We start from the raw sequence: 57,671 nt of genomic DNA, 5'->3' as shown, positions 1-57,671 counted from the left end.
TTGTCAAGCGCCTTGTCCCAGGACTTCACACTCTCAGATTCCTTCTTGCCGCCGCTCTTTGCAGACTGCTGACGGAAGAACTCTTCTGTCTCGTCCATGATCGTATCCAGAAGGCTTTCATCATCCACGTCCGCAACAACTACCATGTCGTTTGCGGTCGCTTCCATCAGCTCTTCGGTATCCAGGCCGCTCTGTTTGAAGATATCTTTGTTGGCAGGAGTCGCCATCATGATGGAGACCTTCTTCACTCCGTCCAGTGCCGAGATCTTGTTCGTCAGAAGCATCAGCACAACAGAGTCATGATAACTGCCCTTTTTCACTACTGTTTTTAACATGTTTCGTATCTCTCCTATTCTGCAAATCTGTTTTTATGATCGTATCTGTTATAGTGAATATCGTCGCTCTTGAGATATTCATAGATTGAATCTACAATCTCTACTCCGCCGGTCTCGTACGCTTTTTTCTTTCTGATCTGCGCGCGCTCGCCCGGATAGTAGACCTTGTCATATCCTTCCGCTACCGGCATTGCGTTCAGCTCATCGCATGTCGCGGACATGTTCTTTTTGAACTCTTCCAGTCCGACAAACCGTGCCGGGTCCATGACGATGTGCATCTGTCCAAGTTCTCTTCCCTTGGAGCAGTCATGGTACATGGAGCTGACATGTTTTCCGAACGGAACACCTGTCATGATTCCGGAGAATACGTCCACCATCATCATCAGGCCGTAGCCTTTTGCTCCGGCAATCGGAAGCAGGGCGTTTACCTTGTTCGGATCCGTCACCGGATTTCCCTTCTCATCTACTGCCCAGTTATCCGGGATGGATTCTCCTCTGGATCTCTTGTCCAGAATCTTGCCCCACGCCTGTACGGTGGTTGCCATATCAAATACAACGATCCGGTCGTCTGCTGTCGGTGCCGCGAAGGAAATCGGGTTGGTTCCATAGTAAGGCTCCGTTCCTCCCGGAGGTACTGCCATCGGGTCTGACTGACAGAAAGAAATCGCCGCCAGATCCTGTTTTGCAGCCATCTCTGTGTAGTAACCGATGGAGCCGCTGTGGGAAATGTTGCTGATTCCGATCACTGCGATTCCGTTTTTCTTCGCCATCTCGATGGCCTTGTCCATCGCTTCCTTGGCAGCCGCATAACCGCATCCATTGTCCCCGTCAAACATTCCAGAACACGGTCCTGTCTCCTTGAATGTGAAATGCGGATTTGCTGTAATTCCGCCTTTTGCGATTCTCTCGCTGTAGTACTCCACACGTACCGCTCCGTGTGAATGATAACCCCTCTCATCTGACCATGTCAGAATTTCTGCTGCAATCTCTGCATGCGCTTCGTTCAGGCCCGCATTCATCAGTTTGTTTTTCATCAGGCCTTTCAGTTCTTCCCTAGATAGTTTCATAGATTCATCCTCTCCTTAATCTTTATTCCCTTCTGAGATATGTTAGTTTTATTATCCCAATTTGCGGCTCTCTTTTCAAGCAGATAACTAGATAAACTGAAATTTCATTTTTATCTATTTTTGTGCATTTTGTCTGTTTTTTGTCAATTTCAGCCGTCCTTCTGTGCAAAACAGCAGAAAGCCCGCTGTCAGGCATGTCAAAAGGCTTTTTCCCGGTCCGGAATAATGAAACCGGCATTATCCAAACTGGATAATGCCGGTCTCTGCGCAAACAAATCTATTTAAACTATTAGGGAATCGTCTGTTCCGGTACTGCCTAGAGCTGTACGTCTCTGTTGCAGTCTTTGGAGTAGATGTAGATCAGATCTTCATCCTTGCCTACTCCGTAGCATGCCTGCGGGCAGTAGCAGTCCATGAATACATAGTCGCCTTTCTTTAACGGAATCCAGTCATCTCCGATCCGGTACATTGCCTTGCCCTGAAGGAAGTACATACCATGCTGCTGGATATGTGTCTCGATGTATCCGTGGGATCCGCCCAGTTTGAATTTCAGAAGATGCATGTTCATATCAAAACCGAAATCTCCTGCTGCCGGAAGGAAATCCTTGCTGTGGCAGTTTTCCATTCCTTCGTATGGCATCCACGGTGTGTCATTGATATTTGCGACAACAGTGTGTGCGCTGTATCCTTCTACTGCTTCGTATCTACGTTTGTATGCGAAAAGTTTAGCGTCTTCTTTTCCTTCGTTTTTAATTGCGATCGTGTTGCTTGCAGGGGAGTAAATGTATCCGCCCTCTGTCAGAGTTGCTTCCTCATCTGCATTCTTTACTGTAATGCTTCCTTCGATCACATAGATGAAAGATTCCAGTCCTTCTCCGCCGAATGCCGGGTTGCCTCCATTTTCATGTACAGTGATCAGGTAATCTGCAAATGTCGCTCCCATTGCCGGGGATCCGAGGATCGTCACGTCACAGTTTTCATATCCCGGGATTGCGTTCTTTACGATTCCGTCCGGCTCGATCACAGCATAGCTTCCCATCTTTACAACGGATCTTGTATTCAGAAGATCTTCACGATATCCTGTCTGACCATTTAAATAGCTCATAACATTAACCTCTCTTTCATTTTTAATGACCGTTCAGTCTCTATGTCTCTATTATTGCAATTTCATTTCTCTTTTTCAAGCAAAATATAGGATAAAATCCCTCTATTTTTTTATCCATGTTTCCCCTGTTTTTCTCCTGTATGGGCCGGTGTTCTTCCAATTTGTACCGGAAAGTGTTGATTTTCACAGTTTCTACTGCTATACTAGGGGCACATTCTTTCCCGCCTTTTCCTACAAGGCCGGGACACTTCTTGTTATCTATTGATTCAATTCTATTTTCAATTCAAAGGGGGCTTCTGCCTATGAAGAAAAAACAAAGAAAAATCACATCTAAAACTAAAAAACGGAACCGGTCTCTGGGCAAACCTGTCAACCGGAAGTACAAAGATACTCTTTTTCGTATGATTTTCCGGGACAGACACAATCTCTTATCCCTCTATAACGCATTAAACCACTCTTCCTATACGAACGAAGAAGATCTTGAAATCACCACTCTGGAAGACGTCATCTATGTAGGAATGAAAAATGACGTATCTTTTCTCTTTTCCAGTACTCTGAATCTGTACGAACATCAAAGCACCTTAAATCCCAATATGCCAATCCGCGGCCTGTTTTATATGGCGCGAATTTACCAGAACTATATCAAGAAACACGGACTGAATCTTTACAGCACACGACGGATTCCTTTACCCGTACCGGTATATGTGGTATTCTATAATGGACAAAGCGAAGAATCGGAATACCGGGAATTAAACCTTTCAGATTCCTTTATGAAATCTGCGTTTGCGGGACAGGCGGCACTGGAATGCCGGGCACTGATGCTCAACATCAATCTTGGGCACAATCAGGAACTTCTCGAAAGCTGTAAAGTTCTATGGGAATACTCCTACTTTATAAATGAAGTAAGAGAGAACCAGAAACAGGGGCTTGCCATAGAAACAGCGGTCCAGGAAGCGCAGAAAAGCTGTATCGAAAAGGATATCCTGAAGGAATTCCTGGAACAAAACAGCGCGGAGGTGAGCGATGTGATCCTGGAAGAATTTGATCAGGAAAAATATGAGGAAGATCTTCGGCGGGAAAGCTGGGAGGATGGCAGAATCGCCGGTATGGAAGAGGGTAAAAGTATCGGAAGAGAAGAGGGTAAGACCATCGGAAGGGAAGAAGGCAAAGCATTGGAAAAGAAAGAACTGCTGGTCAATCTGTACCGTAAACATTTGCTGACTTTGGAACAGGCCGCAGAGGAATATGGTACAACAACAGAAGAATTCCGAAAATTTTTATTGTAAGAGAACAACAAGAAAGACGAGGATCGTAGATTATGATGCTGATGAAAGAATTTGAAACAAAAGACAGTGCTTTTCCGGTACGGGCCATTCTGTATGAAGACCCGACTGTCACTCCGAAGGCATGTATCCTGTATTTTCATGGAGGCGGCCTGCTTTACGGCAATGCCGAAGACCTGCCGTCCCTGCATCTTCGTACTCTTACCGGAGCCGGATACCCGGTTGTCTCTTTTGAGTATCCTCTGGCCCCGGCCGCGAAGCTGGATACCATCCTCTCAAGTGTCACAGATTCCATCAATCATTATCTGCGCCACTGGGAACAGTATGTGCCGAAAAAGCTTCCGTACATCCTCTTTGGACGTTCCGCCGGAGCTTACCTCTGTCTGATTGCGGCGGCCCACGGGAATCCGGATGAGAAACCTGCCGGAGTTCTTTCTTACTATGGATATGGATTTCTCTGTGACAACTGGTTTGACTCCCCGAGCCCTTACTATCAGAATCTCCCTGCCGTATCTGCATCATGCCTTGACGCTGTTCCGCAGGAAATTCACTGCTCCGGAGATCTTAGTACCCACTACAGTGTCTATGTTTACGCCCGCCAGACCGGAAACTGGAAATCCCTCGTCTATGAGGGCCGGGAGAAGTTCTTCTACCTTGACTACTCTCTTCGTACCAGTGACACACTCCCATGTCCGCTCTTTGCGGCACACAGCACAAACGATCCGGATGTACCGTACTCAGAATTTCTGGCACTGTGTGAAAAATATCAACCGGCACGTTTCATTTCCGCCGGAAACGTCCACGACTTTGACCGGGACGAGGAGGCGCCGGAAACATCCCGGCTTCTTGAAGAAACAGTGAAATTTCTGGATGAAATTATACAGAGTTAACAGTGAGGGGCTTTTATGACTGATTTTAAAAAAATACAGGAGTATTATAGCGTATTTAACGAAGATGAACGATTAACCACTGATTACAGCGGAAAACTGGAATATGACATGACCATGAGAAAACTGAAAAAATACCTCCCTGAATCCGCAGCAATATTGGACTTAGGCGGTGCCGCAGGAGCTTATACATTTCCCCTGGCATCTCTTGGATACCAAATGTATCTGGCCGATCTATCAGAAACACTAATTGACAAAGCAAAAGAAAAAGTAGATGCTTTGAACGAAAAAAATGTAATTTCCTGCAATGTCGTAAACGCAATAGATTTAAATATTTATGAAGACAATCAATTTGACGTAGTTTTATTGTTTGGCCCTCTATACCATCTGTTAGAAGAAAGCGAACGGCAAAAATGTATCAGCGAAGTGTCTCGGGTTCTGAAAAATGGCGGTTTGGTTTTTGCGAGCTTTATTCCTTATCTTTCCGGAAGTATCGCAATTGTAGACAGATATTGCCGACATCCAGAACAGGTAAACAAAACCAATTTGCGTGAGGTATTCCATTCAGGTAAATTTACCAACATGGATCAGAACGGATTTCAGGAAGGCTATTATCCTTCCTCTGATCAAATCGAACAATTATTTGCAAAGCATCATTTTACGAAAATTTCTATTTCATCTATACGCGGCTTTGGTTACGAAAAAGAGGAACAGTTATATCATATCCCTGACAGGGGAATGTTTGATGAAATCCTTCACCTCATAGAAGAAACTTCGGAAATTAAGGAAATTATTGAAACCTGCGGGCATGCCATGTATATTGGTTCTAAAAACTAAATTTTCACGATCGAAACAGTTAAAAAGACACCCCGGTGTTTTGCTTTGGGGTGTCTTTCCATAACAAATAGTTTCTCTTTTCCATTCTTAATCTTCCGGTACGCCAGGCACAATCCGCTCCGGCTCGGTGTAATTCCAATCCCCTGGATCTACGCGAATCCGTGTCGTATAGACTGGTTCCAGCGGCGGGTTATACTTTCCCGGTGTCTCGTCCGTCGGACGATATCCTAGTTCTTCCACCACTTCCTGTCCTTCCACTACTTTTCCGAAGGCTGCATATTTTCCATCCAGCCGTTCCGCCGGGCGGTGCATGATAAACCACTGTGTCGCCGCACTGTCAAAATGTGATCCTCGGGCCATGGAAATCACGCCTGTCTCATGTTTCAGTGGATTATGAAATCCATTTTCTTCAAACTCTCCCTTGATAGAGAACTCATCATTCGGCTGATGGCAGGTTCCTGTCAAAGAGCCTCCCTGCAGCACAAATTCTTTCACGATGCGGTGAATCTTCCGCCCGTCATACCGTCCGCTGTTTGCAAGCTGAATAAAATTATTTACTGTATTTGGCGCTATGTCAGGATACAGTTCCAGAACAATCTTGCGCCCGTCATCCAGTTCCATTGTCGCCATTGGATTTTTCATTTCTATTCCCTTTCAAAAATCGTTCCCTTGCAGAACGGTGCCGCACTCTTCATCTTCTTCATCAGGAAGTAATATACAACTCCCGTCGGGATGAGGCTGACATACCATGAAAGCTCCACAATCAGCAGGGAGCAGAGGGAACCGACGATAATGGCGATGATCGCCGCCCAGTTCACACCCTTAAATGATCCCTGTTTATCGTACATCATATTGATGTCAAGCTTCTGTCTTCTCAGAATGAAGTAATCTACTGCCATTACCGCGAAGATCGGTCCTAGGAACGCGGAGTAGAACTGTGTGAACAGATTCAGTCCTGCTGCGGATTCATCGGTTACCAGCTTCCATGGCATACAACAGATGGAAAGGACACCGACAATGACGGTGGAAAGTTTCCATTTTACGTGGAACGCTTCCATCAGCACGTAAGCCGGAGGCACGATGTTGTTCAGCACGTTTGTCGTCACCTGTGCAAATGCGATGAAAAGCAGGGTAACGACAGTGAGGAATTTGCTTCCCATTGTTGTAGAGAATACTACAACCGGGTCACTGTTTCCGGTTGCCGCTGTAACAAGCAGTCCGATCAGCCCCATGAAAAGAGTAACCGGAAGAATTGCGATCGTATAGATCGATCCTGTTTTGACCGGCCCTACATTTTCCTTTACGTTACGGGAATAGTCGGATGCATTGATAATCATCGTGGAATAAATACCAAGGAATGATGTGGTGGCTGCCCAGAACGGCATTCCCCATGTCCCCTTGATTCCGGAAAATACATCATCAATCTCCGTAGAAAACTGTGTCCGTACCACGTACAGCATATAAATCAGGATGGCAATGATGAAGATACAGGAAATATTCTCCATCCATTTGATTCCCTCAAATCCTTTGATTGCCAGTGCCACCTGAAGAATCGTAAACAGGACGTAGACAACCGGAAGATTGTCAAACCCAAAGAGGATGTCCAGACAGCTGTTGATGGCTCCTGCTCCGACCCAGCTCTGAAATCCGAACCAGATGATCGCCGGGATTCCTCGTAAAAGTCCCGGCACCTTGATTCCTGTCGTACCAAAACTGCTCCGAAGCTGTACCGTAAACGGAATTCCGTATTTATGCCCACACTGTCCGATCACGACAAGGGCAACCGCGATAACCAGACATCCGATCACCATGGCAAGTATGGCCTGTGTCACGGTCAGGGCTCCGATCAGTCCTGCACCCATGGAAAAGGTACCGATCGATACACAGCCGCCCATGAAGCTTGCCGCATAGGATACCGGATCCATAATTCTCTTTTTCGTCGGCTGCAAATCCGGATCTACGTTTTTCGCCAGTTCCGGGTTCAGATTTTTGTTGTCAACAATATTACTCATAATTTTTCCTTTCCTTCCTGCGGGCTGATCAGGATAATCTTCTGACCAGCATGCCTGCTCCTTTTTCTCCTGTTACTTTTCCATCTTCCGCAGCCACTTTTCCGCGAAGGATTGTACACACCGGAAGTCCCTTTCCTTTCATTCCGACAAAAGCAGAAATCTTATTTACATAGAGAAGGGAATCCGCCGTAATCTCCCACTCTTTTTCCGGATCGACAATCAGAAGATCCGCATCAAACCCGATCCGGATATCTCCCTTTTTCCCGTAGATACCGAACGCTTTGGCCGGGCGCACTGACATGGCATCTGCCAGAACACTTGGAGAAAGATTTCTCTTTACGCATCCCTCATAAAACGCCGTCTGGAAACCGCTCTGGATTCCGCTGATACCGCCCCAGACATCAAACACATTTTCAATCTTCTTTCCGAGAATCTCATTGTATTTCTCATCGTAGGAGCACGGAGAATGATCACTTGCAATTCCGCTGAATGTGCCGTCTTCCACATAGGACCAGAGACGGTCTACTTCCTCCTGGGAGCGAAGCGGCGGAGCACATTTAAAGAGCGGTCCGTTTTCAAGGACATCCTTATCCGTCATGCTCAGATAATGGGAACAGGTCTCAGCAGTGATATCATAGCCTTCCTGCTGTGCCTCCTTGATCTTCTGGGCTACATCCGGGCTGCTGACATGACAGATATGCGCTTTACATCCGGTTGCTTTTGCAATCTCAATAATATCCACCATCGCAAGCATCTCTGCGATCACCGGACGGGAGTCCAGAAATCCCTGCCAGTCAAGCCGGCCTTCCCGGATCATCCGCTGCTCCTGCCACTTGATGGTGGAGAAATCTTCACAGTGAAAACCTGCCCTGCCTCCGAACTTTTGAATTCTCTGCATGGCCTCATACGCCTGTCCATAATTCAGAGAACTGTAATCCGGAGATACCGGACCGATGAAGGATTTGAAAGCGACGCACCCTTTCTCATGAAGTCCTTCCAGATCATCAAAGTTGTCCGGAATCAGGCCGCCCCAGAAGCAGTAGTCCACATAAGCGTTCAGATCCACCGCCTCCACTTTCCTGTCAAAAAGCTCCGCCGTCGTCATGGCCGGTTCATTCTGAAGGGGCATATCAATAATTGTCGTGTAACCTCCGACTGCCGCTGCCGCCGTACCGTGCGCGTAATCTTCTCTCCATTCATATCCAGGATCGTTTAAATGCGCATGGGTATCGATCGCACCCGGGAACACATATTTCCCGCCTGCATCGATCACCTTTTCGGCTTCAGGCTCCTCTCCCGGACTTAAAATCGCGGCAATCTTCCCGTCTTTTACGGCAATGTTTCCGTCTTCCACAGAATCTGCCGTCACGATTTTTCCGTTTTTCACCAATAATTCGTACATCTCTCTCCTCCTTCTCTTCCTTTCACTTCTTTTCACGTTGTTACTATAGATTTTACCAGTTCGGCTCTCCGAATTCAACAAAAGAAAAGGTGCGCAGACCCGGCTGTTTTCCGAATCCGCACACCTCTTTGTGCTTTTTACTATGTATTAATATTTTACAGTCTTTTTGCCGTTGTAAACGTCGTAATCAAATTCACCGATCTTGCATGCAACAAGCATTGCAACCATAACGTCTACGTCTACGTTCATCAGTGTACGGAACATTCCTGCGAACCAGTCGATACCGATCAGTACTGCGATACTGTCCATCGGCAGTCCCAGTGAGGATGCCAGGAATGTATATACAATTACAGATCCGCCCGGAACGGAGATTGTTCCCAGACACATCAGGCAGGAAAGAAGAATCGCCATACCCATCTGATATGCACTTAACTCAACTCCTGTAGCCTGTGCCATAAAGAAGATCGCAACCACGTAACACTGAGCCGCACCACAGCTGTTCATAGACATGGTGATCGGTCCTGTGAAGTCTGCAACCTTACGGCTGACACCGAATTTTTCCACTGCATCTTCCATCTTCGTCGGAAGACAGATTGCACCGGATGTCGTTGTGATCGCCATCATAGACATCTTGGCAAATTTTTTCGGCATCTTAAACAGGTTGACCTTGCACAGAGCCGCGGTAAGCGGTCCAAATACGAGGAACTGAATCGCGTCGCCGACAAGGAGAATTCCGAGGAATTTAAGCATCGGCTTAATTACGTCCAATCCTGTCTTTCCTGCAACGTCTGCCAGCAGACAGAAGATACCGATCGGAGCAACTTTCATGACAATCTTGATGATATTGGTGATAACCGTATTCACGCCAATTACCAGATCTGCAATATTTCTGTTTCCGGTCTGCTTTGTGTACTGTCCCATCGCAACACCAAAGAACAGGGCGAATACGATACACGGTACCATGGAACCTTCTGCCATCGCCTGAATAATATTCGTCGGTACAAAATTTGTAAGCGTGTCCTGTAAAGATGTGGACTCAACCGCTGCTGCCGCAACTTCCTCCGCAGAAGATAAATCCGCTCCAAGTCCCGGCTTAACCAGCATCGCCAGCGCGGCGCCCAGTCCAGCTGAGAAAATCGTAAACACGATAATCCATTTGAATGTATGGAAGCCCATCTTTCCTACATCCCGTCCGTCTCCTCCACCGACAGCGCCGGCCACAGCGGACATAACCAGAAGCACTACTGACATCTGAATCAGACGTAAAAAGATATCGCCGATAAATTTCAGATTAGATGCCCACGGTCCTACAATCGTTCCAAAGGCAAGACCGCCGACTGTAGCAATCAGGATCTGCGTTGTCAATGAAATTGAGAATTTTTTCTTTTTCTCCATCCATCTTTCCTTCCTTTCTCAAAACTTGGTTACTGCCTAACCAGATGATATATTGTAATTCTATCGGATAAAGTGTCAAGTTACAATGTAGAAAAGAAGTAAAAAAAAACTTCTTTTTTATCCACCTTGTATAATTTACCCGTTATATTTGCCATTTTCTCGTCTTTTTGCTAAAATTTTACCTGATATAGAAACAATATTCCGCGTAAGAGAGGGTTTATATATGAAATACCACATTACGGAGACGGCATCTTTTGCTGCCGGTATACTCAGTCAATATTCCACCGGAACGGTTCATTCTGTATACCGGAAAACAATCAATCTGCACCTTGGTCCGGCGCTCGTTGCCCTGCAGGCAGCCTCCTCTCCCTTATCCCCGGTCAGCCTGATCACAGATCTGCAGGCTCCGGAAATGGAAGCACTGTCTATCCAGCCGGAAGATCCGGTATCCACAGACGGCCAAAGCATTACGATCCATTCCCACGGCACCCGGATCATTTTCAATCTGTCCGACGCCCTGGTTTTTGACTCGTTTCTCCCGGATCAGGCTGTTCCGGTTGATACTTCCGCCGTAAAAGAGGCTATCTGTCTGTCCGGCTCCGGCGGCTTTTCCGAGCTTTTTTCTCCGGAACCGCAAAAGGATTCTTCTGATTTTGGGAAAGAGGCTTTTCTTGCCGTTGCCGGAAAACGCCTCGAAGATGCCAGGCATCTGGCCGCTTCTTCCTGTTATGAGGAATCTTCCACCTCGCTTGCCGGTCTGATCGGCCTTGGCATCGGCCTGACTCCGTCGGGAGACGATTTTCTCTGCGGTTTCCTTGCGGGCCTGCGCTTTGCCGGACAGTGGGAGCACCCTTTTGCCCGGCTTCTCCGGAAAGAAATTTCACAGCATCTTGGCGATACGAACGATATCAGCCGGACGTTTCTTTCCTGCGCTCTCCAGGGGCATTTCAGCCGTCCGGTAAAAGAGCTTCCCTGCCCGGATTCCCGCAAGATCCTTTCCTCATTTTCTCAGATCGGCCACTCCTCCGGGATCGACACACTCTGCGGAATTTTCTATGCTTCCTGTTTCTTTGCGGCGTTCTCGTAAACGTCCATCGCTGCGTTCACAGCTTCGCCTGTAGATACTTTGACGCCGTTTCTCTTCATGACTGCTTCCAGTGCGCCAAGAAGAATCAGGATGTTTCTCTTCTGGCTTGAGTAGCCCATGTTTCCGATTCGCAGGATCTTTCCGTCCAGCGGTCCGAAAGAAGTTGCAATCTCGATTCCGAATTCATTTAACATCATGCCGCGGATCGCTTTTCCGTCAACTCCTTCCGGAATATTGATCGCTGTCACAACCGGCATTTTGTGTTCCAGATCTCCGAAGATGGTAAGGCCCATCGCCTGTAATCCGGCTGTCAGTGCCCGGTCATTTAATTGATGTCTTGCAAACCGTGCTTCGAGCGTTTCCTCCACGATACAGCGGAGTGCTTCATGCACCGCATACTGCATGCTGGTTGCCTCTGTATGGTGGTTAAGCCGGCGCGGGCTCCAGTAATCTTCCAGCTGTCCAAGGTCCAGATAGTTGCTTGGGATTCCGGCAAGCTGCCCCGCCACATCATCCGCCGTACGGATTCCTTTCTCCACACGTTTTCTCGCTTTGACAATCTGCTCGATCTGCTCATTGTAAGTGATCAGGGCAGAGCCTGACGGAGCGGAAATACATTTCTGTGTCCCGGAGATGCAGGCAGATAATTTCCATTCATCGACTTTTACTTCTGCTCCTCCCAGAGTTGCCACTGCATCTACAATCAGAAGGGCTCCGTACCTCTCGCAGATTTCTCCGATTTCTTTCAGCGGCTGCATCATGGATGTAGAAGTCTCCCCGTGGATGCAGGCTACTGCCTTATAGCTGTCTTTTTTCAGCGCATCCTCCACTTCCTGCGGATCAAACACAGTTCCCCATTCTTTCTCCAAAAGCGTGATCTGCGCTCCGCAGCGCTCCAGGATCTCCGCCAGCAGATATCCGAAACGTCCGAATGCCGGGATCAGTACTTTATCCCCCGGACAGATGGCTCCGGTAAGAACCGTCTCAAGTCCTCCTCTGGAGGTAGTATCCACAAGATATGTCTGACGGTTTTTCGTCTGGAACACATAGCGTTCCATCTCCATTGTCTCATTCATCAGTTCGGTAAACTCCGGGTCAAACTGTCCCAGAATATGTGCACTCATCGCGCGCAGCACACGTGGGTCCGCTTCAACCGGTCCCGGTGTCATCAGTGTGCGTGGTGATGGATTGATTTCTTTGAATTTTCTCATGTTTCTTTAACTCCTTTTCCTACTTTACAAACCCTTTTTTCGAATTCCTGTTTTGATTATGCAGTCCGGAAATTCTCAGACTGATAGGAAAGCACCGCCGCATGGACTGCCTTTTTCATAATATCAATTGCCTGGTCGACATGCTCTTTCTTTAAGATCAGCGGCGGGATCATCCGGTTGGTGCTATCGCCGATCGCCGTGATCAAAAGGCGTCTCTTCATACATTCCGCCTTGACTTCGTGTGCAATCGGAATATCGAATTCACATCCTGTCAGGAGTCCTCTTCCGCGGACTTCTTTAATATGAGGAAGTTCTTTCATCCGTTTCATGAAATACTCTCCCATGATTTTGGCATTTTCGCTCAAATTCTGATCAAGGATTTCTGAAATTGATGCCAGCGCCGCCGCACATGCTACCGGATGTCCTCCATAAGTAGAACCATGGGATCCGGATGTCATGACCCTTGCGAGCTCCTTTGACATACAACATGCACCGATCGGCATTCCGCCTCCCATCGCTTTTGCCATCGTGACCGCATCCGGCTTCACGCCATATCCCATAAATGCCATGATATCTCCTGTTCTTCCCCATCCGGTCTGTACTTCGTCAAGGAGAAGAAGCATTCCTCTCTCATCGCAGAGCTTCCTTAAGCCTTCGATAAATTCCTGGCTGGCCGGATGAACTCCGCCTTCACCCTGTACCGGCTCAATCATGATCGCAATCGTATTTTCAGTACATTTGCTCTTAAAATCTTCCAGATTGTTAAATTCCGCATAGGAAAATCCCGGAAGTACCGGTTTATATCCCAGCTGGCATCCGTTGTCCGGCTGTCCTGTCGCGGAAAGCGCACCGTAAGTACGTCCATGGAATCCATTTTTGGCCGTTACAATATGGTAATGCTCCGGTCCGAATTTCTCCGTCCCGTATTTTCTGGCCATTTTGATCATGCATTCATTTGCTTCCGTTCCGGAATTCTGATAAAAAATTTTGTCCATGCCGATGGTATCACAGATCTTCTTTGCAAGCAAGGCCTGCGGAACCGTGTAGGGATAATTGAATGTGTGAATGATATCATCTGTCTGTTCGTGAATTGCCTCCACAACCTTCGGATTGCGGTTTCCTACGCTGTTTACTGCCACGCCGCCGTAAAAGTCCAGGTAGGCGTTTCCTTTTTCATCATACAGATACATGCCTTCCGCCAGTTCTGCAATAAACGGATATCGTTCATATGTTTCTACCATATATTTGTTCACAATTTTTTTCAGTTTCTCCGCTGTCAGCCCTGCATCTTTTAATCTCATACCAATCTTCTTCCTTTCTGCATCCTTTTCGTTTTGCCGCGCTGCCGAAAAGCTTTTTATTCTGCGGGAAATCCTTCGGATTCTCCTGCAAAAATAAAAAAAGGTGCCAGATCGTCCTTCGATCTGACACCTTTGTCACGCGATATGGTTATATTACCCCGTTTTTTCCCGTCTGTCAAATGCTTTTTCAAAAAATGCATGATTTTCTTTCAGATTTATCCGAGCAGACGGATATAAAATGTAAATGTCCTTTCTTCGTTTCCTTTTACCAGATACGGCTCATGTGCCCATGCACCCCAGCTGTTGTCTCCTCCGACTCCTGTCTGTTTTTCCATAATCCGCAGGACAGAAGCATATACCGGAGGAAGTTCATAGGCATGCTCCGCGGATTCAATCTCATGACATGTATAAGGAAGTACGGAAAAATCAAAGTTTCTGTCCGCCTCAATCCGAATACCGCATCCTTCCTGATCCGTCAGCTCTATCCATCTGGTATCTGTATGATTACCGCATTCCTGAGGTCTGACATAAGGTGTCATCCCTTTCTCCGCCGTCGTCTGGAATACGCCGATACGTCCTCCGCATGCCCGGTCGCAATAAGTCTCTTCCGGTCCTTTTCCATACCATGTTACCCGTGAAAACTCTTTTGGAAGCTTCCAGGACATTCCAAAACACGGCAGATCCGGCACATTCGGGAATCCATTGTATTTCTCCGTGACTTTCATCGTTCCTTCCCCGTTTACCAAAACAGAAACCGTACATGTCACACCTTCAAACAACTGATATGTTGTCTCAACTTCCAGTCCTTCTTTTTCTTTCCGGATATCTACCTGATTCACTTTTGGATACAAAGATGCCGTCTTCCACGGTGCGCACTTCTCAGCCATACGGTACCCTGCATCATTGTCTGTCGGCGCTCTCCAGAACTCCGGCTTTAATGTATGGCCGATATGATAGACAAGCTCTTTCCCGCCAATTTTACATGCAGTCATTTTTCCATTGTCTTTTTCAAAGGTAATACGGAATCCCCTGCCCACGACAGAAACAGAAAAATCTCCATCTACAATTTCCGGTTCTGCAGCGGACTCTTCTCTTTTGACTTTCCGGCTTCCCACCATTTCCACCGACTGTCCAAAACAGAATTCCTCTCCTTCTTCTGCGTACGGTGTACTCTCCTTATAGACAAGCGCGGCTGTCCGGACATATTCTCCCGGCTCGTCGCCTGCCAAAAAGCTGCATGGTATTTTCACCTCTTCTCCAGGTCCCATTTCCACATCTGTGCTGCCCCGGCGCAATACCTGTCCATCTTTTTCCAGCGTCCATCTGAGCCGGTACGCCGCGGTTGTCTCAAACAGCTGTCTGCTCTTTATACGTATTCCATCTTCCTCCGGGATGAGCTCATATGGTTGATACAGGTAACGAACCTCCTGCATTTTCGGGGAAAGTGTCCTGTCCGCAAAAATCACACCATCCGCACAGAATGCGTAATTGGACGGTCTGTCTCCAAAATCCCCTCCATAAGCCAGATATTCCTTTCCATCCGGTCCTTTTTTGTAAAGCGCCTGATCAATATAATCCCATATAAAACCACCGCAGTACTGAGGATACTGATCTAAAAGTCTCGTATATTCATCCAGATTGCCTGTAGAATTTCCCATGGAGTGAGCATATTCACACAACACATATGGTTTCTCCGGATGATCTTTCAGGTATTCTTCTGCCTTCTGCGGCGAGGCATACATCCGGCTTTCCAGATCTGTCGTTCCTGCCCATTCCGGTGTATGACAGACATTTTCATAGTGTACCGGACGGCTGTTGTCTCTTTTTCTGAAATACATGCTCATGTCATACAGATTTTTCCCGCCCCATGACTCATTTCCTACGCTCCAGCAGAAAATACAGGCATGGTTTTTGTCCCTTTCAAGCATCGCTTCCGCCCGGCTTATAACCGCTTCTCTCCACTGTGGAAAATCTCCCGGCAGTGTGTGTTCAAATTTCATCGTGTGCCATGTTCCGTGTGTCTCCAGATTCACCTCATCCATGACATAGATTCCGAATCTGTCGCACAGATCATACCAGGCCGTCTGATTTGGATAATGACTTGTTCTCACGGCATTAAAATTGTTCTTTTTCAAAAACCGGATATCCCATTCCATCTCTTCCATTCCGACCGCCCTGCCTTTTGATGGTGAGAATTCATGCCGGTTCACTCCGTTTATCCGCAGACGCTTTCCATTAAACAGAAGTACTGCATCTTTTATCTCCACTTTTCTAAATCCGATCAGATACGGAACTGCTTCCTGTATGGTTCCTGCAGAATCACATACCGTCAAAAGGAGTCTGTAAAGGTAGGGAAGTTCGGCGCTCCAAAGTTTTGCCTGCGGAACCTCAAACGAAATCTCCGCCCTGCCGTCATGAATTTGGACCCTTCCTGCCATAATTTCCTTTTCTTCCTTTTCAAAAGGACTGTCCATGCGGATAAGACCGTCTGCCAGTGTCCAGCATATTTCTCCGTCATCTGCTCCGTCCAGTAAAATGCAGACCTCTGCTCCGGCATTCGTATATGTAATGTCCAGATCCGTCTTTACCTCGATGTCACGAATGTGCAGATCCGGTATCGCCGTCAGAGCGACCTCCCGTATAATTCCTCCCATTCTCCAGAAATCCTGATCTTCAAGCCATGCCCCGGAAGAAAAACGGGATACTTCCACCGCGAGTCTGTTTTCTCCTTCTTTGAGAAAATCCGTAATCTCAAATACAGCCGGCGTATAGCTGTCCTCGCTGTATCCGGCATAAATCCCGTTCACCCAGAAATGAAACGCGGTCTCCACACCTTCAAAATGGATCTGGATTCTTTTTCCCTTCATCCGGTCCGGAACCGAAAATGTCGTCACATAGCATCCTGTCGGGTTGTCTTTTTCCGGCACTTCATGCGGCTTCACATCTTCAATCCCATTCCATGGATAGTCTGTATCACGGTATACCGGTGATCCGTAGCCGCTTAGTTCCATCTGTGCCGGTACTGGAATCGTATTCCAACCTTCACAGGAGAACGATTCCTTCTCAAATCCATCCGGCACACTGTCCGGATTCGGCACATAAAGGAAGCGCCATCTTCCATTCAGGCTGTATCTTAAACGCATCTCCTTCCCTGATACTGCTTCCTTTTCTGTCTCATACCATCGATGATCCGATACCGGTTTCATTCTGTTTTCCTGAAAAAATTCCGGATCAGACAGATGTCTTTTGATTTCTTCTCGTTTCATAGATCCTCCGTAATCATATTTCTTTTTTCCATTATTTTTTTCGGATTCTGTCTGCTACATGAACCCGGAAAAACTGTATCAGCGGGCCATTGAAAAATGCATTGCACAAAGTCCCTATACCAATAACCGTCCACAGAGAGCTGTCTGACATCAGACAGAATATCACTCCGACAACTACAACTGTGATATCACTTCCAACGCGTGCATACCGAAACCCGATCTTTCCTCTGCTCATCTTTCCGATAATCAAAGCAACACTGTCATACGGCGAAATTCCCATTTCAGCCGCCATATAGAGCGCAACCCCAAGACCGGCAAACAGACACCCTGTAATCAGTGCCGCGATACGCAGCGGTAATGTCATCTCCATCTGTAGAGAATCCTGTACAAGCCAACATAGAAAATCCGCACCATATCCGACTCCCACCATATTCACAATCGTTCCTGCTCCAATACAGTTCCGCACCGTAAAAAATACCACTGCCAGAATCACTGCATTCATAATCAACTGCCATGTACCAAATGTCATTCCCAGATATCCGCTGATCCCGAGATTCATACATGTAAAAGCATCTACGCCAAAACCGCTCAGACGGTAGCATCCGACACAAATACTGATAAAAAGATTGCCTGTCAGCATCATGACCATTCTCTTTACCAGCTCATTCCCTTTTCTGCTCATTTTTTGATCCCCGTTTCTGTAAAATGTAATGTCTGAATTCTAATTCCATCCGGTTCGGATTCTTTCGTTTTCAGTATAAAATCGCCCGGTTCTTTTTGCAATACGGCATATGGAAAAACTGAAATTTAGCAGAAGACAAAATACCGGTTTCTCTCAAATCACCAACCGCAAAAAGAGCATGTCACATGAGAAAATAAATTTCTCATGCGGCATGCCCCATTAATGGAATATTTACAATTCATTGATATTGGATGCGCTTACAATCTGCTCCCACCGGTTGAACGAATAGATTCTGTCCTCATCCGGCCAGAAACATACCCGCTTTTCTTCCAGCTCTTCAAGCGGCTGCTCCGGATCGCAAATCCAGGCAGAAATCCGTTTTGCCGCGGATTCCAGACGGCTTCTTATTCCCCCCAGACGAACATCAATCACTTCATATCCCTGCGGCTTACACTCATCCATCCAGATTTCTTCCCTCATGCCGTGCAGTTCCTTCAGAAGAGTAAGACATGCAGGAATCCTTTTCCCGGCCCAGACGCAAAGGCAGTCCTTATCCTGATTGTCATAACCGGACTTTAATTCCAGACCCATCTCCGCTTTCTCAGCCAGAAACGCTGCCAGCTTCTGATAATAAGCAAGCAGTTTCCTGATTCTTTGCGGCTGTTCTTTTTCAAGACACTGCTCCAGTTTCTCCGCAAGATCCTGATAATATTCCCTGATCCCTTTTCCTTTAAACTGCCCGTCAAAGATTCCAAGCATCGGATCCTGATAAAGAGCCAGCTTGGACGGGTTTGCCGACTTGAGATTATACGGATCCTCCGGCTGAAAATTATCGAACCGGTCAAGAAGCATGAGGTCTTCACTGTCGATGCCGAACAATTCCTTTACTCTGTCATGCAGCCGTTCTTTCGTCACTTCTTTTTCGTAAGCACACTCGGCAAAATATGTTAAGGAAAGCAGACAGGTTTCCATCGGTGTTTCCGCTCCATCGTCCTGCCAGAGAGTGCAAAACCATTTGTCTGCTCCCGCTTCTTTCATGACCTTCGTCCCAACCCGTGTCGTTTCCAGTGCTCTTGCGTAATTCGGCGCGATTCCGTTCCAGGTCCAGCCTCCTCCCGCAAAATACATGTGACCGGACAGTTTTCCATGAAGATGTACCATCTTTCTGTACATATCCTCGGACGCATTGTAATAATCCCAGTATACGAGCGTAAGCTCCTTGTCCGGTTTGTCCTTCTCCTGCCATTCATAGTCTTCGGAAACACTGTAATAACGTCCGTCTTCGGATGCCAGCATGAAATACATATCACTCCAGATCATCGGATCAAACTCGTATTTCCGGCAGATCGCGCATACCCGGTCCAGATGCTCTTTCATAATTCCGGTACGGTCCTGATATCCGTTCTTTCTCAGATAATTACCGAGCCCCAGCTGAAATGCCTCATCCATTCCGATATGAATGCGCTTGCCTGAAAACGAAGTTCTTACAGAACGGATCATGTCCTCTAAGAATTCATATACCGCAGGTTCACCCACAAGAAGGATATCTGAATTGTCCCGCATCTTTTCCGTAACCGGCCATCTCAGATAGGTCCGCAGATGTGCAAGTGTCTGTATACACGGAACCAGTTCGATCCCGAATTTTGCAGCATACCGTTCCATCTCCCGGATCTCTTCTTTCGTGTAGCGTCCTCTGAGCGCTCCAAAATGCGGATATTTTGGAATCTCATATGTATCTTCCGTGTAAAGAAGAAGATCATTCATTCCAAGAAGCGCCAGATATTCAATGTACCGTTTGACTGTTCCGACTTTAAGCACTCCATTTCTGGAACAGTCGAACATCGTCCCAAGCCGGCTCGTGTACGCGGTCTCCGAGCAGGAAATATCTTCCTCCGGATCTCCAAGCACCATCCCAAGCGCCCGGTAATACTGAACATCCTGGTGGTACTGAATTTTGACGTTGTTTCCGCATTTCAGCACCCTCAATCCGGATTTTTCCGTATACTCCGGATAAATTACCAGCTCTTCTTCCGGTGCTTCCGGAAAATGTTTCAGCAGAATCTCCGAAGTCTCCTGAAATTTTAAGTCCTTTACAATCAGTTTCATATCGTCCTCCTGTTATCCTTTTACACCTCCAAGGGCAATTCCCTGAACGAACTGCTTCTGAAGGAAAATATACAATATAAACGGGAAAATAAATGTAATCAGTGAGCCCGCCATAATCAGACCGTAATTGACTGAATACTGCGTTTTCAGTACGGAAAGAGCAACTGTCAATGTATATTTCTCCGTCTCTGTAGCCGCAATCAGAGGCCACAGGAAATCATTCCATGCCGAAATGAATGTAAATACAATCAAAGTCACCACAACCGGTTTTAAAAGCGGCATCACAATCTGGATAAAAATTCTGTATTCCGGACATCCGTCCACCTGAGCAGATTCAATCAGTTCATCCGGAACCCCATTCATAAACTGCTTGACAAGGAATACCGAGAACGCCCCGATCATGGTAATCACAAGGGCTGTCCTCGTATTGAGCAGTCCTAAATTTCTCATAATAACGAACAGCGGAATCATTGTCACCTGTCCCGGAATCATCAGAGAAACCATGTAAATCTGGAAAATAAAATTCCTCCCCGGAAACAGCTTCTTCTCAAATCCATATGCTGCCATACAGGATATTATCACATTGAGCACACAGGAGGCAACGACTACAACTACACTGTTAACAAATGCCTGCAAAATCCGCTGTTCTGGAAAATATAGATGAAGTTTTCAAAATTGGTAAAATCCACTTCAGCGAGATTCAGCCGCAGTGTTCTTGATTCTGTAAAGGACATCAAAAACATATAGATAAAGGGGAATACCGCAACCACCGTCACGAAAACGGCACAGATCAGTCCAAAAATTCCGAGCGGCGTCCAGCGTTCGATTCGTTTTCCTTTGTTTTTCTTCATGCTTTCATCACCTCGCTGTCTCTTTTTTTTCTTTGAAGAATGTATTTTCCACAATATTGATAATCAAAATGATAATCAAAAGCAGAATCGCCATCGCACAGGCATATCCCATGCGGTATTCTTTAAACGCCGCATTATAAATTCCCATGACAAGTGTCACAGTCGAACGCCCCGGTCCTCCATTGGTCATAGTGTAGGACAAATCGAACACCTGGAAGGACCAGATGATTCCAAGTGTAATAACCAGATAATTGATTGGTTTGAGCAAAGGCATGGTAATCTTAAAAAACGACTGTATGGATGTCGCACCATCCACTTTCGCTGCTTCATAAAGTTCCGGCGAAAGCCCCATAATGCCTGCGTAGTAAATGACAAGGAAATACCCTACATTTTTCCATATCGCTACAACACAGACACAGATCAGTGCTGTTTTGGAACTTCCGAGCCAGTTCAGCCCGTCAACGCCGATAAACTCCAGAATTGTATTGATAATTCCTCCGTCTGTTCCAAAAATTGTTCTCCAGATCGCCCCTGCCGTAACCGAAGATGCAATCACCGGAATAAACATGGCACTTCACAGAAAATTTCCGACGATATTCTGCATTCTATCTGCCAGAAATGCTGCAAGTACCAGTGCCAAAAATGTCTGAATCGGTACAGTGATAATCACATAGACAAACGTATTTTTCAGCGCATCAAGTACATACTGGTCTGAAAATACTTTTTTACAATTGCCAAGTCCCACAAAGTCCGCTTTTGTCATAATGTCATAATCAGTAAAGCTGAAATATGTCGACATAATGATCGGGAGCAGACAAAAGCATACCATAAAAAAAGACTTGGGAGAATATAGATGTATCCCTGTATCATTTCCCTTCTTCTTCTTTTCAAATGTCTCACCTCAATAATTCTGTACGAACCGGTGGAGCATCTCCGCCGGTCCGTACCAGATCTCATATTTGATTGTACCGCTCTATTCTGAAGCCAGATTTTCGTTATAGTAATCCTGTGCATTCTTCAGAACATCTTCCGGTTCCATTTCGCCCATCATCATGGACTGCACGTTTTCATTTACCTTTGTCAACAGAGAAACTGCGCTGTTAAATGGAGTGATTGTCTTGAAGTTATCATTCTCCACTGTATAAAGTTCTTTGAAGCGCTCATCTCCGGTATATTCCTCGTCCTTCGTAATCGGCGGCTGTTCTGTAATCTGCTGATGGAATTTTGACATTACGTCCGCGCTGGAAAGAAGCTTGATTGCTTTCATCGCCAGCTCTTTATCCTCACATTTATCAAACAGGACAAGAGAGTCTGCTGCAAAGAACGTTTTTGCCTGACCGTCCGGTCCTGCCAATGCGGTGGTCCAGTCCCAGTCCACGCCTTCCAGATTCAGGCAGTTACTTGTTGCAAGTACAATAAATCCTGTTTTTCCTGCCTCAAAATCCACACGCGCATCATCATTTGATGTTGCAGATTCATCAACAAAATTATACTTAAATCTCAAGTCATGTAAGAACTGTACTGCTTCCCTTCCCTCTTCTGAATCGATGGAAAGATTTCCTTCTTCATCTACCAGCTCTCCGCCTGCACTCCAGAAGAACGGGAGGAAGTTTTCATCCACATTTCCCCATGCTCCGCCAGGTATATATTTGTCAAGCTGTTACAAAAATTTCTTTTCAACTCCTCTCTTTTTGTCGATTTTGTCCATTCTGTATGATATACTTTCTGTACACAATCGGAAAGGGGGCCAATTATGAATATCATCTGGTCAAAATATGTACAGGGAGTAAAAACCTTATATTTTTCCCGCAGATTACGGTTTCATGATATGTTTGCAGAACAGTATCAGGCACTGTTTGACTTGAGTAAAGACAAGCAGCTCAAAATTCTGGAAATCGGCTGCGGTCCGGGTGCTCTGGCAGGAGCTCTTCACCGTTGGTACCCGAACGCTGAGATTACCGGCCTGGATCGTGACAGTGCATTTATCCAGTTTGCCAGAGAGCATGAACCGGGAATCTCATTTGTTGAAGGGGATGCCGCAAAACTCCCTTATCCGGACAATACCTTCGATGTTACGATCTCCTTTACAGTCAGCGAACATATCGATCCTTCCGCATTCTTTCAGGAGCAGCTTCGGGTACTGAAACCCGGCGGAGTCTGTCTCGTACTTTCCTCCCGTAAAGGAATTACGGTTCCTGCACCCGTCATTTCCGATAGCGACCGCGAACAGAAATTCTGGGATAAAGCCGGGAAATACGATCATACAAAGGATCAGTATGAAATCTGCCGTTATCCGATGAGCGAAGCCGAATTACCACTTGCAATGGAATCCTATGGTTTTCAACAGATTCACACAGGATTTGTAACTGTCAGTCTGACACCGGACAATCCAGATATTTCATCCTCACTGGCTTATGATATGATTAACGCATCCCGCCAGACAGAACTGGATTCTATTGAGTCGGTATGTCATTCTATACCTGAACAGGTCTCACCCGAAGAACGGGATGAAATGATACGGCTTATCAATGAAAAATATGATCGCCGGCTCCACCAGTACGATCAGGGCGAAAAACAGTGGGATACAAACGTGTCTCTCATCATGGTTGTGCGAGGAGTAAAGTGAGCCGGAAGACACAAAATAATTATTTTTTATCAATAGGGAGGTAACTATTATGAGGGAACTGAAGAATAATGATGCGGTTCAGTTGTTCGAGGACAAAAAGGTCCGTACCGCATGGGACGAAGAAAAAGAAGAATGGTATTTTTCCGTTGTGGATGTAATCGCCGTTTTAACTGACAGTCCAAATCCAAATAATTATTGGAAAGTCTTAAAAAAACGACTTAAAGATGAGGGAAATCAGTCGGTTACAAATTGTAACCAACTGAAATTGAAATCCCCCAAAGATGGCAAGCGCTACAAAACTGATGTTGCCAACACTGAACAGCTTTTGCGGATCATCCAGTCTGTTCCATCCCCGAAAGCCGAGCCGTTCAAGGCCTGGCTTGCCATGGTCGGCACAGAACGTATCGAAGAAACCATTGATCCAGAGCAGGCAATTGACCGTGCACTGGAAACCTATCTGAGCATCGGGATGTAGCCAAACGCGGAGGAAACGTAGCCGGCATTGCACGCCAGGCTTTGGAAGCCGAAACCGGAAAGCCGGTAATCACTTCGCAGAATGCCAATCATTTCCGACAGCTTATCACAGATATTGTAGAGGATGCCGCCACGCTGCCAGTTCACACAGAAAAGGTTTTTGACAACGAAGGAAACACTAAATAATCATTCCAACGCTCTCTTCGATTATAGGCATACAGTAATCTGTTATCGTACAAAAAAGGGAGCCCTGCTTACGCACCCTTCGTGCAAAGCAAGACTCCCTTTCTCTGCTTTATTTTATTATCCGTTCTGTTATCCAGTTCTCAATCTCTTCAAAGATCTGCATCCGATCTTCTTCATGCAGGATTTCATGCCGATCGTCCGCATACAGCCGGATCGTCGTATCTGAGATTCCTGCCTTCCGGAACTGTTCGTATACTTTCCACACTCCGGCTCCGAAATCACCTACCGGATCTTTTGCCCCGGATACAAAAAACACCGGCAGATCTTTCGGTATCTCTTGCACGCCTTTTTTCGTCAGTGTCCGCATACCGCGGAACATCTGACGGTAACCGCTTACCGTAAACAGGAAACCGCAGAGTGGATCTGCTTCGTACCGTGTCACATTTCCCTCATCTGCGGAAAGCCATTCCCGTCCGGTCTTTCCCGGTTCAAATTCTTTGTTATAACTTCCAAACGCCATGCTGTCCACCAGCCGGCTCCGATAATGGTCTCCACGAAATCTGCTGATCAGGCTGCACAGAATCTCTCCTGCCAGAAGCAGCGGGTACGGCTGATACCCGGTCCCCATGATAACGGCTCCATCAAGTTCACTTCCATATTTCTGGATATACTGCCGCAGTAGAAAAGATCCCATACTATGCCCGATCATAAAATACGGGCAGTCCGGATATCTCTTCTTTGTCGCCAGATACAATTTTCGGATATCTCCAATGACACATTCATTTCCCTGCTTCTCCGGGAAATAGCCGTAGTCTTCCTCCGAAAAAATGGATTTCCCATGCCCCAGATGGTCGTGTCCGGTGACATAATATCCCTTCCCGCAAAGCCAGAGCGCAAATTCTTCGTACCGGTCAATATATTCTGCCATGCCGTGGCAGATCTGGATCACCGCTTTCACCTTCCGGCTCTCCGGCTTCCACGCCACGGCATGAATCTTTGTCCTTTTGTCACAGGATAAGTAAAAAGTTTCCCTTTTCATTCACATCCTACCTGTCTTCCAGTTTCACATATTCCTTATGTCCCGCCAGTGCTTTGTAAGCCGGACGGATAATCTTATCTACATTTTTCAATTCTTCAAGACGATGTGCGCTCCATCCGACAATACGTGCCGCTGCAAAGATTGGTGTATAGAGTGCAGGCGGAAGATCCAGCATACTGTATACAAGGCCGCTGTAGAAGTCCACATTGGCATTAACACCTTTGTAGATCTTTCTCTTCTCCCCGATGATCTGCGGGCCAAGGCGCTCCACGAGTTCATAAAGTGCATACTCTTTTTCGTATCCTTTTTCTTTGGCAAGTTTCTCCACAAATACTTTGAAGATCTCTGCTCTTGGGTCGGAAATCGAGTAGACTGCATGTCCCATTCCGTAAATCAGTCCCTTTTTATCAAAGGCCTGCTTATCCAGAAGCCGTGACAGATAGTCTCTTACTTCGTCCTCGTCCGTCCAGTCTTTCAGATGGCTTTTCATGTCCTCAAACATCTGCACAACCTTGATATTGGCCCCGCCGTGTTTTGGTCCTTTCAGGGACGCCATCGCCGCTGCCATCGTAGAATAGGTGTCTGTTCCTGATGAGGTAACGACATGTGTTGTAAAGGTAGAATTGTTACCACCGCCATGATCCATATGAAGCACAAGTGCCATATCCAGAATTCTTGCCTCCAGATCCGTATATTTCCGGTCTTCCCGAAGCATCATCAGGATGTTCTCCGCTGTGGAAAGCTCCGGCTTCGGCGCATAGATAAAAAGATCTTCTCCCATCTTATAATTATACGCATGATAGCCGTACACCATCAACATAGGGAACTGGCTGATCAGATTGAGACACTGTCTCAGTACATTCGGAATACTTGTATCATCCGCCTTGTCATCGTAAGAATACAGCTGAAGAATGCTCCTGGAAATACTGTTCATCATATCAGGGCTTGACGCTTTCATGATCACGTCCCGCACGAAATTCGGCGGCAGCGTTCTTCTCTCTACCAGAAGTTCATGAAAATCTTCCAGCTGCTTTTCTGTCGGCAGTTCTCCGAACAGAAGCAGATATGCAATCTCCTCGAAGCCATAATGATTCGAAGCCAGAAATCCTCCCACCAGATCTTTAATATTATATCCCCGGTAGTAGAGGCTTCCCGGGCAAGGTACTTCTTTTCCGTCCACAATCTCTTTTGCATGAACATCCGAGACATTTGTAAGTCCGGCAAGAACACCTTTTCCGTTTAAATCACGCAGTCCTCTTTTTACCTCGTATTTGGTAAAAAGTTCTTTGTCGATTGCGTTGTTCTTTTCACTCAAATCGGCAAGTTCCTGAATTTTCGGTGTAATCTCAAATAACGCTTCGTCTACTGTTTTGGCCATAAGCTGCTCCTCCTTTACGTCTTGATTTTATGTCAGAGTCCTAGTTTGACGATGGGAAATACGGTCTTAATACACCTGCCACGTTACTCAGCGGCATCGTCTGAAGCCAGACATGTCCCGGTCCCGTAACCACCGTGTTAAACAGGCCTTCTCCTCCAAATACCATATTTTTAATGCCAGGGACGGTCTGAATCTCGATTCCGCAGGAAGCCGACATTGCAGCCAGGTATCCGGTATCAATGACAATCTGCTGATCCGCCCTGAGTTCGTACTCTACCACATGTCCGTCAAACTCGGCAAAAACGATCCCCTGTCCTGACACTCTCTGCATGATAAAACCTTCACCTCCGAAAAGTCCTGAAGCCACCTTTTTCTGGAAATGGATACTCAGTTCCACTCCAGCCTCAGAGGCAAGAAATGCGCTTTTCTGCAGAATATACTCCTGGCCCGGGCCGACTTCAAATGCCTTGATCGAGCCAGGAAAACTGGATGCAAACGCAATCATGCCGTTTCCATGCTCTGCAGTATAAACATTCTGGAAAATCGAATCTCCGGAAAACATTCTTCCAAATGCCTTTCCAATACCTCCGCGGGCTCCGGATTCCATCCGCATATTCGGTGACATCCAGCTCATCGCGCCCCGCTCTGTCACCATCTTTTCACCATCTTCCAGGTGGCAGATTACTACCGGCAGTGTCTCTCCCTTAATCTCATAACGCATCTCATTACCTCCTTTTCTGTGCTTTTATGCAAGCATCTCATTAATTTTATTGGCAAGTCCGGCAAACTCCTCCAATGTCAGAGCCTCTCCTCTGACACCGGCACCCTTTCCAAGACTTTCCACCGCCTCTGTGATCTGCTCTTTTGTAATAGTGATCTCAGGCGAATTGTTCAGACCGTTTACCAACGTCTTTCTCCTCTGGTTAAAAGACGCCCGGATAATCTGGAACATCAGTTTTTCATTGTCCACCTGTACCGGCGGCACTTCGTGCCTCGTCAGGCGGATCACCGCCGACCCCACATTCGGCCTTGGCATGAAACAGTTCGGCGGCACATTAGCCGCAATATACGGTTCGGCATAATACTGAACTGCCAGCGAAAGCGCTCCATAATCCTTGCTTCCCGGACCGGCCTGCATCCGCTCCGCAACTTCCTTCTGCACCATGACGGTCACCGAAGCCAGCGGCACCTGACTCTCAAACAGACTCATAATAATCGGAGTCGTAATATAATAAGGCAGGTTTGCAACTACCTTGATCGGCCTGCCGCCGTTTCTTTGTTCTGCGAGGCCCGCAATATCTACTTTAAGGATGTCATCATGTATCACTTCTGCATTTGGGAATCCGGAAAGAGTATCCTGTAGAATGGGAATCAAAGCCTTATCGATCTCTACAGCGACCACTTCTCTCGCTGCCTGCGCCAGATACTGAGTCATCGTTCCGATGCCCGGTCCGATTTCAAGAACAAAGTCATCTTTCGTAATCTCAGCTGCGCGTATAATCTTGTCCAGAACGTGGGTATCGATCAAAAAGTTCTGTCCGAACTTTTTCTGAAAATTGAAATGATATTTCTGCAGTACCGCGATGGTATTCTGCGGATTTCCTAAAAAAGGATCTGTCATAAACTTTCCTCACTTTACTACTTTATTTAGTATAACATACTTCACTTCTGCAAATTGTTAAAATATTATGAAAAGTATATTAATTTTGCATTATTTTCAGTCTGTTTTATTACCGTTTCTTTGTCAATTCCTTTGATTTCTGCAATCTGCTGTGCCACAAAGTGAATATTCCGGGAGTCATTTCTCCTGCCCCGGTTCGGTTCCGGCGCCAGATATGGACAGTCTGTTTCCAGTACGAGCTTCTCCAGCGGAATCTCCTTTACAATCTCTTTAAGTTTTCTTCCGTTTTTAAACGTAACCACTCCGCCTACTCCGATGGAAAATCCCATCTTAACATATTCTTTTGCCATTTCCCTGGAATAGGAAAAACAGTGAATGATGCCGCCCAGCCCCTTTGCGTGCTCCTTCATGATCTCCATCGTATCTTCCGCCGCATCCCGGCTGTGAATATTGACCGGAAGCCCCGTCTCTCTGGCCAGATTAAGCTGCCGGATAAACCAGTGCTTCTGCACCTCTCTCGGCTCCGTATCCCAGTGGTAATCGAGCCCGATCTCGCCGACCGCCACGACCTTTTCCTTCCGGCACATCTGCCGCAGCTCTTCCATGGCCTCCTCGTTCAACTCCCCGACATGGTCCGGGTGCACGCCCGCAGCCGCATAGACAAACGGGTACTTCTCTGCCAGCCGTACTGCATCCCGGCTGGACTGCATGGACGCTCCGATCTCTACGATCGTTCCCACACCGGCGTCCGCCATTCCGGCCAGAAGCTCATCCCGGTCCTCGTCAAACTGCTCATCGCCATAATGCGCATGTGTATCAAAAATCATTGTTTCCACTCCTTAAAATCCAACAAGATGGTTGTATTATAATTTAAAACATACTATAATTCAAATAGAATATCAATAGGAGGGACTTTACAATGCAGGTATATGACAAGGTAAACAAAACCGAGCTTACCGCCGACACCGAAGAGCTGATCAAGCTGATGGCTCCGGGCGGACGTCAGGTTGACTTATATCTGAAAGAAAAAAAATCCGACGAGGACGGATATATGACATGGGATGTAGAGCACTGGTCCAGCGTAGACGGAAGACGTTTCATCCGCTGCTACTCTCTGGAGGGCCGCGTATTAAGCGAATCCACAGGCCACAACATCTACGACCTGAAGAATGAATTCAAGCCGGAAGAAGCAGAGAAAGTAGAACTCAGCTAAAAGTTACTCAGCAAAAGCATCGGCGCACCGGGAGCATGTCTCCCCGGTGCGCCGATTCCCTTTCTTTCTTATCCGATCCCTTTTTACGAAACTTCATCAATCGCCGCAAAAAGTTCATCATCCGCAAAATAGAAGTAATCGATCTTTCCCTCTTCAAAAGCCGCATCGATTTCCTGATGGACCGTGCTGCCGTTTACACGGACTTCCACCTCATATTTCTCTGTATTTTCCTGCTCTCCCGCGTCATCTGATTTCCGGACTGTTTCAAAAGAAATCTCACATTCTTTTTCCTGCGCTGCATAGTACACATTCAGCGGAAAACCGCTCCGGTAAAAATTCTGAAGTCCGGATTCCGTAAAATAGTCTCCGTAAACGTCTTCGATCGTCTGGCTCAAGCCGCCCGACTGCTCTTCCGTGTCTGTATCCGTTCCCGAAGAATCATCCTGTGCCGCAGCCATCACCTGATCGGCGCTGCCGCCCGGAAAAGAAAACAGTTCCTCACACAGTGCACGCAGCTGCTTTGTCTCCGGATCCTGTCCAGAACATCCCGCCATTAATACAGCAGACAGTATCAGACTTCCAAGGAAAAGACATCCTTTCTTTTTTTTCCATTTCATATTGTATTGGCTCCTTATCTCACACATAAACTCTTATTTTGTCTTTACCAGACAGCGTTTCTTAAAAAAAGATATTCCATAGCAGAAGATGTGATCATAATCGTCCTCGTATTCTCTGGCATACATCTGCTTGTCAATCTGCATCAGCGCTTCCTCACAGCTTGTCTCCATGTCCTTCAATGCCTTGGAATACTTGGCCTCAAAAACCGCTGCCCGGCTTTCCACCGGATCGTACACTACCACATCGCTTCTTCCTTCTCCGTGCTCCTTGTTGGATTCCACAATGTACCCTGCACCTGCAAAAATTCCCGCCAGAAATGCATGGTAATAGTCTTCTTTATAATCGTGATAACTGATCGTCCGGCGGAGCAGTTTATTCATTTCTTCCGTCATGACTTCTGTATTTCCGCTCCAGACCGCATCAAACAGTGATTTGCGGTTCCAGACTCTGGCACTGTCATCAAACCATTTTTTTATCGTAGTTTGAAAAATCTCCCGGATCTCTGCATTTGGAATCTGAAGGGCAGTTCCATCTTCCGGCAAAGATGCGGAAAGTTCCTCCTCGCGTACTTGTGTTAGATAACCTGTTTTCCATAGTACGCCTGCATTGCACGTGTCAGTGACAGTAAGCTGTTTTTTATGTCTGATTCTGAGGCATCAAAATTTAAAATATTCTTGATGACACTTCTGTCATACGGAGAAATTTTCTCACTGTCCAGAAGATAACGGTGGCTATCACATAACTCGGTAATAACAGAACACAGCATGTCATATGCTCCGGAAAAATCCAGTCCATCCACCCTTCTGAGCGAAAAAAAGATAGTCGGCCACTGATTCATCCACCGGTTGCAAAGTTCCGTGTTCTCATCAATCTCCAATCCTTCAAATAACGCTCGACTGTCTTTCCTGATGTCAAAAAATTCAGCGAGCATATTCATTCCGAGTGTTTTCCCAAATCGGCGCGGACGTGTAATTAATGTCACTTTTGTCGCCGTAGTCCTCAACAACTCCTCAATCAAACCGGATTTATCCACATAATAATATCCATTCTTGCGGATCTCTGCAAAATCGGAAACTCCGACAGGAATATTCAAGCAAGCCATACTGCCCTCTCCTTCCCTTATACTTTTTATACTGCCATTTTACCAAGTCAGTGACCTGACTGCCAGTAGAAAACATATATTTTTCTATTTTAGATGACATCACCTTATTTTCCGCAGCACTTCTTATATTTCTTACCGCTTCCGCATGGACACGGATCATTTCGTCCTACTTTTACCCCTTTCCGTCTGTATGGTTCCCAGCCATCTACCAAAACTTCTGCCCTGCCTTCTGCATTCATCTGACTATATTCGTCTTCAAGAAACACTTTCCATTCATGAAGGGTTTGATGCCCGGATAATTTCTGTAATTCTTCCAGTACTTCTTTTGCTGTTTGTTCCGGATCATGCTTTACCCTTTCCAGAAATTTCCGGCTGCACTCATAGTTATATGGATAGTTTTCCTGAATGTACTTTATTTCTTCCAGATGTCCCGGCACATATCGGCACAGATTCCACTCCGAAATAAGTGCATCTCTTTGTATATCTTCTCTGTCTTCCATCCACGGTATATCTTTAAGCGTATAGCGGATATTATAAATAGCATTCAGACCTGTATCCATAATTTTGCTGACTTTTCTGTCGTCATGGAAACGATACGATTCCCATATGATAAAGGCTGATTTCAATGTTTCTTTTGTTCCCTCTGTTCTCAGATAATTTTTCCTGCTGATATAATCAATCAGTTCACGGAAAAGCGGCCGATACCATTTATTACGCATCTGTGTGGATAAATAAACAACCGTGGAAGCCAGGTTTTCCTGCATCTTTTCCGTCATCTCAATCCGGCTCAAGAAATGCAGATACAGTTCCAGATCTTCTTTATATTTCCCATTTGTCAGGGAAATGTCCAGATAGAGCACATTCTGGAATACAGCATCCAGCAATTCAGCCAGTGGAATTTCTCCTGTTTCTACATATCTATCCAGCTCCATTCCGAACATTTCCCGGCTTTCTTTTTCTTTCCCGATTTTCTGAAGGCAGTCACCGTAACTTGTATAATAGAAGGGGTTATATTGTTCCGGCGGTCCGGCTGCTTTAAACTGCTTTACCGCTTCCTCAAATTCACCCATTCCATGATAAGCCATTCCAAGGGAGCGGTGATATCCCGCATTCTCCGGATTTATTTCCACTAATTCATGGAATACCATTGCAGCTCCTGCCATATTTCCCTGTGCAAAGTAACACTGACCGAGCAGCTCCATAATATCCGGTTTTGAATCATCCTCATCCAGTATTCTGCAGCACAGTCCTGCCGCTTCCTCGTATTTTTCTTCATCTGCCAGGCGAAATGCTTCTATTACCTGTTTTTGCAGCGGAAGCGCAAACTGTCTGGCGAACTTTTCTATTTCTTTTTTCGATGTTTCTTTATCATCTGATTTTTTTATTCTTAGGATCTTATTCATCTTTCTTCTTCTCCTTAATTCTATCCTGATATTCCCGGATTAACGATTCTCTTGGTTTTATCTTTTTAGCAAGCCCGTATTTATAAATTTCAATCCATTGCTCATTCGTACCTGTCAGATCTGCTACTTCCAACGCTTTGTAAAGAATGATTTCTTTCCTCGATTCCATACAATTTTTAAAATAGTATTTTACGCCTTGTTCTGTTTCTGCCTGCAAAAGAGAAATTGCTAAAATCAAATCGCAGAAATTATCGATGTCTTCCCTGAGATAAAAAGCTAAATGACTATCCTCTTTTATACTTGTCAGTTTTTCTTTTCTCTTTCTAATCGCTTCTTTGCATTCTTCCACTGCGATTTCTTTTACATCACTTGTATGAAGCAGGGAGATGAATTCCATTTCCTGATCGTAATGCAAAGAGATTCTGCTAAGCCCCCCTGTACATGCCAACTCGGCCATCTTTGCAATCTTTTCTCTTGTATATCCTCCTTCAAAAGTCTTCGCCGCGACCAGATGATAGAAATCTCCCTGAAGCCATCCGATAGATCGAAACGGATCATCGGTGGAAAACAGATAGTATTGACATGCCTGGCAAATCAACTCATAAAGTTTAGTCAGAAGGTTCAACGCCCTCTCACAATATTCACTGTCCGACTTGATTTTTTCCAGCTCTTTCAAATAACCTTTCACAAGAAATCTCCATTTCGGACGCTGACTCTTTGGAATTACACGGTTAGGCGCAAAGTAATTTCCTGCTTTTGCATTTCCGATAAATGTTAAGATCTGCTTCTCCAGATCTTCAAAATTTACTGTTTCTTTCTTTTTCTTTGTTTTCTCCATATCTCCGGATAATACTGCCTGGATCAGAACGTCTGCTTCTTCTTTTTGACTCTTTGTAAGCTGTTTATAGGTTTCTACAAATGCTTTTTCCAAAAGGACTCGATCAGCGCTGCTGATAATCTGCCGTAATTCCTGTACTTTCATCTTCTACTCCTTGCTAAAAAAGATATGTATCTCCGTATTCCCGGAAATACATATCTTTTTCATTTTCTTTTCTAATTCATAACCGCTTCAATGTCTTCCACTGTTCTAGGGATATCCTTTGACAGGTTTCTGCATCCGTCCTCTGTGATGAGGCAGTTGTCTTCGAGACGGAATCCGATGCCCCATTCTTCGTGGTAGATTCCGATATCCACACAGAATACCATGCCAGGCTGGATGATGGCGTCTCTTGCGGATACGACATCGTGGGTGTCAAATCCGACATGATGCGCTCCGCCATGCCACATATAGGTTCCGATATCATCAAAGCTCTTGCATACGCCTGCTTCTTTCAGCTGCTCGAAGCAGTAGCGGCGGATCTCCGCATCCACTTCTTTCATCGGGATGCCCGGTTTCAGCATGGAGAACATGTGCTCGGAAGTCTTGTACTGACACTCGAAGAGGAGTTTCTGTCTGGAGGAATACTTTCCGTTGCAAGGCCATCCTCTGGATACGTCTGTCAGCTCATTGTCCCAGCGTACACCTACATCATTGAGCACGATATCGCCGTCCATAGCCTGTCCGCGGTATCCATAATAATGGATGCAGAAGTTATTCTTTCCAGCGCTGATAATGGACGGGAATCCCGCCTCCAGAACGCCGTGCTGTGCCAGTGCATAATCATACTCTGCCTTATACTGGTATTCATACATACCCGGTTTGGAATGTGTCATCATGGCAAGAATTCCGGCTTTTGTGATCTCCTGCGCTTTTTCCATCGCACGGATCTCACACGGTTTCTTGATGAGACGGAGCATCTTCATGATCGGCAGGGAATTTTCGATCGGCATGGATGGATATTCCTGCTTCAGGAATGCTTCCATGCTGTCTGCCGCGCTGACAACAACCTGTCCTTCCATCCGGTCAATGTCCAGATACACCTTCTGGATCCGTCCGGAAGTCAGCACCTTTTTCAGCTCTTCTTCAAATGTCTCTTTGTAGGCAAAGCTGGAAATCATGGAGACTGCTTCTATCTCTTCCGGTTTCATTCTGCTTCCGGTCCATCTCTCCTCAATCAGGTTTGGCGGAAGAATAAACAGGGTTTCCCTGTATCCTGATGCATCTTTCTCCATCATAAGGACGGTATCTTTCTGCTCCATTCCGGTCAGATAAACAAAGTTCCGGTTCGCGAAGTAGCCATAGTCCTCATCAGCCGTCTTACGGACCGGGCTTCCGCTGAAGAACAGGGCAAGGCTGCCCGGCTCCAGCTTCTCCATAAACGCATCTCTGTTTCCCTTGTAAAATTGTGGTTCCATTGATCGTTTCCCTCCATTTCGTTTGTACTTTAGTCTAGTACCATTTTAGCACAAACACTCGATAGAATCACTGTTTTTTCCTATGATTTTCCTATAATATTTCTAGCAGATTTCCGCTCCTGCCGGAACGTCTTTTTCAGGCTGCATCAGTACGATGTTTCCATTTTCATCTTCCGCACAGAGAATCATTCCTTCGGAAAGCACGCCTGCCAGCTTCGCCGGTTTCAGGTTGACAAGAACCATGACTTTCTTTCCGACCATCTCTTCCGGTGAGTACCATTTCTTGATTCCGGACACGATCTGTTTTACCTGGCTTCCGATCTTCACCTGAGAGCAGAGAAGTTTTTTGGACTTCGGAACTTCCTCACATTTGATGATTTCGCCTACCTGGAACTGCATTTTCATGAAATCATCGTAGGAGATTTCCGGTTTTGCCTCGATATCGATCACCGGACCTTCCTCTTCCTGCGGTGCTTCTTCCGGCTGTGCAGGATGAAGTTTCTCTACTTCTTCCATCACTTCTTTGATATCTCTTCTTGCAAAAAGAATCTCCGGCTTGTCTGTCACATGGCCGTCTCCAAGCTGTGCGAGGATCTTTTCGGCTGTCTCCGGCATATATGGTGCAAGTAGTTTTGCTCCTTCGGAGATGCTTGTAATCAGGTTGTAAAGCACTGTCTCAAGACGGTCTTTCTTATCCTCTTCTTTTGCAAGTGCCCATGGCATTGTTTCATCGATATATTTGTTGCAGCGTTTGAAAAGATTGAAAATCTCTGTGATGGCGTCTGCTACTCTCAGGTCTTCCATCTTGGCGTCCACTTTGCCGGATGTCTCTTCTGTCACACGCTTCAGGTCTGCATCTACTTCTTCTGCCACGCCTTTATCTGTCACTGTTCCGCCAAAATACTTATTTGTCATGGAAACTGTTCTGTTTACAAGGTTTCCTAATGTATTGGCAAGGTCAGAGTTCATTCTCTCTACCATCAGTTCCCATGTAATGACACCATCGTTGTCAAACGGCATTTCGTGAAGCACAAAATAACGTACTGCATCCACACCGAACAGGTTGACAAGCTCATCCGCGTAGATCACATTTCCTTTGGATTTACTCATCTTGCCGTCTCCCTGCAGAAGCCACGGATGACCAAATACCTGCTTCGGAAGCGGAAGATCCAGCGCCATCAGGAAAATCGGCCAGTAAATCGTATGGAAACGGATAATATCCTTTCCGATCAGGTGCAGGTCTGCCGGCCAGTTCTTGTTGAAAAGCTCAGAGCTGTTTCCGTCCGCATCGTATCCGATTCCGGTGATGTAGTTGGTCAGCGCATCCAGCCATACATAAACGACATGTTTCGGATCAAAGTCTACCGGGATTCCCCACTTAAATGACGTCCTGGATACACAAAGATCCTGAAGTCCCGGAAGAAGGAAATTGTTCATCATCTCGTTTTTCCGCGCAACCGGCTGAATAAATTCCGGATGCTCGTTGATATGCTGGATCAGGCGGTCCGCATATTTGCTCATTTTGAAGAAGTATGCTTCTTCTTTTGCCGGTGTACACGGACGTCCACAGTCCGGACATTTACCGTCCACAAGCTGGGACTCGGTAAAGAAGGATTCGCACGGAGTACAGTACATTCCTTCATAGTATCCTTTATAAATGTCTCCCTGATCATACAGCTTTTTGAAGATCTTCTGCACCTGTTTCTCATGGTAGTCATCCGTTGTACGGATAAAATGATCGTATGATGTGTTCATCATGTCAGCGATCTCTTTCACCTGGGCAGCTACTTTGTCCACGTACTCCTTCGGAGTCACGCCTGCTTCCTCCGCCTTCAGCTCGATCTTCTGTCCATGTTCATCTGTTCCGGTCTGGAAATAGACATCGTAGCCCTTGCTTCTTTTGTATCTTGCGATTGCGTCCGCAAGCACAAACTCATACGTATTTCCGATATGCGGTTTGCCGGATGTGTAGGCAATCGCAGTCGTGATATAATACTTTTCTTTTTCATTACAATTACTGCACATAGATTTTTCTCTCCTTTTTTAATAAACGCTAAAATCAGCTTCACCTGTTGATACGGTCCACCAGTCAACGCTACAAAATAAAAAAGTGTCTTCGACACTTCAGCCCCCTAGCCCCCATTCATGGGGGAATTAGGGGGTTCCTTTTTGTTCTGTTTTCCTGCATAATAGGCTTATGAATATTTTACAGACTATTTTTAAAGACCATTATGAAGAAATTTTATATACCCTCCATCCCAGAAAAACTGAGATGGAAAATATCGATAAGATGCTCAACTGCGGCGACCCTTCCTTCGGCGGAGCCATGTATGGCTGCCCTCACTGCGGCAAACTGAAATTCGTTCCCTTCCGCTGTCATAGCCGCTTCTGTCCTACTTGCGGTAATAAATATGCCATGGAACGCACGACCTCTATGTCCTTGAAACTTATTGATGTCCCCCACCGCCATTGTGTCTTTACCATTGATGAACAGCTCCGGGACTTTTTCCTCAAGGACCGCTCACTCCTTGACTGTCTTTTCCATGCCGTAAACAGCGTTGTTTCCCGTATGTTCTTTAAGCAGAATAAATCCATGAACTTCACTCCCGGTTTCATCATGGTCCTTCATACTTTCGGCAGGGATCTCAAATGGAACCCTCATATCCATTGTCTTATTTCTGAGGGCGGTTACAGCGACAATGGTTTCTGGCGCAAGACCCATCATTTCAACTATACTTATCTGCGCAACGCTTTCCGCACCGTGCTCCTTAACGAATTGGAAGCTAAAATCGGCCCTTCTTTTAAAAAGGTAAAGGCACGCTGCTACCGGGAACACAAAGACGGCTTCTATGTCTATGCCAAGCCCAATACCTGTGACCCGAAAACTGCTATCAAGTATATCGGCCGTTATCTCGGCCGTCCGGTGATCGCAACTTCCCGCATTGACAACTATGATGGTGACTTTGTTACTTTCCATTACAATCGCCATGAAGATGATCAATATGTGGAAGAGACCATCCCGGTCATGGAGTTTATACAGCGTCTGATCCGCCATATCCCGGAAAAACATTTTAAGATGATCCGCTATGGCGGCATTTATGCAAGACACAGGGAGATTGACAAAAAACTCCGCAGAGTCATTTCCCGGGAAAAGCACCGCATTTACAGGAGTTTCAACCAGTGGCGTACCGCCATCCTTTCTTCCTTTGGTTATGACCCGTTAAAATGCGAATGCGGTACCACCATGCTATTTTTAGAACTTTATTTCAATCACAAACGCGTTTCTCTGGAAGAAATGTACGAGAAAGTCATGTCCCGTTCTCGTGGAAAGAGGTCCTCTGCATAACTTCCACAAATCTGATTCCTGTGGTATACTCCTCCTTAAAGGAGGGCTACATATATGGATCTAAGTACAGAGAAACTGCGAAAAAAATATATGGATAATCCGCCGGAAGGGATGACATCCGAGGACATTCGCCGTATGAGCGAGGATGATCTTCTGGATATGGATTATTTCTTAAATGAAGATGATCCATTTGACGATGGTTTTGGCGAAGAAGGTTTCTATATCTTCTGACCTTGCCAACGCCTTATCATCATACCCAAACGCATGTTTATCTAACATACGTTCGATGAACATGCGTTCTTTTTGGGCTGCTCCAGAAACGCAATTTCCTATAAAGTAAACATAGAGTTCCGCTTGCGGAACTCTCGCGCCGAGTGCGGTCGCGTCAGCGACAAATTTCTGCCTCGCACGAGTGCGCATCCCGCGGAGCGTTTTTATTTAACAGGGAACAAAGTTTCCTGTTAAATAAAAAGCCTTCCGGGGATATTTCCCCGGAAGGCGAATCCGCGTTACCACTTCCGTTTATCTGCCCCTCGCAGGACAGACCTCTGCGAGTGCCGGACGGCACCCTCCGCTGTAACGGGCGGAACCCATCATGAATTATCACGGTCATCCGTGTTCATCCATGCCGCTCTGAAGCCATCTTCCATCTTCCTTTCTCCATCCCTCTCAGCATCCGGGAATTCTCTGTAAGATTCCAGAACATGTACTCTCTTCTTCTACGCGTTTGCTTATGTAGTAAAAATGGTAGCATAGAAATTTTTGAAAGTCAAGATTTAACAATCCACTTCCCTTTTCGATTGGTTCCTACTCTTTCAATTACTCCCTTTTCTTTCATTTTTTTGATATAGTACTTCAACGTATTTTTATTTAAATTCAGTTTTTCAGCCATTTGTTTTTGAGAAAGAAACGGATTCTGTTCTATCAGTTCCATAATATTTTTTTCAGGATCATTTTCTTTAGACTGGGTGGTTTGGGTGACTGACTGGGTGGTTTGGGTGACTGACTGGGTGGTCTGTTCTTCTCTATTTCCCTCATCCAATGGTACAATAATTTTAAATATATCTCCTTCAATAAACTCGGGATCATTTCCAGAATAAAATTTACTATATTTAAATAAATTTCTTACACCAGAACCAAGCTGATCCGCATAACCAATATTTCTAAAAAAGGATGCGATAATTGGATTTTTGGGTATTGGTTCCATATTATCCGGTGTAATCACAATATTTTGAGAAGCACGATTGGCATTCTCCACATACATCCGTTCCTTTTCTATTACAAATTTTGCCTGATAAGAGCTTGTATATTCACGATGGATCAATGTTTACTCTGCGTAAAAGCGCATCTGTCACATAGGCCGGTACAATGTCTAAAATTACATCGTCTTTTCCAAGAAGCATAACCGCTGCCAGATTGAATCCCTGCTCACCAGTTACACGATCAATAGAATATAATCTCGCACTTTTCAACAATTCATCATCTGTCATACGGCTCCACGGATGTCCGCTTCCGTTACTCTGATTTTCTGCCATAATACGAAGTTTAGGAAGCATATCAATCCGCAAATCCTCTTTCTTTACATATGGGTATAGTTTTCGTTCCGTAAAAATCTCTTGTTTACGGATATACATTTGTGCAATTTGGGAAGTTGCAGTTACTTTCACATCCGCATCATCAATCCGGTCATAAATTATTTTCTTGTAACTATGAACCTCGGCACTTGGTAAAACATGAATATGAATAATTGTCTTGCCCTCATATTTCAGGACTTTGGGTGACAAATAAACTGTAGGTGTAAACAACGCCGGATTGCTGACACAGCTTATAAAGTTTCTGACCATATCAGCTGCCGCATTTTCCGGCACCCCTAAAACAGTTCCATCATCCAGTACGCCTAAAAAAATGTCTCCTCCAAAACGGTTCAGAAAAGAGCATACTGTTTCATATACATCGCTTTCAATACCATTCCCACAACGCTTGAATTCCACTGCGATGGTTTCTCCTATGTCCAGTATTTCCTTAATCGCTTTTGAATCCACAGCCTCGCCTCCTTATTCCGTCACTTTCCCTCCGTAGTACACCAGTCCTACAACGCCCGGTCCTGCGTGTGTGCCTATGCTTGGGCTGACATCGTTGATAACGACATCCTCAAATCCAAGATCGTTTACCATTTTCTTCACTGCGAGGGCATCCTCCATGCAGTCTCCGTGAAGGATTGCCACTTTGCGGTCTTTTCCGTAATGTTCCGGATCCAGCGACTTTTCCATGTTGGTGACAAGTGTTTTCAGCGCCTTCTTCCGCCCGCGGACAGTGCCGTCGGATTTCAGTTCTCCTGATGCCGTTATACGAAGAAGCGGCTTGATGTTGATCATGCTGCCGACAATCGCAGTCGTTTTGGAGACACGTCCTCCTCTTTGAAGATGGTGCAGATCATCCACGGTAAACCAGACATTGATATGGCTTCGTTCTTCATTCAGTACTGTCAGGACTTCCTGCATTGCTTTCCCCTGCTCCCTTAATTCTGCCGCCCGGTACACTGACAGACCTTCGCCGAGGGATGCATTCAGGGAGTCAAAGATCTCGATTTTCCTGTCCGGATACTCATCGAGCAGCTCCCTTGCCACCATGCGCACGTTGTTATAGCTGCCGCTCAATGCGCTGGAAAATGCGATGTGGAGAATATCTTTTTCTTCTTTTAAAACCGTCTCAAATTTTTCCCGGATGACTGCCGGATTGTTTGCCATGGATTTCGGAAGTTCTCCCTTTCTCATTGTCTCATAAAATTCATGCGGGGACATGTTTTTTTCGTCTCCGTAAACCTCATCTCCGAATGCGTAGTACTGCGGAATCACCGGGATTCCATATTTCTTCAAAACCTCTGCCGGCACATCCGAATTTGAATCTGTTGTAATCGTGTAGTCCATCGTTGTTCTGCCTCCTCATTTCATCTCTTTTCTCTAACTTTGTTTTCTCCGCTTGATCACTTTCAGCCTTGTAAATTCTTCTCTGTCTTTTTCTTCCAGTGCGTTGCTGATGCTTGATACAAGCTGTGTATACATCGGGATAGTGATGTTCTGCAGCGCATTGGCTCTCTTCTGCGTCTTTTTAATATTGGAAGCAAGCCGGTAAGCCGCATTCTCCACCATGGAAAGCTTCACCGTCAAATCTTTCACCTTCCGAAAAGCTTCCGCCGCCCGGTCCGCGGACTCTTTTGTCGCGCTGAACGCATAAGTCGGAACCGGTGTCTTCGGTGTATATTTCACATGCGGGATCTCCGTTCCCATGATACTTCTTGTCTGGATCACGATCGAATCTTCGATCGGAACCGTATATGCGATCTGGGAGATCGTATTGATCCCGTTTTCAATATTTGCCTTCTGAAGACATTGATACGCATAGGTAAATGTGCTGTCAATCTCCTCCTGAATGGTGCGGGCCTGATCGATCAGATCCATCAGTTCCCGGATCAGAATGTTTCTCTTTTTATCCATCAGTTCATATCCCTGCTTCGCAAGCGCAAGAGAATTCTTCGCAAGCATCAGGTTGCCTTTTGTCGGAAATGTCCGTGGATCCAACAGCCTCACCCCTTTACATTTCTTTATTTGCTACAGAGCCCGGACTCGCACTCGTGGTGACACCTTCATCCCGTTTTGTCGGATGATAGTATTTGTCCAGAATCTTCGTATTAACACGGTCCAGCTCCTCTCTCGGAAGCCGTCCAAGAAGCTCCCATCCAAGATCCAGTGTCTCCTCGATGGTACGGTTTTCCTCCGGACCCTGACCGATGTATTTCTCTTCAAATTCCTTTCCAAACGCAAGGTATTCTTTATCGATCGGGGAAAGTTCGTCCTCTCCGATAACCGATGCCAGATTTCTTGCGTCCCCCACTTTTGCGTAGGCGGAAAACAGCTGGTTTGCCAGATCCTGATGATCCTCCCTTGTGTAACCCTCTCCGATTCCGTCTTTCATCAGACGGGACAGGGACGGCAGGACGCTGATCGGCGGATAAATGGACTGACCGTTTAAGTTCCGGTCCAGTACTATCTGGCCTTCTGTAATATATCCGGTCAGGTCCGGGATCGGGTGGGTAATATCATCGTTCGGCATCGTCAGAATCGGAATCTGCGTTACCGAACCGCCTGCGCCCTCCACGATGCCTGCTCTCTCATAGATTGCAGCAAGTTCACTGTACAGATAACCCGGAAAGCCCTTCCGGCTTGGGATCTCTCCTTTGGAGGAGGACACCTCACGCATGGCCTCGGCAAAGGATGTCATATCCGTCAGGATGACAAGGATATGCATGTTCTGCTCAAAGGCCAGATACTCTGCAACCGTCAGCGCTACTTTCGGCGTAATCAGACGTTCCACCACCGGGTCGTTTGCCAGATTCAGGAACATGGCCACATGGTCTGCCACGCCGCTCTCCTCAAAAGTTCTGCGGAAAAAGTCCGCCACGTCGTGTTTGACTCCCATGGCCGCAAAGACAATGGCAAACTCTTCACCGGAATCCTCTCCCAGAGACGCCTGCTTGACGATCTGCGCTGCAAGCTGGTCATGCGGCAGTCCGTTTCCGGAGAAGATCGGCAGCTTCTGTCCTCGAATCAGCGTAGTCAGGCCATCGATTGCCGAAATCCCGGTACGAATATAGTTCCTCGGATATTCCCGTTTTACCGGGTTGAGCGGCAGTCCATTGACATCCCGCCTCACTCGCACGGCAATCGTTCCCAGATCATCGATCGGCTGTCCGATTCCGTTAAAGGTTCTTCCAAGCATCTCGCGGGACAGTCCGATCTCCATCGGATGCCCGGTGAGTCTGGTGTGGGTGTTGACAAGGGACATTCCCTCGGATCCTTCAAAGACCTGGATGACCGCCTTGTCCCCATAAAGCTCAATGATTCTTCCAATCCGCTTCTCGTTTCCTCCCACAATAAATTCTACAATTTCATCATAAAACGCATCCTGTACCCCTTCCAGTACAATGAGGGGACCGTTAATGCTGCTAAGCCCAAGATATTCGATTGGCATAACTGTTTCGTTCCCTCCTTTTATGCATTTTTCTCCAGCACACGCTGGTAGAAGGTATCAATGTCCCGCCGGTACTGCGCAAACAGTTCCAGCCGATCATTCGGCACATCGTACTTGATGGCAATGACACGTTCAAAAATATTTTCCGACTTCAAAACCGACATCGGATGCCCCATTGTCACAAGGGCCCGTGCCTGTTTGTACAGATATAAAATCGTATCCATCATCAGGAACTGCTTTTCCAGAGAGACGCACGTATCATCTTTGTGGAAAGCGTTCTGCTGCAGGAAGCCCAGACGGATGACTCTTGCAATTTCCAGAATCAACTTCTGGTCATCCGGCAGAACGTCACTTCCGATCAGCTTGACGATTTCCAGAAGGCTGCTCTCCTGATTCAGAAGGGCCATCAGCCGGTTCCGGTAATCTACAAACTTCGGAGAAACATTGTCCTGATACCAGTGGGACAGATCCTGCAAATATTCACTGTAACTGGAAAGCCAGTGGATGGCCGGGAAATGTCTGGAGTAGGCAAGGCTCTTGTCCAGTCCCCAGAAGCATCTCACAAACCGCTTCGTATTCTGTGTGACCGGCTCCGAGAAGTCACCGCCCTGAGGCGATACCGCCCCGATAATGCTGACTGATCCTCTCGTACCGTTTAAGTTCTGCATCATGCCCGCTCTCTCATAGAAAGCCGACAGCCTGGATGCAAGGTAAGCCGGGAATCCTTCTTCTGCCGGCATCTCCTCCAGACGTCCAGAAAGTTCACGAAGAGCCTCCGCCCATCTCGATGTGGAGTCCGCCATGATCGCCACATCATATCCCATGTCCCTGTAATACTCGGCCAGAGTAAGTCCCGTATAGATACTTGCCTCACGGGCCGCCACCGGCATGTTGGACGTATTGGCAATCAGCGTCGTCCGGTCCATCAGAGGGTTTCCGGTCCGCGGGTCTGTCAGTTCCCCAAACTCCTCCAGAACCTGGGTCATTTCATTTCCACGCTCTCCGCATCCGATATAGATAATAATGTCCGCATCGGACCATTTGGCAATCTGATGCTGGGTCATTGTTTTTCCGGTTCCGAATCCTCCCGGGATCGCAGCTGTTCCGCCTTTTGCTATCGGGAACATCGTATCGATGATCCGCTGTCCCGTCACAAGCGGTACCGATGCCGCAAACCGCTGGCTCACCGGGCGCGGTGTCCGGATCGGCCACTTCTGGGCCATCGGAATCTCCACCGTTTGTCCGTTTCCTGTATCCAGAGTCAGAAGCGGCTCTTCGATCGTGTACGGCCCGTCCTCCCGCACAGATACGACCGTACCGTGCAGATGCGGAGGAATCATACATTTATGGACAATAGCTCTTGTCTCCGGTACCTCCGCAAAAATATCGCCGCCGTTGACATAATCGCCTTTCTTCACAATAAAATGGGTGTCCCATTTCTTTTCACGGTCGAGGGAGTCGACCGAAATTCCTTTTGTAATAAAAGCTCCGCCCGTCTCTGATATTTTTTCCAGCGGACGCTCAATTCCGTCAAATATATTGTTCAGAATCCCGGGCGCCAGAGTCACCGACACTGCATTTCCGGAGGCGGTCACTTCTTCTCCCGGACGAAGACCCGATGACTCCTCGTACACCTGAATAGTTGTCCGGTCCTTATCGAGGGCAATGACTTCTCCGACCAGATGATCCCTTCCCACATAAACCATTTCGGACATTCCGAATCCGGTATTGCCTTTCAGATAGATGACAGGCCCGTTGATTCCATAGATTTTCCCAGTCTTAGACAACTCCATCACCTCCCAGGAATACAAATTCATCATACTCCGATCTCAGAGCGGTCCTGAAAGAATGATCAATCAGAATATTTCTGCCGCGGATGACTGCCCGGACTCCTCCGATGAAGTCTTCGTTGCTGATCGTCAGCATGGTGCCGGACTTTAATTCCAGCTCCTCTTTCATCTCCTGATCCGAAGGATTGATATAGATTGTCAATCCCTCATCGCCCGCAAATTCTACAGACTTCCGGATACAGCGCAGAAGAAAGTCCCGGTACTTCTCTGTTTTCATATAGGATGCCACCAGTTCCATGACCTCCCGGAACACCTTGTCCTTTAGTTCTTTCTGCACTCTTCCTTCCTGCCTCTTCAGATCCAGCTGTGCCTTTGCCATCGCCTGGTTTTTCTGCTGTCTGGCATTGACTGTCTCCGCTTTGATCCGGGTCTCCATCTGGCGCACGGCCTCCTGCTTATGATCCTCAAACACCTTGTCGAGGGCCGCGCGGTAACTCGTTATAATCTCATTTCCTTCTGCTCTGGCCGCCTCCATTGAGGAGGTCTGAATCTTCGCAATTTTCTCATCTAATGTCAAAAGGAATCCCTCCTTTTATAATTTCAGTCCGATTGCTTCGGTAATATAAGATGTGATAAAGTCTTTTCTCCGTCCGGTTCCGTGTCTGTCAGGAATCTCCACAAGCAGAGGCATTTTCCTCTCCAGACGGAATTCGTCGATGAGATCCGGAAATTCTTTCCCGAATTTCTCCGTCAGAAGGACAATCCCCACAGTCTTGTCCTTCAGAACATTCTGGAGCGCCTCATAGAGCTCCTCACGTTCGTGTACGACAACTCCGTCCACGCCTGCAAGGCGCATTCCTGTATACGTATCGACATTATCACTGATCAGAAACATCTTCATCTTATAACTGTCCCAGGATCATGAAGGAGATGATCAGCCCGTACAGGCAGACACCTTCTGCAAGTCCTACGAAAATCAGCGACTTACCAAGGACGCTGGAGTCCTCGCTGATCGCGCCAAGTGCCGCGCTCGCTGCACTTGCCACGGCGATACCGCCGCCGATACAGGATAAACCGGTAACCAGTGCGGCCGCGATATAGCCCATTCCCGTTGCTGTAGAGGCAGAGGCTGCCGCATCCGCCGCCTGTACATTCGGTCCTGCAAACATCATAATCGATGCCAGAACGAATGCTCCGAAGAAGAAAAATACATTCACTCCAATGGCACGTTTGTAACGCCCTTTGTTCTTCTCTCCGATCAGATAATATCCAAACGGAATGATAATACTTAAGATCAGTGCTGCAATTAGCGCTATTCTCGCTGCAAGAGTCATAATAAAGTCCTCCTTTATTTTTCCATTTTTCTGTTTTTGTTATATGGCTCAAACTTTCTTCCGCTTCCTTTATAGAACCGGCTGAACATCTCATAGTATTCCAGACGAAGTACCTGGATTCCGACTACAAGTCCTTCCATCAGACAGACAAACAGGTTTCCAAGCACGATCACCACCCAGTTTGTATGCCCGCCCTCTACTCCGGCAAGCATCAGTACGACCTCCATCATCGCCGCATGGCTGACGGCAAAGGCTCCGATACGCACGAAAGAAAGAGTGTTCGAAAAATAGCTCAGGAGCATCTCGAACAGTTCAAAAAATCCTTCTACCAGGAACATCACTGCTCCTTCTTTCATCTTCTCTTTCTTCTTCAGAAGCGTGTTTGTCAACGGCTCCTTAAAGAGAATCAGAAGAAGCGGCACTCCGAACATCACAAGAAGCACGATTCCTGCCGGTGTCTTGTGTCCGGTCATGAACAGAACCACAACCGCCACAATCGATCCGTAAAAGACAAGTCCGGCCACTCCGTTCTGATCAAACCATGCGCCCTGAACATCGTGTCCCCGGAACGCATTGATAATATGAAGTACCATCGCCACCAGAATCAGCAGCATTCCAAAGGCAATCGACACGATAAATACCGTATTGAGTTTCCCGACAAACGGGAGTGTCGTCATATGGTCGATGGGCCTAAGCCACAGAGGATCTATGATATCTTCAAATCCGAACACACTTCCAAACATGAAGCCGAAGATTGTTGAGAATACTCCTGCCGTAGCAATGATTCCCGCAAGCGGGAGTTTCTTAAAGTGGTAAATCAATGCTCCCACAATGACAAGCAGAAGTCCCTGGCCTACATCGCCGAACATCACTCCGAAGATGAAGGAATAGGTGATTCCCACAAAAAGGGTCGGGTCAATCTCATCGTGGGACGGCAGCCCGTACATACCGACGAACATCTCGAACGGCTTGAAAATCTTCGGGTTTTCCAGTTTTGTCGGCGGTTCTCCGAAGTAGCTGTCATGGTCGTCCTCCACGACAACAAAAACCTTGTCGTCCTGCTCCGCTTCCGCCATAAACTTTTTGACGTCCTCTTCTGCCATCCAGCCGCAGAGGATATAGTAATCTTCTTTTTTATCTTCCACCCTGGCCGCCATCTTACGGACGTCGAAATTGTGAGCAAGCTCTTCCAGCCTCTGCTTCGCCCACACAAGCTGCGGGGCTTTCTGTTCCAGCATCTTCGCCGCTTCTTTATCCAGGTCATCAATTTTCTTCTGGATTTCATACATTTCCTTCAGAAGCTTCTGGCTTGCTTCCTCCGGCGATCCTTCGTACTGCGCCGGAATCTCAATCCGCTCAAAATGAAGTGAACGGAATACCGCATCCGTCTTCTGGAGATCCGCAGGTGCGGCAAAATAAGCACCATAGACAGATGTCCCGTCCTGCGCTCCTTTTACAAAGACCGCATCCAGATCGTTCAGGAGATATTTCTCCAGCTTCTGGTACTGCTCCACCGGCATCTTGCCGAAACGGTAGGCAATATATTTATAATTCAGGATCTTTCCAAGATCACCGCCCATCGGCCGGAACGGCTCGATGACTTTCTGTCTGGCCGCAATCTCTTCTTTCTTCTTTTTCCACTGATCCTGCTGTGACTGCAGTTTTAAATATTCCTCATTTGTTGTCCGGATCAGTTCAAAAATATCATTGAGCCCCATTTTCGTATCCGGTAAGGTCTTATCCGGATCTTCCAAAAATCCCACAAACTGCACCGCTTTAAGAAGTGCATCCCTGTACGGATTCATTTCCACAAAGGGCCTTAAATTGTCCACTGTCTTCAGCTCAGAAAGCGCTGATTCCAGCTGGATTTCATATCGTGACAGATACAGATCCATCACACGGTCAATATCACTGCGCGGCCCTGAGATATTGACAAATTTCATTTTTACAATCATTTTTTCTGCCCTCCTGTATACTCCATGATCTCATCCGAGGATACACCATAGCGCACACATTCTATCACGGTCGTCAGCTTTTTGATCTCCTCCTCTTTCATAAAGAGGTAGGTATTGATCGACGCAATAGAGTACGGATTTCTCCTCCGGTCTGTCGTGTACAAATAATACAGATAATCCGCGTACATCTTTTCCACCGTCAGATTCTGGCCAAAATCATAGTGTCTTGCGTACGAGGTCTTCTGCACGGCATTCTGAAATTCCTCCAAAGTCGGCGCTTCCACCATCTCTTTGACCAGCCCGGTACTGATCTTGTACTGGATCGGAATCAGCAGCGCATAAATATCCGGCGGGGACAGGCTGAAATATTTCTTGGCCCGGTAAATCCACTGAATATTCAGCATATTGATCTGGGTCCCGTAATCTCTCGCAAAAAGCTCCAGCTCCTTGTCCTTCAGGATCTTCTTGTGATCCTTCCACATGGAAACAAAGTAATACAGATTCAGTGCCAGATCATAATCAAACAGTGTCGCCTTCCCTGAATCCCTCAGCTTCTTTAATGTCTCATAGTATTCCGTTCCCTTCAGGTTTTCAATCAGCTCATCTGTTGTTCTTACGTGGATCAGCTTTTCGATGGAAATCTGCGAATACCGGTCAAAAAATGCTTTCTTATGGTTCAGATCGAAAGGCTCCTGATAGTGGTTGATGACGATCCTCAGACAATAGTTGATCAGCTCCACTTCGTACCGCTTCAGATAAAGCTTTAAAAACTTTCTCTGCTCCAGTGTGCAGAAACGGTAAATCTTCGTGTAATCATGGTACAAGGACAGTTCCAGAAGCTTCTCGATGTTCCCCCTGTGTACAAGGGACGGCTCCAGATTCTCCAGGATTTCCCTGTATACAGTATTCTGAATCAGGTAAGAAACCACTTCCGGCACACTGCTCATGACCATGATCTCATCAAACTGCTCTTTTGTAAGGAGTTTGGCCTCCATTGCCCTTAGCTTCGTGACAATCCCACTGTAGGCAAGTAAATTTCCCATAAGCTACACCTCTGTGATCCGCTTTAAAATATCTTCTGCATACAATGTATGCTTCTCCTCATACTCCTTTTGAAGGGATGCGATGAGCTCCCGGCTTGTATTTTCCTGACCGGTAAGAAGGTTCTCCTTATCATGCTCAAGCCCCTCCTGAATCTTTTCGATCCGGGCTTTTGTCTCCTCCTCCATCCGAAGGTCAAATGCCTTTCTCTTCTCTTCGTATTCCCTGTCGAGTTTCTCTTTCTCAGCCTCTGCATGCGCTACAATCGCCGATGCAGTCTGCTCAATTTCCGTCAATTTGTTGATTACAGAGTCCATAGAAAGCCCCCTTTTTGTATAATTTGCAATTATCTCTTATCATACAACTTTTAAAATAAAATGCAATGGTTATTTCAAAAGTTTAACATTTGACCGCACTATTTCACATATAATATGACAAATTCTATCTGGAGCCTGAATTTATGAAATTTTCACTCCCAGTTTTCTCATGTTTTCGCAGAAAAAAAGTCCGGTTTGTCCTTCTGGCTGCGGTCAGCCTGGCTGCTGTCTCTCTGCTGATTTATTCCTTTCTTCCGCCCTCTTCGGACCCGGATTCTTTCTTTTCCAGAACGATCACCTCAAACAGCACGGATAAACAGTTTGAAGCATTTACAAAAACACTTTTCTTCCAGGAGGTGTCCGGCGATTCCATCAGCCTGCACTTTAATTTAAAGGATCCGGAAAGTTACGGGATTCTGGATGCGCCTGTCACCTTCGGTACCTTTGTATCCTCTCCCGAGAGTTCCGGAGCATCTCTGGAAAATACTCTGGCAGCACTTGACCGCTTTTCGCCAAAAAAGCTGTCCAAAGAAAATCAGCTCACCTGGCGGATTCTGGATTCTTATCTTGAGACCGCCCTTTCCTGTTCCGAATATCTTCTATATGAAGAGCCGTTAAGTCCGCTCACCGGAACCCAGTCCCAGCTTCCGGTTCTGCTCTCTGAATTTACTTTTGAGACGACAGAGGATATTGATACATACCTGTCACTTCTTTCTACCATGCCGGATTACTTTCAGTCTCTGATTGACTTCGAACAGGCCAAATCCGAGGCTGGCCTTTTCATGTCTGACGACAGAGCGGACGCCGTCATCCAGGAATGTCAGGACTTCGTCTCCATGGGAGAAGATCACTATCTTCTCTCCTCCTTTGAAGAACGCCTTGACGAGATGGGTACGCTATCGGACAGCGAGCGGATCCTGTACACAGCCAAAAACACAGATCTTCTGACTACTCAGGTTTTTCCGGCTTACCAGATTCTGATAGACGGCCTGACCGCCCTGAAAGGTTCCGGCACTTCCGACACGGGGCTTTGCAGTCTCCCGGACGGCAAAGAATGCTATGAAGCATTTCTGAAACAGGAAATCGGAACGGACCGTTCCGTCGAGGAACTTGAGCAGCTCGCCGCCTCCCGGATCATCTCTGATATGAAAGAGATGAAAGCGGCACTTCCCGCCTCCGGAATCGTGTCGGACGTTGTCCTTCAGGAATCCTCCCCGGAATCCATCCTCCTGGAACTGAAACAGAAAATGGAGACGTCCTTTCCTGACATCCCGGACGTTTCCTTTACCGTCAAGCAGGTGCCAACATCCACGCAGGAATATTTAAGCCCCGCCTTTTATCTCATCCCGCCCATCGACGACAGTACCCAAAATACGATTTACATCAACCCGCGACATGAAATGGAAGGCTTAAACCTTTTCACCACACTGGCCCATGAAGGCTATCCGGGCCACCTCTACCAGACGACCTATTTTCTTTCGCAGGATCCGGATCCGATCCGCACCGTCCTGAACTTTGGCGGATATGTGGAGGGATGGGCCACCTACACAGAAATGATGTCCTACTATCTGGCGCCGATCTCCAAAGAAGAGGCCGTTATCCAGCAGAAAAACGCTTCTATCATCCTCGGTCTCTATGCTCTGGCCGATATCGGAATCCATGAAAAAGGCTGGTCGGAAGAAGACACGCTTGCTTTCTTCTTCCAATACGGTATCGGTGACAAAGACAGCATTTCGGAAATCTATCAGCTGATTCTGGGGGATCCGGCCAACTACGCAAAATATTATTTCGGCTATCTGGAATTTCTGGAACTGAAAAAAGAGGCCATGACCCGCTGGGGCGAAAATTTTTCCCAGAAACGGTTTCATAAGTTTGTTCTGGATATCGGGCCGGCTCCTTTTGATCTGATCAGAGAAGAACTGGAAAAAACGGACGCATAGAAAAAAGAGAAGACAGCGGTCACACAGGGCATCTGCCCCGGACCGGTCTGTCTTCTCTTTCGTTTCATTTCTATTATTCTGCTACGAATACTTCTTTTCCCATACCGCAGATCGGGCATACCCAGTCTTCCGGAAGGTCTTCAAAAGCTGTTCCCGGTGCAATTCCGTTATCCGGATCACCTACTTCCGGGTCATATACATATCCGCATGGTTCGCAAACATATTTCTGCATTTTATATTCTCCTTTCTTCCTATGCAAATAGTAAGAATTACTATTTTTATTTATGACCAGTATAATCTATATTACAAAAAAAATCTATCCCTAAATTTGTTTTTTAATAAATTATTTACATTTTTCCGGCAAGCCATACACTCGCCGCAAGTCCGGCCGCCGTCGCAATCATCGCTCCGGCCAGTGTATATCTTGTCTTTTTCACCTTTGCAGTCATAAAATACACAGACATCGTATAAAAAATCGTCTCCGTACACGCCATGGAGATGGAGGCGATCCTCCCTATGTAAGAGTCTGTCCCGAATTCCTTGTAAATATCCGTCAAAAGTCCGGTAGCCGCCGACGAGGAAAACATTTTGACGACAGAAAGAGGTACCAGCTCTCCCGGGAATCCGATTTTCTCCGTCCACTGTCCCAGAATTCCGGACAGAAACTCCAGAAAACCTGAGGCCCGGAGTACTCCCACTGCCACCATCAGCCCTACGAGTGTCGGCATGATCTTCAACACCGTATAAAACCCATCCTTCGCCCCTTTGATAAATGTCTCGTAAACCTGTACCCGTTCCAGAATTCCGGAGACAACAATCGTAAAAATCAGAAAAGGGACGATGTACTGAGACAGAAATAAAACAAACTGCATATTCTGTGCTCCTTCGCATATCGTCCCTTAATTATACGCACACTGTTCCGTTTTATGATTCCGCTTCCCGGTTTTGCTCCAGTCCCTTCATGATTTTAAAGTACATGACCAGAAGCAGGCTTCCCGCAAGAATCCATGCCATCGGACTGGCAAGGCAGGCGCCCACGTAACTTCTGTGACGTGAGGCAATCATTGCCACCACACCTCTTCCGATCAATTCGGCAATTCCCGCAGTCATCGGGAGGAATCCGTATCCCATTCCCTGAATTCCGTTGCGGTACAGGTTCACCACAGTCAGCGGGATGAAGAATACAGACACACAGATCAGATACGTCCGGACTCCGCCGATTACCTGCGGTACATCCGCAGCTTCTACAAAGAGATACGTAAGATAATGTCCGCCCAGGACCATCAGCACCGCAACCACAACCGAATAGACGGAACCGATGATGGTTGCCGAGCGGAATCCCCGCCGGATTCTTTTGATATCTCCCGCTCCCATATTCTGGGCACAATAGGTCGCCATGGCCGTTCCAAGAGCCACATAGGCCTGAGTTACAATCTGCTCGATCTTGCTGGCTGCCGTAAAGGCCGCAACGGAGATGGAGCCGAGCAGATTCAGCGCGGACTGCACCATCATTGTCCCGATAGCAGTAATCGAATACTGAAGCGCCATCGGAAATCCGATCCGCATCTGTGTCCTCAAAAGATCTCCTTCCACTTTCCAGTCTTCTTTGTGGAGATGCAGATGCGGCACCGCCTTCCAGATGTAAATCAGACATGCCGCCCCCGACACGCCCTGAGAAATGACAGTCGCATAAGCCGCCCCTGCCGGTCCCATGCCAAAACAGATGATGAACACCAGATCCAGCACGACGTTCAGAAGCGCCGCCAGAATCAGAAAATAAAGCGGTGTCCGGCTGTTGCCGAGTGCTCTTAAAATACTGGAAAGCAGATTATAAAGTACCTGGGCAAAAATCCCGGCACAGATAATGACAATATATTCGTACGCATAGTCAAAAATGTCTTCCGGCGTATTCAGAAGTCTCAACAGGTCTTTCATAAAGATCACGCTGGCCGCTGTCATCACCACGGAGACAATCAACGACAGAATCGCGGCAGACGCCACTGTTTTCCTCATTGCATTCATATCGCCTGCACCGAATTTCTGCGCCGTCAACACGGTAAACCCGGCAGTCAGCCCGATCAGAAATCCGATAATCAGGAAATTGATCGTCCCTGTCGCCCCGACTCCTGCAAGTGCCTTTGTCCCGACAAATTTCCCGACAACCACGGCATCCACCATATTATAAAACTGCTGGAACACATTTCCTATAAAAACCGGCATCGTAAACCGGACAATCAGCTTTCCGGGACTTCCCTTTGTCATATTGTTTTCCATAGCTGTTCTCCCTTCTCGCATTCCTTTTTTTACTCATATTTTTCCATTCTACCGCTCCGCATGTAATCGCGCAATCCCCTTTTTTATTTACAATTCTTTTTTCTCATGCTACACTCAAGAAAAACCGCTCAGGGGAGGGGATTATATGGACCAGATACAGACTTTTTCAGAATTTAACAGTAATCTTTTTCAGGAAATTTATATGCTTTTCTGCGGAATGCAGGATTGCCCGCCCCTTTATTCCTATGGACCTGCTGTCCGGGACTCCTACATATTTCATATATGCACAAAAGGAAAGGGAACTTTTTATTCCGGAGAAAACAGTTATTCCATCGAAACGGGGCAGGGCTTTTTGATTCGGCCTGACAGGCTCACCTTCTATCAGGCCGATGAGACGGATCCGTGGAGTTATGTCTGGGTTTCCGTTGCCGGCACCGACATTGCCCGCTACTTCGAGCTGATCGGAATCACGCCGGACCACCCGGTCTTTACCTGCCCGGACCCGGAGAAGGCAAAGAGCTATGTCCTGGATATGATCGCCCACCATAAGATGAGCTTCCAGAATGAAATTTATATTCAAGGGGTTCTGCTGCAGTTTCTGGCCCTCCTGATCGAAGGCTCCGGCTACAAAAGCAAAAGCAGTAAAAAGGTTGCAGACGTCTATGTCAGCCAGGCCATTTCCTATATATATAAGAACTATCAGAACCCGGTATCCGTTCAAGAAATCGCAGACTTTCTATCCCTCAACCGGAGTTATCTGACGGAACTGTTCTTAAAGACTGTACACCTGTCTCCACAGCAGTTTCTCGTCAAATACCGCATGACTAAGGCGTGTGAACTCCTGGAAAATACCAGTCTCCCCATTGAACACATTGCCTATTCCTGCGGATACTCCAGCACCTTTTCTTTCTCCAAGGCATTCCGGAAGGTCAATGGAACAAGCCCTTCCCGGTACCGCCAGGATAAGAAAACGAATCCTTATTCGATGGAGCTTAAGAGATACAGCCGGGACTGATAGTCCCCGTTCTTTCCGTTGTACTTCTCTTTATTCTCCCCGGAGGAGGCATCGGACACATTCAGGCCGTACCAGAGAAGTTCATCTCCGTAGAGATCTTCCTCGTATTTTCCTGGCTCCATCCCGGCGACATGATACTTCCGGTCCGGATCCAGCCCCTGAAGCCTGACTTTTTTATACGGTCCGTTCACAGACTGCAGGACCTTGTAATATCCGACAATCGCCCGGGTTTTATCTTCTGATACGACCATCCACGCCGTCTCATTTCCCTCAAACGGACTTAACAGCCGGTAAAAAGTGCCGTACTGAATCAGGTGACGGTACTGTTTCATAAACGTAATCTGTGCTTTGACCTCTTCTTTTTCTTCTTCTGTCAGCCTGTTCGGATCCAGCTCATACCCAAAAGTTCCAAAATACGCCACATTCGCACGTGTTTCCAGAGACGTGTTTCGAAGCAGCTGATGATTCGGCACCGCAGACACATGGGCTCCCATGCTGCTGACCGGATAGACAAAAGAGGTTCCGTACTGGATTTTGCATCGCTCTACCGCATCCGTATCATCAGATGTCCAACACTGCGGCGCATAGTAAAGAAGTCCCGGATCAAATCTCGCCCCGCCGCTTGCGCAGGACTCAAACAGGATTTCCGGAAATTCCTTCGTCAGCATATCGTAAAGCCGGTACACACCCAGTATGTACTTGTGCATGACTTTTCCCTGATCCTTTGCACCGGCACCCGCCGAATACACTTCAGACATACTCCGGTTCATATCCCATTTAATATAGGAAATCGGAGCTTCTGTCAGAACCTTTTTCATCTGTTCAAAGATCGCGTTCACAACTTCTTCTCTGGAAAAATCAAGGACATACTGATTACGTCCCACCGACACCTTTCTTCCCGGCACTGACAAAATCCAGTCTGGATGCTCCCTGTAAAGTCGGCTTTCTTTATTCGTCATTTCCGGCTCAAACCAGAGTCCGAATTTCAGTCCCATTTCCTCTACCCTTCTGGCCACTCCCGTAATGCCGTCCGGCAGTTTTTCCAGATTCGGATACCAGTCGCCCAGAGAAGAGGTGTCGTCATTACGCTTTCCAAACCATCCGTCATCCAGCACAAACAGTTCCACTCCAAGCTCTTTTGCTGTTTTTACAATTTCAAGAATCTTGTCCTCGTCAAAATCAAAATAGGTTGCTTCCCAGTTGTTGATGAGAACCGGTCTTTCCCGGTCTCTCCAGAATCCTCTTGCAAGGCGGCTCCGGTAAAGCGTATGATATGCCTGGCTCATACCATTCAGTCCGTGATCCGAATATACCATCACAGCCTCCGGAGTCTGGAAGGTCTCTCCCGGTCTCAGATTCCAGGAAAAAGTATCCGGATGAATTCCCATCGTCACTCTTGTTGTGTCATACGTGTCGACATCCGCCTGCGCAAGGAAATTTCCGCTGTAGACCAGGCTGAACCCATAGACTTCTCCATTTCCCTCTGTCGTCTCCTCCCGCTTCAAAGCCAGAAACGGATTATAATTGTGGCTGCTGCATCCACGCAGACTGTATACTGCCTGCACTCCATGCTCCAGCTTTCTCTCCTTGACCGAACGTTCCCTTGCCCATGCTCCGGTCAGCTCGATCATCTCAAAATCCATATCCGGAAGATCAACACTCATACTCATTGCCCGGTCCAGAACAATTTCCTGATCTCCCTTCTGCGTAATCTTCGCACTACGTGCAACTGCCGGAACATTCGCAAAGATTGTATAATATAAAGTAATTTCCGTACCGGATACCTGATCTTCCAGATACAGTTCGAGTGTATCCGCTTCCTCTTCTTTCTCTACATAGGTTGCCGGCAGTCCGGAAAGCTCCGGTTTTCCCTGATAAATGCTGTGTCCTTTGTAAAGGAACTCGGATATCCGGCTGCCGTTTTCCTGAAGAATCTCAAGAGCCGGATATCTCATATCCCCTGATCCGTACACCGGGTATTCCTGCTTGATGTGCTCCATGGAAAATTCCAGTTTTCCTTCAAACGGACATACAGACATCGGTCTTGCACGGAAATTCAGCATATGCGCAAAACTCTCCCTGTCCCGTAATTTCTTTCCAAAATAAGTATGTCCGATCTGTCCATTCTCCAGTACATTCAAAATATAGCTGATGTTCTGATTATACAGATGAAATTCCATCGATGATTTGTGAAAACAAACCGCCATCTCTGCTCCTCCTTTTTCCCCTGATCTTGCGATCCGTAATCTTCTCGTTTTTACTACAACTAATTATAATCATTTCACACTTTTATGCCAGTTCAAGATGTCAGGTAAATATGTCCAAATGTCAGGTAAATGATTATGTACTAAAAATGTTTCCACCGTAACAAGAAAGAGGAAGACAGCATCAAACCTGATGTCGCCCTCCTCTTTGGAAGTCTCCTCATCTTAACTTGTCCTTGTCTCCCGGCTTTCCAGCGTTCTCTACCGCTGGAACCAGACATCTGCTCCTGTAACCGTATGAATCCTCTGTCCGTACGGTTATTTTTCTTTTTTGACTCTTGAAACCGTATACTTTCTTTGTCTCATACGGTTACTTTTTCCTTTCTTAGCATTTAATCCGTACACTTTTCTTGTTCCGTACGGTTACTTTTCTTTTTTCGGGCATTTAATCCGTACAAATGTCTTATTCTCTACCGCTGCTTTTTACCCTTTTAAAGATGTAACCGTACAGATGTCTTTAAAATGAGCCCTATAAAGAGGACACGGGTAAAATCCTTTTTGTACGTATTTTGAGATTTAATCCTATATTGTGGACACAGATTTGACTGCTGTTATTATGTTGATAGCTTTGAAAACCCAACTGTG

The 57,671-nt window shown here is 46.6% G+C and carries 56 protein-coding genes, 1 pseudogene and 1 other annotated feature (1 of these 58 running past the window's edge); of the genes and pseudogenes, 11 read left to right on the top strand and 46 right to left on the bottom strand.

Going from position 1 to position 57,671, the window contains the following annotated elements; translation table 11 throughout:
* The 4 genes from fdrA to allE all read right to left on the bottom strand — a co-directional run.
* Positions 1 to 335, bottom strand: partial view of a DUF1116 domain-containing protein gene (gene fdrA, locus B5E64_RS13880; RefSeq protein ID WP_087169057.1) — the beginning only. Its footprint begins 2,671 nt before the window's first position; only the first 335 of its 3,006 coding nucleotides appear in the window; its start codon is at positions 333 to 335; its stop codon lies off the left edge, out of view.
* A gap of 14 nt (positions 336 to 349) precedes the next feature.
* Positions 350 to 1,402 carry an ureidoglycolate dehydrogenase gene (gene allD, locus B5E64_RS13875; RefSeq protein WP_087169056.1) on the bottom strand — a complete coding sequence of 351 codons (1,053 nt, stop codon included), beginning with the start codon at positions 1,400 to 1,402 and terminating at the stop codon, positions 350 to 352.
* Between the two features lie 22 nt (positions 1,403 to 1,424).
* Complete coding sequence (locus tag B5E64_RS18080; protein WP_162610196.1) at positions 1,425 to 1,640, bottom strand: hypothetical protein; 216 nt, start codon at positions 1,638 to 1,640, stop codon at positions 1,425 to 1,427.
* A gap of 78 nt (positions 1,641 to 1,718) precedes the next feature.
* The gene (gene allE, locus B5E64_RS13870) at positions 1,719 to 2,507 is read right to left on the bottom strand and encodes a (S)-ureidoglycine aminohydrolase (RefSeq protein ID WP_087169055.1); all 789 of its coding nucleotides are present in this window, start codon (positions 2,505 to 2,507) and stop codon (positions 1,719 to 1,721) included.
* 302 nt (positions 2,508 to 2,809) lie between these two features.
* On the opposite strand from allE, the gene B5E64_RS13865 reads away from it, so the two are divergent.
* The 3 genes from B5E64_RS13865 to B5E64_RS13855 are packed head-to-tail and all read left to right on the top strand — an operon-like array spanning position 2,810 to position 5,514.
* Positions 2,810 to 3,793 (top strand): Rpn family recombination-promoting nuclease/putative transposase, encoded by a 984-nt coding sequence (locus B5E64_RS13865; RefSeq protein WP_087169054.1) that lies wholly within the window; start codon positions 2,810 to 2,812, stop codon positions 3,791 to 3,793.
* Between the two features lie 32 nt (positions 3,794 to 3,825).
* Positions 3,826 to 4,680 carry an alpha/beta hydrolase gene (locus B5E64_RS13860; RefSeq protein ID WP_087169053.1) on the top strand — a complete coding sequence of 285 codons (855 nt, stop codon included), beginning with the start codon at positions 3,826 to 3,828 and terminating at the stop codon, positions 4,678 to 4,680.
* A gap of 15 nt (positions 4,681 to 4,695) precedes the next feature.
* Positions 4,696 to 5,514, top strand: a complete 819-nt coding sequence (locus tag B5E64_RS13855; RefSeq protein WP_087169052.1) for a class I SAM-dependent methyltransferase — start codon at positions 4,696 to 4,698, stop codon at positions 5,512 to 5,514.
* Positions 5,515 to 5,601: 87 nt separating this feature from the next.
* Here the strand turns inward: B5E64_RS13855 and B5E64_RS13850 are convergent, their stop codons facing one another.
* The 4 genes from B5E64_RS13850 to B5E64_RS13835 all read right to left on the bottom strand — a co-directional run bounded on the left by B5E64_RS13850 (position 5,602) and on the right by B5E64_RS13835 (position 10,323).
* The gene (locus B5E64_RS13850) at positions 5,602 to 6,156 is read right to left on the bottom strand and encodes a peptidylprolyl isomerase (RefSeq protein WP_087169051.1); all 555 of its coding nucleotides are present in this window, start codon (positions 6,154 to 6,156) and stop codon (positions 5,602 to 5,604) included.
* A gap of 2 nt (positions 6,157 to 6,158) precedes the next feature.
* Entirely contained in the window at positions 6,159 to 7,526 is a 1,368-nt protein-coding gene (locus B5E64_RS13845; protein WP_087169050.1) for an NCS1 family transporter, read from the bottom strand.
* A gap of 28 nt (positions 7,527 to 7,554) precedes the next feature.
* A complete protein-coding gene (allB, locus tag B5E64_RS13840; protein WP_087169049.1) occupies positions 7,555 to 8,928 on the bottom strand; it encodes an allantoinase AllB in 1,374 nt (457 codons plus the stop codon).
* Positions 8,929 to 9,075: 147 nt separating this feature from the next.
* On the bottom strand, positions 9,076 to 10,323 hold the full coding sequence (locus tag B5E64_RS13835; RefSeq protein WP_087169048.1) for a dicarboxylate/amino acid:cation symporter: 1,248 nt from the start codon (positions 10,321 to 10,323) through the stop codon (positions 9,076 to 9,078).
* A gap of 223 nt (positions 10,324 to 10,546) precedes the next feature.
* On the opposite strand from B5E64_RS13835, the gene B5E64_RS13830 reads away from it, so the two are divergent.
* Positions 10,547 to 11,410 carry a DUF2877 domain-containing protein gene (locus B5E64_RS13830; protein ID WP_140398863.1) on the top strand — a complete coding sequence of 288 codons (864 nt, stop codon included), beginning with the start codon at positions 10,547 to 10,549 and terminating at the stop codon, positions 11,408 to 11,410.
* Here B5E64_RS13830 and B5E64_RS13825 read toward each other — a convergent pair.
* From B5E64_RS13825 to B5E64_RS13790, 10 genes are all read right to left on the bottom strand, one after another.
* Positions 11,377 to 12,621 carry an alanine--glyoxylate aminotransferase family protein gene (locus tag B5E64_RS13825; RefSeq protein ID WP_087169047.1) on the bottom strand — a complete coding sequence of 415 codons (1,245 nt, stop codon included), beginning with the start codon at positions 12,619 to 12,621 and terminating at the stop codon, positions 11,377 to 11,379. The genes B5E64_RS13830 and B5E64_RS13825 overlap by 34 nt on opposite strands.
* 56 nt (positions 12,622 to 12,677) lie before the next feature.
* Entirely contained in the window at positions 12,678 to 13,922 is a 1,245-nt protein-coding gene (locus tag B5E64_RS13820) for an acetylornithine/succinylornithine family transaminase (protein ID WP_087169046.1), read from the bottom strand.
* 215 nt (positions 13,923 to 14,137) lie between these two features.
* Complete coding sequence (locus tag B5E64_RS13815; RefSeq protein ID WP_087169045.1) at positions 14,138 to 17,188, bottom strand: glycoside hydrolase family 2 TIM barrel-domain containing protein; 3,051 nt, start codon at positions 17,186 to 17,188, stop codon at positions 14,138 to 14,140.
* Positions 17,189 to 17,219: 31 nt separating this feature from the next.
* Positions 17,220 to 17,870: a hypothetical protein gene (locus tag B5E64_RS13810; RefSeq protein WP_182466567.1), complete on the bottom strand. Its 651-nt coding sequence runs from the start codon at positions 17,868 to 17,870 to the stop codon at positions 17,220 to 17,222.
* A 231-nt stretch (positions 17,871 to 18,101) separates the two neighbouring features.
* Positions 18,102 to 19,976, bottom strand: a complete 1,875-nt coding sequence (locus tag B5E64_RS13805; RefSeq protein WP_087169044.1) for a beta-N-acetylhexosaminidase — start codon at positions 19,974 to 19,976, stop codon at positions 18,102 to 18,104.
* Positions 19,977 to 19,988: 12 nt separating this feature from the next.
* Positions 19,989 to 20,612: a carbohydrate ABC transporter permease gene (locus B5E64_RS13800; RefSeq protein WP_242960230.1), complete on the bottom strand. Its 624-nt coding sequence runs from the start codon at positions 20,610 to 20,612 to the stop codon at positions 19,989 to 19,991.
* The gene (locus B5E64_RS18505) at positions 20,588 to 20,827 is read right to left on the bottom strand and encodes a hypothetical protein (RefSeq protein WP_242960228.1); all 240 of its coding nucleotides are present in this window, start codon (positions 20,825 to 20,827) and stop codon (positions 20,588 to 20,590) included. The genes B5E64_RS13800 and B5E64_RS18505 overlap by 25 nt, the downstream gene beginning before the upstream one ends.
* A 7-nt stretch (positions 20,828 to 20,834) precedes the next feature.
* Positions 20,835 to 21,395 (bottom strand): sugar ABC transporter permease, encoded by a 561-nt coding sequence (locus tag B5E64_RS18500; RefSeq protein ID WP_242960227.1) that lies wholly within the window; start codon positions 21,393 to 21,395, stop codon positions 20,835 to 20,837.
* 6 nt (positions 21,396 to 21,401) lie between these two features.
* Positions 21,402 to 21,656 carry a hypothetical protein gene (locus B5E64_RS18495; RefSeq protein ID WP_242960225.1) on the bottom strand — a complete coding sequence of 85 codons (255 nt, stop codon included), beginning with the start codon at positions 21,654 to 21,656 and terminating at the stop codon, positions 21,402 to 21,404.
* A gap of 144 nt (positions 21,657 to 21,800) precedes the next feature.
* Positions 21,801 to 22,472: an extracellular solute-binding protein gene (locus B5E64_RS13790; RefSeq protein ID WP_140398862.1), complete on the bottom strand. Its 672-nt coding sequence runs from the start codon at positions 22,470 to 22,472 to the stop codon at positions 21,801 to 21,803.
* Between the two features lie 108 nt (positions 22,473 to 22,580).
* Between B5E64_RS13790 and B5E64_RS13785 the strand changes: the two genes are divergently transcribed.
* Together B5E64_RS13785 and B5E64_RS13780 are read left to right on the top strand one after the other, a co-directional pair.
* Entirely contained in the window at positions 22,581 to 23,453 is an 873-nt protein-coding gene (locus B5E64_RS13785) for a class I SAM-dependent methyltransferase (RefSeq protein ID WP_087169042.1), read from the top strand.
* A 49-nt stretch (positions 23,454 to 23,502) separates the two neighbouring features.
* A pseudogene (locus B5E64_RS13780) lies at positions 23,503 to 24,113 on the top strand (Bro-N domain-containing protein).
* Between the two features lie 109 nt (positions 24,114 to 24,222).
* Here B5E64_RS13780 and B5E64_RS13775 read toward each other — a convergent pair.
* The 5 genes from B5E64_RS13775 to B5E64_RS13755 form a co-directional block, all read right to left on the bottom strand.
* On the bottom strand, positions 24,223 to 25,152 hold the full coding sequence (locus B5E64_RS13775; RefSeq protein ID WP_087169041.1) for an alpha/beta hydrolase: 930 nt from the start codon (positions 25,150 to 25,152) through the stop codon (positions 24,223 to 24,225).
* 7 nt (positions 25,153 to 25,159) lie between these two features.
* Entirely contained in the window at positions 25,160 to 26,530 is a 1,371-nt protein-coding gene (locus B5E64_RS13770) for a citrate/2-methylcitrate synthase (RefSeq protein WP_087169040.1), read from the bottom strand.
* Positions 26,531 to 26,570: 40 nt separating this feature from the next.
* Positions 26,571 to 27,251, bottom strand: a complete 681-nt coding sequence (locus B5E64_RS13765; RefSeq protein ID WP_087169039.1) for a TIGR00266 family protein — start codon at positions 27,249 to 27,251, stop codon at positions 26,571 to 26,573.
* 24 nt (positions 27,252 to 27,275) lie between these two features.
* Entirely contained in the window at positions 27,276 to 28,151 is an 876-nt protein-coding gene (rsmA, locus tag B5E64_RS13760; protein ID WP_087169038.1) for a 16S rRNA (adenine(1518)-N(6)/adenine(1519)-N(6))-dimethyltransferase RsmA, read from the bottom strand.
* Between the two features lie 65 nt (positions 28,152 to 28,216).
* Positions 28,217 to 28,978 (bottom strand): TatD family hydrolase, encoded by a 762-nt coding sequence (locus tag B5E64_RS13755; protein WP_087169037.1) that lies wholly within the window; start codon positions 28,976 to 28,978, stop codon positions 28,217 to 28,219.
* 92 nt (positions 28,979 to 29,070) lie between these two features.
* On the opposite strand from B5E64_RS13755, the gene B5E64_RS13750 reads away from it, so the two are divergent.
* Positions 29,071 to 29,364, top strand: a complete 294-nt coding sequence (locus tag B5E64_RS13750; RefSeq protein ID WP_087169036.1) for a hypothetical protein — start codon at positions 29,071 to 29,073, stop codon at positions 29,362 to 29,364.
* Between the two features lie 83 nt (positions 29,365 to 29,447).
* Here B5E64_RS13750 and B5E64_RS13745 read toward each other — a convergent pair whose 3' ends face one another.
* From B5E64_RS13745 to metG, 7 genes are all read right to left on the bottom strand, one after another.
* A complete protein-coding gene (locus B5E64_RS13745; RefSeq protein WP_087169035.1) occupies positions 29,448 to 29,981 on the bottom strand; it encodes a hypothetical protein in 534 nt (177 codons plus the stop codon).
* Positions 29,982 to 30,014: 33 nt separating this feature from the next.
* Complete coding sequence (locus tag B5E64_RS18810) at positions 30,015 to 30,524, bottom strand: PD-(D/E)XK nuclease domain-containing protein (RefSeq protein WP_343284079.1); 510 nt, start codon at positions 30,522 to 30,524, stop codon at positions 30,015 to 30,017.
* A gap of 32 nt (positions 30,525 to 30,556) precedes the next feature.
* A complete protein-coding gene (locus B5E64_RS18805) occupies positions 30,557 to 31,084 on the bottom strand; it encodes an AAA family ATPase (protein ID WP_343284078.1) in 528 nt (175 codons plus the stop codon).
* 104 nt (positions 31,085 to 31,188) lie between these two features.
* Complete coding sequence (locus B5E64_RS18490; RefSeq protein WP_242960224.1) at positions 31,189 to 32,487, bottom strand: tetratricopeptide repeat protein; 1,299 nt, start codon at positions 32,485 to 32,487, stop codon at positions 31,189 to 31,191.
* On the bottom strand, positions 32,480 to 33,469 hold the full coding sequence (locus B5E64_RS13730) for a hypothetical protein (RefSeq protein WP_087169034.1): 990 nt from the start codon (positions 33,467 to 33,469) through the stop codon (positions 32,480 to 32,482). Before B5E64_RS13730 ends, B5E64_RS18490 begins: the two co-directional genes overlap by 8 nt.
* Before the next feature lie 71 nt (positions 33,470 to 33,540).
* Positions 33,541 to 34,782: an aminopeptidase P N-terminal domain-containing protein gene (locus B5E64_RS13725; protein WP_087169033.1), complete on the bottom strand. Its 1,242-nt coding sequence runs from the start codon at positions 34,780 to 34,782 to the stop codon at positions 33,541 to 33,543.
* Between the two features lie 102 nt (positions 34,783 to 34,884).
* Positions 34,885 to 36,807 carry a methionine--tRNA ligase gene (gene metG / locus B5E64_RS13720; RefSeq protein ID WP_087169032.1) on the bottom strand — a complete coding sequence of 641 codons (1,923 nt, stop codon included), beginning with the start codon at positions 36,805 to 36,807 and terminating at the stop codon, positions 34,885 to 34,887.
* 172 nt (positions 36,808 to 36,979) lie between these two features.
* Between metG and B5E64_RS13715 the strand changes: the two genes are divergently transcribed.
* Positions 36,980 to 38,128, top strand: coding sequence for a transposase (locus tag B5E64_RS13715; protein ID WP_087169031.1), 1,149 nt, complete (start codon positions 36,980 to 36,982; stop codon positions 38,126 to 38,128).
* 54 nt (positions 38,129 to 38,182) lie between these two features.
* Positions 38,183 to 38,359 carry a hypothetical protein gene (locus B5E64_RS18205; protein ID WP_204247070.1) on the top strand — a complete coding sequence of 59 codons (177 nt, stop codon included), beginning with the start codon at positions 38,183 to 38,185 and terminating at the stop codon, positions 38,357 to 38,359.
* Positions 38,360 to 38,619: 260 nt separating this feature from the next.
* Positions 38,620 to 38,859, bottom strand: a binding site (T-box leader).
* 38 nt (positions 38,860 to 38,897) lie between these two features.
* Here the strand turns inward: B5E64_RS18205 and B5E64_RS18485 are convergent.
* Genes B5E64_RS18485 through B5E64_RS13660 form a run of 12 tightly spaced genes read right to left on the bottom strand, consistent with a single transcriptional unit; the run spans position 38,898 to position 49,593 of the window.
* The gene (locus B5E64_RS18485) at positions 38,898 to 39,452 is read right to left on the bottom strand and encodes a winged helix-turn-helix transcriptional regulator (protein WP_242960220.1); all 555 of its coding nucleotides are present in this window, start codon (positions 39,450 to 39,452) and stop codon (positions 38,898 to 38,900) included.
* Entirely contained in the window at positions 39,439 to 40,170 is a 732-nt protein-coding gene (locus B5E64_RS18480) for an RNA-binding domain-containing protein (protein ID WP_242960218.1), read from the bottom strand. Before B5E64_RS18480 ends, B5E64_RS18485 begins: the two co-directional genes overlap by 14 nt.
* Positions 40,171 to 40,182: 12 nt before the next feature.
* Positions 40,183 to 41,055 (bottom strand): DegV family protein, encoded by an 873-nt coding sequence (locus B5E64_RS13705; protein ID WP_087169030.1) that lies wholly within the window; start codon positions 41,053 to 41,055, stop codon positions 40,183 to 40,185.
* Between the two features lie 33 nt (positions 41,056 to 41,088).
* Positions 41,089 to 41,706, bottom strand: coding sequence for a V-type ATP synthase subunit D (locus B5E64_RS13700; protein WP_087169029.1), 618 nt, complete (start codon positions 41,704 to 41,706; stop codon positions 41,089 to 41,091).
* 13 nt (positions 41,707 to 41,719) lie between these two features.
* Complete coding sequence (locus B5E64_RS13695) at positions 41,720 to 43,156, bottom strand: V-type ATP synthase subunit B (RefSeq protein WP_087169028.1); 1,437 nt, start codon at positions 43,154 to 43,156, stop codon at positions 41,720 to 41,722.
* 20 nt (positions 43,157 to 43,176) lie between these two features.
* On the bottom strand, positions 43,177 to 44,943 hold the full coding sequence (locus tag B5E64_RS13690) for a V-type ATP synthase subunit A (RefSeq protein ID WP_087169027.1): 1,767 nt from the start codon (positions 44,941 to 44,943) through the stop codon (positions 43,177 to 43,179).
* A complete protein-coding gene (locus B5E64_RS13685; protein WP_242959050.1) occupies positions 44,936 to 45,523 on the bottom strand; it encodes a V-type ATP synthase subunit E in 588 nt (195 codons plus the stop codon). The genes B5E64_RS13690 and B5E64_RS13685 overlap by 8 nt, the downstream gene beginning before the upstream one ends.
* Before the next feature lie 15 nt (positions 45,524 to 45,538).
* Positions 45,539 to 45,847 (bottom strand): V-type ATP synthase subunit F, encoded by a 309-nt coding sequence (locus tag B5E64_RS13680; protein WP_087169026.1) that lies wholly within the window; start codon positions 45,845 to 45,847, stop codon positions 45,539 to 45,541.
* Between the two features lies 1 nt (position 45,848).
* Positions 45,849 to 46,280 (bottom strand): ATP synthase subunit C, encoded by a 432-nt coding sequence (locus B5E64_RS13675; protein ID WP_087169025.1) that lies wholly within the window; start codon positions 46,278 to 46,280, stop codon positions 45,849 to 45,851.
* Between the two features lie 14 nt (positions 46,281 to 46,294).
* The gene (locus tag B5E64_RS13670) at positions 46,295 to 48,235 is read right to left on the bottom strand and encodes a V-type ATPase 116kDa subunit family protein (RefSeq protein ID WP_087169024.1); all 1,941 of its coding nucleotides are present in this window, start codon (positions 48,233 to 48,235) and stop codon (positions 46,295 to 46,297) included.
* Positions 48,232 to 49,278: a V-type ATPase subunit gene (locus tag B5E64_RS13665; RefSeq protein ID WP_087169023.1), complete on the bottom strand. Its 1,047-nt coding sequence runs from the start codon at positions 49,276 to 49,278 to the stop codon at positions 48,232 to 48,234. Before B5E64_RS13665 ends, B5E64_RS13670 begins: the two co-directional genes overlap by 4 nt.
* Before the next feature lie 3 nt (positions 49,279 to 49,281).
* Positions 49,282 to 49,593, bottom strand: coding sequence for a hypothetical protein (locus tag B5E64_RS13660; protein ID WP_087169022.1), 312 nt, complete (start codon positions 49,591 to 49,593; stop codon positions 49,282 to 49,284).
* 143 nt (positions 49,594 to 49,736) lie between these two features.
* Here B5E64_RS13660 and B5E64_RS13655 point away from each other — a divergent pair, with 143 nt between their 5' ends.
* Positions 49,737 to 51,533 (top strand): DUF885 domain-containing protein, encoded by a 1,797-nt coding sequence (locus B5E64_RS13655; protein ID WP_087169021.1) that lies wholly within the window; start codon positions 49,737 to 49,739, stop codon positions 51,531 to 51,533.
* Positions 51,534 to 51,606: 73 nt separating this feature from the next.
* Here B5E64_RS13655 and rd read toward each other — a convergent pair whose 3' ends face one another.
* The 3 genes from rd to B5E64_RS13640 form a co-directional block, all read right to left on the bottom strand.
* Complete coding sequence (gene rd / locus B5E64_RS13650) at positions 51,607 to 51,765, bottom strand: rubredoxin (protein WP_024733984.1); 159 nt, start codon at positions 51,763 to 51,765, stop codon at positions 51,607 to 51,609.
* Between the two features lie 115 nt (positions 51,766 to 51,880).
* Entirely contained in the window at positions 51,881 to 52,405 is a 525-nt protein-coding gene (locus tag B5E64_RS13645) for a nucleoside recognition domain-containing protein (RefSeq protein ID WP_087169020.1), read from the bottom strand.
* 52 nt (positions 52,406 to 52,457) lie between these two features.
* A complete protein-coding gene (locus B5E64_RS13640; RefSeq protein WP_087169019.1) occupies positions 52,458 to 53,807 on the bottom strand; it encodes an MATE family efflux transporter in 1,350 nt (449 codons plus the stop codon).
* Between the two features lie 145 nt (positions 53,808 to 53,952).
* Here B5E64_RS13640 and B5E64_RS13635 point away from each other — a divergent pair, with 145 nt between their 5' ends.
* Positions 53,953 to 54,822, top strand: a complete 870-nt coding sequence (locus tag B5E64_RS13635) for an AraC family transcriptional regulator (protein ID WP_242960217.1) — start codon at positions 53,953 to 53,955, stop codon at positions 54,820 to 54,822.
* Here B5E64_RS13635 and B5E64_RS13630 read toward each other — a convergent pair.
* Positions 54,786 to 57,029: an alpha-galactosidase gene (locus B5E64_RS13630; protein WP_087169018.1), complete on the bottom strand. Its 2,244-nt coding sequence runs from the start codon at positions 57,027 to 57,029 to the stop codon at positions 54,786 to 54,788. The genes B5E64_RS13635 and B5E64_RS13630 overlap by 37 nt on opposite strands.
* Between the last annotated feature and the right edge of the window lie 642 nt (positions 57,030 to 57,671).

This window comes from Drancourtella sp. An12, assembly GCF_002160935.1.
GTDB classification, from domain to species: Bacteria; Bacillota; Clostridia; order Lachnospirales; family Lachnospiraceae; genus Sellimonas; species Sellimonas catena.
Note: the sequence above shows the minus strand (reverse complement) of the source record. Positions and strands in the feature narration are given on the sequence as shown.

What these genes read in the sequence shown, in the direction of transcription:
- B5E64_RS13750 (WP_087169036.1), top strand. Translation starts at nt 29,071, where the DNA reads ATGCAGGTATATGACAAGGTAAACAAAACCGAGCTTACCGCCGACACC.
- B5E64_RS18205 (WP_204247070.1), top strand. Translation starts at nt 38,183, where the DNA reads ATGGATCTAAGTACAGAGAAACTGCGAAAAAAATATATGGATAATCCG.
- B5E64_RS13675 (WP_087169025.1), bottom strand. Translation starts at nt 46,280, where the DNA reads ATGACTCTTGCAGCGAGAATAGCGCTAATTGCAGCACTGATCTTAAGT.
- B5E64_RS13670 (WP_087169024.1), bottom strand. Translation starts at nt 48,235, where the DNA reads ATGATTGTAAAAATGAAATTTGTCAATATCTCAGGGCCGCGCAGTGAT.
- B5E64_RS18505 (WP_242960228.1), bottom strand. Translation starts at nt 20,827, where the DNA reads ATGAAGAAAAACAAAGGAAAACGAATCGAACGCTGGACGCCGCTCGGA.
- B5E64_RS13810 (WP_182466567.1), bottom strand. Translation starts at nt 17,870, where the DNA reads ATGAGCAGAAAAGGGAATGAGCTGGTAAAGAGAATGGTCATGATGCTG.
- B5E64_RS13830 (WP_140398863.1), top strand. Translation starts at nt 10,547, where the DNA reads ATGAAATACCACATTACGGAGACGGCATCTTTTGCTGCCGGTATACTC.
- B5E64_RS13665 (WP_087169023.1), bottom strand. Translation starts at nt 49,278, where the DNA reads ATGGGAAATTTACTTGCCTACAGTGGGATTGTCACGAAGCTAAGGGCA.
- B5E64_RS13730 (WP_087169034.1), bottom strand. Translation starts at nt 33,469, where the DNA reads ATGAAAGTACAGGAATTACGGCAGATTATCAGCAGCGCTGATCGAGTC.
- B5E64_RS13645 (WP_087169020.1), bottom strand. Translation starts at nt 52,405, where the DNA reads ATGCAGTTTGTTTTATTTCTGTCTCAGTACATCGTCCCTTTTCTGATT.
- B5E64_RS18805 (WP_343284078.1), bottom strand. Translation starts at nt 31,084, where the DNA reads ATGGCTTGCTTGAATATTCCTGTCGGAGTTTCCGATTTTGCAGAGATC.
- B5E64_RS13855 (WP_087169052.1), top strand. Translation starts at nt 4,696, where the DNA reads ATGACTGATTTTAAAAAAATACAGGAGTATTATAGCGTATTTAACGAA.
- B5E64_RS13785 (WP_087169042.1), top strand. Translation starts at nt 22,581, where the DNA reads ATGAATATCATCTGGTCAAAATATGTACAGGGAGTAAAAACCTTATAT.
- allB (WP_087169049.1), bottom strand. Translation starts at nt 8,928, where the DNA reads ATGTACGAATTATTGGTGAAAAACGGAAAAATCGTGACGGCAGATTCT.
- B5E64_RS13630 (WP_087169018.1), bottom strand. Translation starts at nt 57,029, where the DNA reads ATGGCGGTTTGTTTTCACAAATCATCGATGGAATTTCATCTGTATAAT.
- B5E64_RS13835 (WP_087169048.1), bottom strand. Translation starts at nt 10,323, where the DNA reads ATGGAGAAAAAGAAAAAATTCTCAATTTCATTGACAACGCAGATCCTG.
- B5E64_RS13715 (WP_087169031.1), top strand. Translation starts at nt 36,980, where the DNA reads ATGAATATTTTACAGACTATTTTTAAAGACCATTATGAAGAAATTTTA.
- B5E64_RS18500 (WP_242960227.1), bottom strand. Translation starts at nt 21,395, where the DNA reads ATGTTTATTCCGGTGATTGCATCTTCGGTTACGGCAGGGGCGATCTGG.
- allE (WP_087169055.1), bottom strand. Translation starts at nt 2,507, where the DNA reads ATGAGCTATTTAAATGGTCAGACAGGATATCGTGAAGATCTTCTGAAT.
- metG (WP_087169032.1), bottom strand. Translation starts at nt 36,807, where the DNA reads ATGTGCAGTAATTGTAATGAAAAAGAAAAGTATTATATCACGACTGCG.
- B5E64_RS13820 (WP_087169046.1), bottom strand. Translation starts at nt 13,922, where the DNA reads ATGAGATTAAAAGATGCAGGGCTGACAGCGGAGAAACTGAAAAAAATT.
- B5E64_RS13825 (WP_087169047.1), bottom strand. Translation starts at nt 12,621, where the DNA reads ATGAGAAAATTCAAAGAAATCAATCCATCACCACGCACACTGATGACA.
- B5E64_RS13755 (WP_087169037.1), bottom strand. Translation starts at nt 28,978, where the DNA reads ATGATTTTTGATACACATGCGCATTATGGCGATGAGCAGTTTGACGAG.
- B5E64_RS13865 (WP_087169054.1), top strand. Translation starts at nt 2,810, where the DNA reads ATGAAGAAAAAACAAAGAAAAATCACATCTAAAACTAAAAAACGGAAC.
- rsmA (WP_087169038.1), bottom strand. Translation starts at nt 28,151, where the DNA reads ATGACAGATCCTTTTTTAGGAAATCCGCAGAATACCATCGCGGTACTG.
- B5E64_RS13850 (WP_087169051.1), bottom strand. Translation starts at nt 6,156, where the DNA reads ATGAAAAATCCAATGGCGACAATGGAACTGGATGACGGGCGCAAGATT.
- B5E64_RS13745 (WP_087169035.1), bottom strand. Translation starts at nt 29,981, where the DNA reads ATGAAATGGAAAAAAAAGAAAGGATGTCTTTTCCTTGGAAGTCTGATA.
- B5E64_RS18495 (WP_242960225.1), bottom strand. Translation starts at nt 21,656, where the DNA reads ATGGTATGCTTTTGTCTGCTCCCGATCATTATGTCGACATATTTCAGC.
- B5E64_RS13765 (WP_087169039.1), bottom strand. Translation starts at nt 27,251, where the DNA reads ATGCGTTATGAGATTAAGGGAGAGACACTGCCGGTAGTAATCTGCCAC.
- B5E64_RS13705 (WP_087169030.1), bottom strand. Translation starts at nt 41,055, where the DNA reads ATGGACTACACGATTACAACAGATTCAAATTCGGATGTGCCGGCAGAG.
- B5E64_RS13860 (WP_087169053.1), top strand. Translation starts at nt 3,826, where the DNA reads ATGATGCTGATGAAAGAATTTGAAACAAAAGACAGTGCTTTTCCGGTA.
- B5E64_RS13660 (WP_087169022.1), bottom strand. Translation starts at nt 49,593, where the DNA reads ATGGACTCTGTAATCAACAAATTGACGGAAATTGAGCAGACTGCATCG.
- B5E64_RS13655 (WP_087169021.1), top strand. Translation starts at nt 49,737, where the DNA reads ATGAAATTTTCACTCCCAGTTTTCTCATGTTTTCGCAGAAAAAAAGTC.
- B5E64_RS18490 (WP_242960224.1), bottom strand. Translation starts at nt 32,487, where the DNA reads ATGAATAAGATCCTAAGAATAAAAAAATCAGATGATAAAGAAACATCG.
- B5E64_RS13845 (WP_087169050.1), bottom strand. Translation starts at nt 7,526, where the DNA reads ATGAGTAATATTGTTGACAACAAAAATCTGAACCCGGAACTGGCGAAA.
- rd (WP_024733984.1), bottom strand. Translation starts at nt 51,765, where the DNA reads ATGCAGAAATATGTTTGCGAACCATGCGGATATGTATATGACCCGGAA.
- allD (WP_087169056.1), bottom strand. Translation starts at nt 1,402, where the DNA reads ATGAAACTATCTAGGGAAGAACTGAAAGGCCTGATGAAAAACAAACTG.
- B5E64_RS13725 (WP_087169033.1), bottom strand. Translation starts at nt 34,782, where the DNA reads ATGGAACCACAATTTTACAAGGGAAACAGAGATGCGTTTATGGAGAAG.
- B5E64_RS13640 (WP_087169019.1), bottom strand. Translation starts at nt 53,807, where the DNA reads ATGGAAAACAATATGACAAAGGGAAGTCCCGGAAAGCTGATTGTCCGG.
- B5E64_RS13805 (WP_087169044.1), bottom strand. Translation starts at nt 19,976, where the DNA reads ATGAAACTGATTGTAAAGGACTTAAAATTTCAGGAGACTTCGGAGATT.
- B5E64_RS13770 (WP_087169040.1), bottom strand. Translation starts at nt 26,530, where the DNA reads ATGGCCAAAACAGTAGACGAAGCGTTATTTGAGATTACACCGAAAATT.
- B5E64_RS13695 (WP_087169028.1), bottom strand. Translation starts at nt 43,156, where the DNA reads ATGCCAATCGAATATCTTGGGCTTAGCAGCATTAACGGTCCCCTCATT.
- B5E64_RS18080 (WP_162610196.1), bottom strand. Translation starts at nt 1,640, where the DNA reads ATGCCGGTTTCATTATTCCGGACCGGGAAAAAGCCTTTTGACATGCCT.
- B5E64_RS13635 (WP_242960217.1), top strand. Translation starts at nt 53,953, where the DNA reads ATGGACCAGATACAGACTTTTTCAGAATTTAACAGTAATCTTTTTCAG.
- B5E64_RS13775 (WP_087169041.1), bottom strand. Translation starts at nt 25,152, where the DNA reads ATGAAAAGGGAAACTTTTTACTTATCCTGTGACAAAAGGACAAAGATT.
- B5E64_RS13815 (WP_087169045.1), bottom strand. Translation starts at nt 17,188, where the DNA reads ATGAAACGAGAAGAAATCAAAAGACATCTGTCTGATCCGGAATTTTTT.
- B5E64_RS13680 (WP_087169026.1), bottom strand. Translation starts at nt 45,847, where the DNA reads ATGAAGATGTTTCTGATCAGTGATAATGTCGATACGTATACAGGAATG.